Source organism: Streptomyces griseicoloratus (assembly GCF_014534645.1).
Classification (GTDB): Bacteria; Actinomycetota; Actinomycetes; order Streptomycetales; family Streptomycetaceae; genus Streptomyces; species Streptomyces griseicoloratus.
In genome coordinates, this window is the sequence record NZ_JACVQF010000187.1 from 280283 (window position 1) to 337953 (window position 57671).

General features: G+C 73.9%; 32 protein-coding genes and 2 pseudogenes (2 of these 34 running past the window's edge). 3 read left to right on the forward strand and 31 right to left on the reverse strand.

Translation table 11 applies throughout. From position 1 onward, the window contains the following. The 4 genes from H0H10_RS15035 to H0H10_RS15050 all read right to left on the reverse strand — a co-directional run. A protein-coding gene (locus H0H10_RS15035) for a contact-dependent growth inhibition system immunity protein (RefSeq protein WP_188181426.1) crosses the window boundary here: on the reverse strand, positions 1-181 show its 5' end (the start). 254 nt of this gene lie to the left of the window's left edge; the window shows 181 of its 435 coding nt (coding positions 1-181); it begins with the start codon at positions 179-181; its stop codon lies beyond the left edge, outside the window. A gap of 154 nt (positions 182-335) precedes the next feature. Continuing rightward, on the reverse strand, positions 336-1070 hold the full coding sequence (locus tag H0H10_RS15040) for a DJ-1/PfpI family protein (protein WP_188181427.1): 735 nt from the start codon (positions 1068-1070) through the stop codon (positions 336-338). A gap of 108 nt (positions 1071-1178) precedes the next feature. After that, positions 1179-1829 (reverse strand): DJ-1/PfpI family protein, encoded by a 651-nt coding sequence (locus H0H10_RS15045; RefSeq protein WP_188181428.1) that lies wholly within the window; start codon positions 1827-1829, stop codon positions 1179-1181. Positions 1830-2047: 218 nt separating this feature from the next. Further along, entirely contained in the window at positions 2048-2659 is a 612-nt protein-coding gene (locus tag H0H10_RS15050) for a TetR/AcrR family transcriptional regulator (protein ID WP_188181429.1), read from the reverse strand. Positions 2660-2806: 147 nt separating this feature from the next. Between H0H10_RS15050 and H0H10_RS15055 the strand changes: the two genes are divergently transcribed. Then, on the forward strand, positions 2807-3787 hold the full coding sequence (locus tag H0H10_RS15055) for an alpha/beta fold hydrolase (RefSeq protein ID WP_188181430.1): 981 nt from the start codon (positions 2807-2809) through the stop codon (positions 3785-3787). On the opposite strand, the gene H0H10_RS15060 is transcribed toward H0H10_RS15055, so the two are convergent. After that, positions 3784-4761 (reverse strand): GlxA family transcriptional regulator, encoded by a 978-nt coding sequence (locus tag H0H10_RS15060; RefSeq protein ID WP_188181431.1) that lies wholly within the window; start codon positions 4759-4761, stop codon positions 3784-3786. The two genes, H0H10_RS15055 and H0H10_RS15060, sit on opposite strands and share 4 nt — an antisense overlap. A 171-nt stretch (positions 4762-4932) precedes the next feature. Between H0H10_RS15060 and H0H10_RS15065 the strand changes: the two genes are divergently transcribed. Next, entirely contained in the window at positions 4933-5577 is a 645-nt protein-coding gene (locus H0H10_RS15065; RefSeq protein WP_188181432.1) for a dihydrofolate reductase family protein, read from the forward strand. A gap of 61 nt (positions 5578-5638) precedes the next feature. On the opposite strand, the gene H0H10_RS15070 is transcribed toward H0H10_RS15065, so the two are convergent. The 21 genes and pseudogenes from H0H10_RS15070 to H0H10_RS15160 all read right to left on the reverse strand — a co-directional run bounded on the left by H0H10_RS15070 (position 5639) and on the right by H0H10_RS15160 (position 40841). Further along, positions 5639-7495 carry a pentapeptide repeat-containing protein gene (locus H0H10_RS15070; protein WP_223179877.1) on the reverse strand — a complete coding sequence of 619 codons (1857 nt, stop codon included), beginning with the start codon at positions 7493-7495 and terminating at the stop codon, positions 5639-5641. A 98-nt stretch (positions 7496-7593) separates the two neighbouring features. Beyond that, the gene (locus tag H0H10_RS15075) at positions 7594-9993 is read right to left on the reverse strand and encodes an Orn/Lys/Arg family decarboxylase (RefSeq protein ID WP_188181433.1); all 2400 of its coding nucleotides are present in this window, start codon (positions 9991-9993) and stop codon (positions 7594-7596) included. 296 nt (positions 9994-10289) lie between these two features. Further along, on the reverse strand, positions 10290-11051 hold the full coding sequence (locus H0H10_RS15080; RefSeq protein WP_188181434.1) for a dienelactone hydrolase family protein: 762 nt from the start codon (positions 11049-11051) through the stop codon (positions 10290-10292). A 214-nt stretch (positions 11052-11265) separates the two neighbouring features. Beyond that, the gene (gene fxsT, locus H0H10_RS15085) at positions 11266-15573 is read right to left on the reverse strand and encodes an FxSxx-COOH system tetratricopeptide repeat protein (protein WP_188181435.1); all 4308 of its coding nucleotides are present in this window, start codon (positions 15571-15573) and stop codon (positions 11266-11268) included. Continuing rightward, on the reverse strand, positions 15573-16634 hold the full coding sequence (locus H0H10_RS15090; RefSeq protein ID WP_188181436.1) for an AAA family ATPase: 1062 nt from the start codon (positions 16632-16634) through the stop codon (positions 15573-15575). The genes fxsT and H0H10_RS15090 overlap by 1 nt, the downstream gene beginning before the upstream one ends. Then, positions 16631-18163 (reverse strand): VMAP-C domain-containing protein, encoded by a 1533-nt coding sequence (locus H0H10_RS15095; protein ID WP_188181437.1) that lies wholly within the window; start codon positions 18161-18163, stop codon positions 16631-16633. Before H0H10_RS15095 ends, H0H10_RS15090 begins: the two co-directional genes overlap by 4 nt. A gap of 134 nt (positions 18164-18297) precedes the next feature. Continuing rightward, the gene (locus tag H0H10_RS39940; RefSeq protein ID WP_309141811.1) at positions 18298-19299 is read right to left on the reverse strand and encodes an effector-associated domain 2-containing protein; all 1002 of its coding nucleotides are present in this window, start codon (positions 19297-19299) and stop codon (positions 18298-18300) included. Next, positions 19285-19791, reverse strand: a pseudogene (locus H0H10_RS39945) (GGDEF domain-containing protein); the annotation flags it as partial. The gene H0H10_RS39940 and the pseudogene H0H10_RS39945, both read right to left, overlap by 15 nt. Positions 19792-20427: 636 nt before the next feature. Next, positions 20428-21810 (reverse strand): annotated as a pseudogene (locus tag H0H10_RS40535) (SAV_2336 N-terminal domain-related protein); the annotation flags it as partial. After that, positions 21782-22747, reverse strand: coding sequence for an AAA family ATPase (locus H0H10_RS15105; RefSeq protein ID WP_188181438.1), 966 nt, complete (start codon positions 22745-22747; stop codon positions 21782-21784). The pseudogene H0H10_RS40535 and the gene H0H10_RS15105, both read right to left, overlap by 29 nt. Further along, a complete protein-coding gene (locus H0H10_RS15110; protein ID WP_188181439.1) occupies positions 22744-24765 on the reverse strand; it encodes a VMAP-C domain-containing protein in 2022 nt (673 codons plus the stop codon). The genes H0H10_RS15105 and H0H10_RS15110 overlap by 4 nt, the downstream gene beginning before the upstream one ends. A gap of 2 nt (positions 24766-24767) precedes the next feature. Further along, entirely contained in the window at positions 24768-25151 is a 384-nt protein-coding gene (locus tag H0H10_RS15115) for a CU044_2847 family protein (protein ID WP_188181440.1), read from the reverse strand. Positions 25152-25266: 115 nt separating this feature from the next. Next, complete coding sequence (locus tag H0H10_RS15120; protein WP_188181441.1) at positions 25267-29604, reverse strand: non-ribosomal peptide synthetase; 4338 nt, start codon at positions 29602-29604, stop codon at positions 25267-25269. Positions 29605-29620: 16 nt separating this feature from the next. After that, entirely contained in the window at positions 29621-31450 is a 1830-nt protein-coding gene (locus H0H10_RS15125; protein ID WP_188181442.1) for an amino acid adenylation domain-containing protein, read from the reverse strand. Positions 31451-31637: 187 nt separating this feature from the next. Next, positions 31638-32252 carry a TOPRIM nucleotidyl transferase/hydrolase domain-containing protein gene (locus H0H10_RS15130; RefSeq protein ID WP_188181443.1) on the reverse strand — a complete coding sequence of 205 codons (615 nt, stop codon included), beginning with the start codon at positions 32250-32252 and terminating at the stop codon, positions 31638-31640. Next, on the reverse strand, positions 32245-34104 hold the full coding sequence (locus H0H10_RS15135; protein WP_188181444.1) for a non-ribosomal peptide synthetase: 1860 nt from the start codon (positions 34102-34104) through the stop codon (positions 32245-32247). The genes H0H10_RS15130 and H0H10_RS15135 overlap by 8 nt, the downstream gene beginning before the upstream one ends. Positions 34105-34257: 153 nt before the next feature. Further along, the gene (locus H0H10_RS15140) at positions 34258-35568 is read right to left on the reverse strand and encodes a lysine N(6)-hydroxylase/L-ornithine N(5)-oxygenase family protein (protein ID WP_188181445.1); all 1311 of its coding nucleotides are present in this window, start codon (positions 35566-35568) and stop codon (positions 34258-34260) included. 18 nt (positions 35569-35586) lie between these two features. Further along, positions 35587-36453: a hypothetical protein gene (locus tag H0H10_RS15145; RefSeq protein WP_188181446.1), complete on the reverse strand. Its 867-nt coding sequence runs from the start codon at positions 36451-36453 to the stop codon at positions 35587-35589. A gap of 70 nt (positions 36454-36523) precedes the next feature. Beyond that, positions 36524-37822 (reverse strand): trans-sulfuration enzyme family protein, encoded by a 1299-nt coding sequence (locus tag H0H10_RS15150; protein ID WP_188181447.1) that lies wholly within the window; start codon positions 37820-37822, stop codon positions 36524-36526. Further along, positions 37819-39567, reverse strand: a complete 1749-nt coding sequence (locus tag H0H10_RS15155; RefSeq protein WP_309141806.1) for a DUF885 domain-containing protein — start codon at positions 39565-39567, stop codon at positions 37819-37821. Before H0H10_RS15155 ends, H0H10_RS15150 begins: the two co-directional genes overlap by 4 nt. A 251-nt stretch (positions 39568-39818) precedes the next feature. Continuing rightward, positions 39819-40841, reverse strand: coding sequence for an ornithine cyclodeaminase (locus H0H10_RS15160; protein WP_188181448.1), 1023 nt, complete (start codon positions 40839-40841; stop codon positions 39819-39821). 82 nt (positions 40842-40923) lie between these two features. Here H0H10_RS15160 and H0H10_RS15165 point away from each other — a divergent pair, with 82 nt between their 5' ends. Then, positions 40924-41709, forward strand: coding sequence for a thioesterase II family protein (locus H0H10_RS15165; RefSeq protein ID WP_188181449.1), 786 nt, complete (start codon positions 40924-40926; stop codon positions 41707-41709). A gap of 43 nt (positions 41710-41752) precedes the next feature. On the opposite strand, the gene H0H10_RS15170 is transcribed toward H0H10_RS15165, so the two are convergent. The 5 genes in view from H0H10_RS15170 to H0H10_RS15190 are tightly spaced (at most 5 nt apart) and all read right to left on the reverse strand, a layout consistent with a single transcriptional unit that may run on beyond the window. Next, a complete protein-coding gene (locus H0H10_RS15170) occupies positions 41753-44062 on the reverse strand; it encodes a penicillin acylase family protein (RefSeq protein WP_188181450.1) in 2310 nt (769 codons plus the stop codon). Further along, the gene (locus H0H10_RS15175; RefSeq protein ID WP_188181451.1) at positions 44059-50448 is read right to left on the reverse strand and encodes a non-ribosomal peptide synthetase; all 6390 of its coding nucleotides are present in this window, start codon (positions 50446-50448) and stop codon (positions 44059-44061) included. The genes H0H10_RS15170 and H0H10_RS15175 overlap by 4 nt, the downstream gene beginning before the upstream one ends. Further along, a complete protein-coding gene (locus tag H0H10_RS15180) occupies positions 50445-50705 on the reverse strand; it encodes a phosphopantetheine-binding protein (protein WP_188181452.1) in 261 nt (86 codons plus the stop codon). The genes H0H10_RS15175 and H0H10_RS15180 overlap by 4 nt, the downstream gene beginning before the upstream one ends. A gap of 5 nt (positions 50706-50710) precedes the next feature. Next, positions 50711-53794, reverse strand: coding sequence for a non-ribosomal peptide synthetase (locus tag H0H10_RS15185; protein ID WP_188181453.1), 3084 nt, complete (start codon positions 53792-53794; stop codon positions 50711-50713). A 2-nt stretch (positions 53795-53796) separates the two neighbouring features. Next, a protein-coding gene (locus H0H10_RS15190; protein ID WP_188181454.1) for a non-ribosomal peptide synthetase crosses the window boundary here: on the reverse strand, positions 53797-57671 show its 3' portion. The gene runs 2500 nt beyond the window's last position; 3875 of the gene's 6375 nt are visible here — the last part of the coding sequence; the start codon falls outside the window, past its right edge; the stop codon is at positions 53797-53799.

The following is a 57671-nucleotide window of genomic DNA, read 5'->3' on the forward strand; positions in this document are numbered from 1 at the left end:
AGGGCAGTGCCACCTGCTGGGAGATGAGGATGCGCAGATCCGCCGGGCGGAGTTCGCCCAGGGGCACGCGCCGCAGCTCATGCACCTTGCGCACCAAGCGGGTCGCGTCACCGGCAGGGGGCGTCCAGCGGGGCGGGTCCAGCTCGTCGAGCGTGCGGTCGAGGTGCAGCAGATGGTCCATGGGGTTCATTCTCGGCGGGGCAGGCAGGGGATCTCAGAGTCATCCGGGTCCGTCAGGTGCCGTACCGGCTCGTCGCCGAGGCCGGCGCTCTCCGCCGGGCGCGTGCGGGCCGCTTCGGGAGCGGCCCGGGATCCGTGACCGGCGGGGAGTGTGGTCAGGCCGGTCCCGGGGGTGGTGTCCAGACCGTGCCGCGGGTCTCGTACTCCAGCATGCTCTCCAGGCCGAGGGCGGCGTCGGTGCCGAGTTCGCGGCGGGTCAGCCACAGGGCGAGGTCCAGGCCGGAGGTGACGCCTCCGGCGGTGACCAGGTCGCCGTCGTCGACGACGCGGGCGTTCTTCACACGACCGCCCTGCTGTTCGAGGTCCTGCCGCGCCCGGTGGTGGGTGGTGCAGGGCCGGCCGTCGGTCAGGCCGGCGGCGGACAGGAGCATCACTCCCGTGCACAGGGCGCTGATGGTGAGCCCCGGGCGGGGGGCCTTGGCCAGTGCCTTCGGCAGCGCACCCCGTCGGATTTCGGCCCAGACGCCGGGGTCCTCGCGGCGGGCGTATCCGCCGCCGGGGACGACGAGGAGGTCGGCCTCTTCAGGCGCCCAGGCGTGCTCGGCGCGGAGGGCGGTGCCGAAGGCGGCGGTGACGGTGCGGGGGCCGTCCAGGGCGACGTAGCGCACGTCGACGGTGCGGTCGGTGAAGTGGCCGGAGGCGGCGAACACCTCGTAGGGGGCGGCCAGGTCGAGTTCCTCCACGCCGTCGAAGAGGACGACCTGGACGCGGAACGGAGGGTCGTCGCCTCGTCGGGAGGGGGCCGCGGTGGCGCTGTGCGGGGAGGCACCGGCCGCGAGGCCGGCGGCGCCGAGCGCGGTCGCGCTGCGCAGAAGGGTGCGTCGTTTCACAGGGTCCTCTCTTCTCTTTCCTGGCCCTTCCTGGCCCTTCCTGGGCGGTCGGCAGGTGCAGGAGGGCGGCTGGGGTCCGCGAAGGTGGTGGTGGCTGGGCGGTGTCCGTCAGAGGGTGTTGACGATGCCCCGGCGTTCGTACTCCAGGACCTCCTCGGCGAGGAGGGCCATGTCCGGGCCGCAGAAGCGCTCGAGAAGCCAGATGCCGAGGTCGATGCCGGACGTGACGCCGCCGCAGGTGACGAGGTCGCCGTCGTCGACGACCCGGCCGCCGACCACGCGCCCGCCCTCCCGGCGCAGATCGTCCTGGGCGATGTGGTGGGTGGTGCACCGGCGCCCGGCCGTGAGACCGGCGGCGGACAGCAGCATGGTGCCCGTGCACACCGCGCCGAGGACGAGGCCCTTGCGGGGCGTCGCCTTCAGGGCGCGGGGCAGAACGCCCCGTTGGATCTCCCGTTGCAGCGCGGACCCCTCGCCGTACCCCGCGCCGGGCACGATGATCACGTCGGCCGACCGGGGCGACCAGGTGTCCCGGCACAGGATCTCCAGGCCGGCGGACGTCTTCACCCGCCGGGCCGCCTCGACGTGGACGAAGGACTGCACGACCAGCTCTTCGCCGGCGATACCGAACACCTCCACGTGACCGGCGAAGTCCTGCTCCTCGATGCCGTCGTAGAGCACGGTGTGGACGCGCAGCGGGCGCTGGGTCCGGGTACCGGGGTGCGTGAGCGGGGCGGCGCCCGCGGGTCGGCTGGACATGAGGGTCTCCGTGTGGACATGGCAGCGCCGTGGCCGGCGGCCTGGGGAAGCGGGAACGCCCTCAGTCTTGCGGCGGCCGGTGACCTGCGACACCGGCGCGAGCGCCCATGATGCGCAAGATGCGGCCAGCCCCCCGCGGCACGAGGGCACGGCTCACCCGGCGGATCCTCCGGGGCAGGAGATGTGCGCAGTCCGGGTCTTCCGGCCCAGCCGGCGCGTCAGCCCTGGGCGACGGGCCCGGATGCTGCCCGGGTGAGCGTGTCCGCCACCGTCGTACAGGCGAGCCGGGCCACGGACCGCAACTCGGCGTCCGAAGCGCCGGCCCGGCTGAGCACGGCCAGCGACTGGTTGACCGCGACGACGTACGTGGCGAGTGCGTCGAGCGTTGGGGCGTCGGCCGAGGAGTCCTCCAGCGCCGCGCGTACCCGTTGGCGCTGCATGTCGAGAAGCCCACGCACCCGAGTGCTGTTCTCCTCGTTCAGTGCCGGTGACTGCGCGGCGGACTGGGCGATGAGGCACCCCGCGGGGACCGACGGGTCGGCGATACGGCCCAGGATGACGTCGAAGAATGCCTCGACCGCGCGCACCGGGTCACCGGGGTGCGCCGCGAGCGCCTGCTCGTACCGCGCGCCGTAGACCGACGTGTAGCGGTCGAGGCACCGGCGGAACAGGGCGTCCTTGTTGCCGAAGGCACCGTAGAGGGAGCCTCGGCCGAGACCGGTGGCGGAACCGAGGGCATCGAGCGAGGCGTCCGCGTACCCGCGCTGCCAGAACACCCGCATGGCCTGGTCCAGGGCCGCATCGACGTCGAACTGCTTCCGGCCGGACACAAGCATGCACCTCCCGTTTCCAGCGCTTGCCCCGTGAGCCTACCCGCATCTTGGATCGATCGGTCACATTATCTTTGACCGATCGATCCAAGATGCTTAACGTGATGACCAGTGGTTCCGCGTCAGCCCTGCACCGAAGGAATGATCATGAATCTGTCATCGGCCGGCCTCCCCGCGCCCGAAGGCCCCGGTTCCGTCTCCCGGGCGCCGAACCTCCCGGCCCGCTTCACCGACACCTTCACCAGCCGGTACGTCGACACCGGCGACCTGCGCCTGCACGCCGTCACCGGCGGCGAAGGGCCCGCGCTGCTGCTGCTGGCCGGCTGGCCCCAGACGTGGTACGCCTGGCGCCTCCTGATGCCCGCGCTGGCCCGGGACTTCGCGGTCGTCGCGGTCGATCCGCGCGGTGTCGGGCTCTCCGACAAACCCCTGGACGGGTACGACACCGGCACTCTCGCACGCGACATGGTGGCGCTGATGGACTCGCTCGGGCATCACAGATTCGCCATGGTCGGTCACGACGTCGGGATGTGGACCGGCTATGCCCTGGCCGCGGACCACCCTGACCGACTCGACCGCCTGGCCGTCGCCGAGGCCGCGATCCCGGGGCTTTCCCCCGCACCACCTCTTTTCGGCAGCCGGGAGGCCAACGACCGCCTCTGGCACTTCGCCTTCAACCGCCTCGCCGACGTCAACGAGCAACTGGTCAGCGGACGAGAACATCTCTACTTCGGCCACCAGTTCGCCACGAAATCCGCCAAGGCACTGCCCGACTACGCCGTCCGGCACTACGTCGACACCCTCGCCGCCGACCCGGACGCCCTGCGGTGCAGCTTCGAGTTCTACCGCGCACTCGATACGACCATCGCGCAGAACCAGAAGCGCAAGAGCCGACGGCTGTCCCTCCCCGTCCTGGCGATCGGGGGAGCGGAGAACCTGGGCGCATCGGTCGGCGCGACGATGAAGCTCGCCGCCGACGACGTGGAGAGCCTTGTCCTTGCCGAGTGCGGCCACTACCCCGCCGAGGAAGCCCCGGAGGCGATGCTGTCGGCGCTGACCGCGTTCCTGGCCCCGTACAAGAACGGGCACGCATCACACGTCCCCACGGCACGGGGTGGCGAGGGCTAGGCGGTCACGGAGTGTGACCCGTCCCCGGAGAAGCGGAAGGTGTCCCGGTAGGCGGACGGGGTGGTGCCGACCTGTCGTGTGAAGTGGTGGCGCAGCGCCTCGACGGAGCCGAACCCGGTCTCGTCGGCCACCTTCGTCAGCGGCAGCGCCGTCGTCTCCAGAAGCTCCCTGGCGCGCTGGACGCGCTGGGCGAGCAGCCAGCGCAGCGGTGTCGTGCCCGTCTGGGCCCGGAAGTGCCGGGACAGGCTGCGGCGGCTCATCATCGCGTGTGCGGCGATGTCGGCGAGGCTGAGCGGCTCGTTCAGCTTGCCGCGCATCCATTGCAGGGTGTCACCGAGGTCGGCGGAGTCGCCTTCGGGCGCCCGGTATTCGATGAACTGGGCCTGGCCGCCCGTCCTCTGGGGCGGCATCACCAGCAGGCGTGCGACGTCCGCGGCGACCGCCGCGCCGTGGTCGCGGCGGACCATGTGCAGGCACAGGTCGAGGCCGGCGGCGATCCCGGCGGAGGTGAGCACCTGGCCCTCGTCCACGTAGAGCACGGACGGGTCGACGCGCGTACCGGGAAAGAGTTCGGCGAGCAGGCCGGCGAACTGCCAGTGAGTGGTCGCGCGGCGCCCTTCCAGGAGCCCGGCGTGGCCGAGGGCGAAGGCGCCGGTGCAGATCGAGGCGATGCGGGCCCCGCCGGCCGCCGCCTGCCGCAACAGCCGGACGGCACGCGGGTCGGGGACGCGGTCATGGGGGATGCCGGGCACGATGACGGTTGCCGCGTCCAGGACGTCCTCCCAGCGGTACGAGGAGGAGATCCGGAACGGTTGCGCCGGGCCGGCCGTCGTCGGCAGTGCCTGGTCGGCGCAGACACGTACCTCGTAGGCCGGCGCCCCGCCGTCTTGGACGGCGAGCGCGAACACCTGGCAAGGGATGGTCAGGTCGAAGGCCGACACCCCGTCGAGCGCAAGAACCCCTACCACCTGCATACGGCCCGAGCCTACGCCATGGCCCACTGCCCCGGCGGGCCCTCGCAGTGGGCGGACAGCGCGGGCCTGAAAATACTGACGAGCCGCTGTCGATCCGGCCGCGTCCCGTTCGACGTCCTGGTGCGGGCGCATCGCGATACGAGAATGCGCCAGGACCTGACGAGGAGAGATGTGGATCAGCTGCTGAGAGTCATGAACTTCAACGTCTCGAGCGACGGAATCGGTGCCGGTGAGCATCAGAGCCTCGAGAACCCGTTCGGCCACGCCCGACCCGAGAGGCTGTTCGCCTGGGCCGGCGCCACCGCGAGCTGGCCCATGCGCACCGGCCCCGGAGGCAGCCGCGGCCTCGACGACTACTTCACGCGGGACTTCGCACGCAACATCGGCGCCGAGATCATGGGCCGCAACAAGTTCGGCCCGCAGCGCGGGCCCTGGCAGGACCACGACTGGCGCGGCTGGTGGGGGCAGGAGCCCCCGTTCCGCACCCCGGTGTTCGTCATGACCCACCACAAGCGTCCTTCGTTCACCCTGGCCGACACCACGTTCCACTTCGTCGACGACGACCCGGCGACGGTCCTCGAACGGGCGCGGGAGGCGGCACAGGGCAAGGACGTCCGGCTCGGCGGCGGGGTCACCACCATCCGCCAGTTCCTCGACGCCGGCCTCGTCGACACCATGCACGTGGCGGTCTCGCCGGTGAAGCTCGGGTCCGGTCTACGGCTGTGGGAGTCACCCGACGAGCTGCTCGACCGGTTCCATCTCGAGGTCGTGCCCAGCCCGAGCGGGGTGACGCACCACCTGTTCTGGCGAAAGTGACCGGACCTCGGGGCGGCCCGGGGAAGGCTGCGTTGCCTCCCCCGGGCCGCCCCGGGGCAAGTCAGCGTTTGACGCGACCGCGGACGGCCAGGACGGCGAGGCCGAGGAGAACGGGTTCGGCGATGCGGGAGGTCATCTCCGTGTAGGTGCCGGCGGTGGTGAGGTTCTGGCCGGAGGAGCGGAAGACCACCGAGTTGATCGCCACACGCAGCGCCTTCTCGAACCGCTCGGTGGTGACGCGCTCGGACCACGGCCCCGTGGGATTGACCGGGTCGGGGGTGCCGGTGGTCAACGTGAGTTCCTGCCCGGCGGTGACCTGGCGTCCGGTGGTGGCCGGCTTCGGATCGACTGCCGGCACACCCCACAACAGCAGCGCCAGCACGGTGGCGGCCATGGCACCCAGCAGCCAGGCCAGGGCTCGGGAGGCGCGCAGGCCGTAGCCGGAGACGGCCCAGTAGGCGGTCAGCAGCGCCCGCTCGGCCGGCGGCCGGGTGGTGTCGTGGCGACGCATCTCCATCTCGCCGTAGTAGAAGTCGGCCGCATCCGGCTCGTTCTTCCCGTCCTCCAGCGACTTGCGCACTTGCCGGTACAGCGCTGCGAGGGCCGCCGGCCGCAGCACGGGGGTGTCCGCGGGTGGCGGCGTCCAGCCGTGGGCCAGGGCAGGGCGAGCGCTTTGCGCACGCCAGTGGTGTTCCTCGGCCAGCGTGCTGCGCCGGCCCCACCACCAGGGAAGCAGCTGGTGGCGGCGGATACCGCCGGGGGTGCCGGCGAAGGTGCACCAACCGTCCACCCTCAGCTGGTCGAGATGGACGGCGCCGGCGAACCGGCAGTCCGTGAGATCGATGTCGTACAGCGCCACATGCGCTGCGTCCACCCCGCCGATGGATGTCAGACGCACGCCGGGGTCGTGACCGGACAGCAGTGTTTCCGGCAGCGGATCGCCCGGGCCGGACGAGAACGGTGTGGAACGGGCGGATACCGTCAGCGGGCACTCCAGCACCGCGTCTGTCAGATCCAGCTCGGCATGGCGCAGATTCAGCGTGGCCGCCGATGCCCACCGGGTGCGGACACAGGTCACCGCACGTGCGGCTGCCTCCACCGTCACCGGCACGGTGAACACCGCACCGTCCAACTGCACCCTGCTCCCGCACGCCAACGGCCCCAACTGCGACTCGGCCTCGAAACGCGCCCCCTTGAACGAGACGTTCCGAAAGAGCGCCCTTTGGAAAGAGGTCTCGCCGGCAAAGGCCGCCCAGGCGAAGTCGGCCCCGCCGTGGAAGTCCGAGTCGTCGAACGAGGTGTCTCCGGTGAAGGCCGCCTCTTGGAAGAAGGCGCCTGCGGTGAAGGTCACGCCGTGGAACGAGACGTCCGCGCCGAAGGCCGCGCGTTCGAAGAAGACATCGCTGGTGAAGGTCACGCCGGCGAACGAGGTCTCGCCGGTGAAGACCGCGCCTTCGAACGAGGCGTCGCTGGGGAAGGTCATGTCGTCGAACCAGACGTCGCCGGTGAAGGTCGCGTGGTCGAACCGGACGGTGCTCAGGAACGGGAACCGGTCGTCCGAGGTGCGCAAGGCGCGCAGTAACCGGCGAAGCAGACCCGGGGTGAACGGCGTACCGGTGTAGTCGGCGCCGGAACGGGATGCCGGACCGGCCAGGTAGGCATCGCGGTCGGCGTCGGCCAGGTGGGCGAGGCATGAGGTGTGGCCGGGGATGTGGATTCCGCGGCAGCCGACCGGATCCTCGGGTGTGGCGCCGTGGCCGCAGTGCGGCCAGTCAGGCGGGGTCGGCGACGGATCGGGGCTCGGATGGGTCATGCCTGAAGGACGATCGAGCCCGGCCGGACAGTTGCCCGCTCCGCCTCCCCCGCCCCGGCCCCCGGCGCCGAAATCTTCGCCGCAGCACTGAAGTTGCACGGCCATCAGGCCCGAGTCGAGGGACCGCGCGCTGGAACGCCCGGGTGCGGATCCTGGCGCTCCAGCCCGTCGGCGGCGTCCGCCTGCTGGCCGGCCCCGTGGGCTCAGCCCGCCGGCCTGGCGCCTTCCGGGTCGCGTCGCTGGGCCGGTGCCGTGGTGCGGTCGGCCTGTGATCCGGCTGTGGGCTCGTGCGTGTCCGGGCGCAGACACTCGATCAGGTAGTCGCCGGTGTCGGGGTCGCGGACCACTCCGTGGGTCTCGCTGTGGAACCCGGGGAAGCGGCGGTCGAAGGATTCGAGCGCGCCGAGGTACCGCAGCAGCGGGCCGTCCTGGCCGCCGGTGCTCTCGCCCGGCATGAGCACGGGGATCCCGGGCGGGGTGACGGTGACCATGGCGGCCGCGACGCGTCCGGACGCGTCGGTCAGCCGGACCCGTTCCGTGCCGCCGCGGATCAGGCGCTGGTAGCACAGCTGGGGTGGGGCGACGGGCTCCGGGAGTTGCCGGAAGGCGGTGTCCAGCAGGTCGACCAGGCGGACTTCGCGCAGGTGGTCGTGCATCTCCTGGCACAGCTCGCGCAGACTCCGCCCGGAGTAGCGCCGCGGGTGCTCGGCGACCAGCGCGGGCAGCACACGGTCGAGCGGGGCGTCACCGTCGTAGAGGTCCTTGAAGTCCATCAGGGCGTCCAGCAGCGTGCCCCACTTGCCCTTGGTGATGCCCATGGAGAACAGCACCAGCGTGGTGTAGCTGTCGGTCTTCTCCACGACGATGCCGCGCGTGCCCAGGTACGCGGTGAGCACCCGGGCCGGGATGCCCCAGTCGGACATGTCGCCGGTGGCGCCGATCCCCGGGCAGGTCAGGGTGACCTTGATCGGGTCGAGCATGCAGTAGCCGTCGGTCAGCCCGGGGAAGCCGTGCCAGTCCGCGTCGGGCTCCAGGTGCCAGCAGGACGGCTCGGTCCGCAGCAGGTCGGCCGGAGCCTCGTCGAAGGCGAGTCGTACGCCGCTCGCGGGGTCGGTCACCTCTCCCGGCTGCCACACCCCGAAGAACCAGGCCGGCCGGTCCCCGGCGGCCTCGATCCGGCGCCGGATGCGCACCATCTCCTGGCGGAACCGGATCGCCTCGGTCACCGCCTCGTCGACCAGCCAGTGCCCCTGCGGACCGTCCATCATCGCCGTGGCCACGTCCAGCGAGGCGATCATCGGGTACAGCGGGGACGTGGTGCCGTGCATCATCAGCGTCTCGTTGAACCGATCGTGCTCCACCGGCGCCCGGGGCGCGGGCCTGACGTGCACCATGGCGCTCTGCGACAGCGCCGCCAGCAGCTTGTGGGTGGACTGGGTGGCGAAGACCGTCGGCCGGTCGGGGCCGGGGAAGGCCTCCTCGTCCACCGACATGCCGTACCGGCCCGCGTAGAGCGGGTGGAAGCGGGCGTACGCGAACCACGCCTCGTCGAAGTGCAGCCGGGGCGTGCCGGCGGCGAAGGCCCGGGCCGCCGCCACCGCGTCGTAACACAGGCCGTCGTACGTGGAGTTGGTGAACACCGCGTACTGGGCGCGCGACGACACGGCGTCCGGCGTCAGCGGGCTGGCGGCGATGCGCGCCGCCACGGACTCCGCCGCGATCTCGGCCGGCGGCAGTGGTCCGGCGAGGCCGTAGCCGTTGCGGGTGGGGACGAGGTACACCGGCCGGGCGCCGGAGACGACCAGGCCGTGCAGGACCGACTTGTGGCAGTTGCGGTCCACCAGGGCGATCTCGTCGCGGGTCACGCTGAAGTGGCCGACCAGGCGGTTGCAGGTGGAGTCGCCGTGCAGGACGAAGTAGGTGAGCTCGGAGCCGAAGACCCGTGCGGCGTTGCGCTCCGCCTCACCGATCGGCCCGGTGTGCTCGAACAGTGAGCCGAGCTCCTCGACCGAGATGGACAGGTCGCTGCGCAGCAGCCGCTCCCCGAAGTAGTCGTGGAACGCCCGGCCCACGGGCGACTTCAGGAAGGCGACGCCGCCGGAGTGCGCGGGGGTGTGCCACGAGTACTCGTGCGCGTCGTCGAAGCGGCGCAGCGCCTTGAAGAACGGAGGCAGCAGGGCGTCCTGGTAGGCGCGCGCGGCGGTGGTGATCCGGCCCGCGATGAACGTCGGTGTGTCCTCCAGCGGCCACACGTAGCCGACGACCGACTGCGACACCCACAGCGGCAGGTCGCGCAGCCCCTCGTCCGCCATCACCAGGAACACCGGCAGGTCCTGGAAGCGGCGCCCGATCCGGCGCAGCACGGCCGCACCGCCCGGTTCACCGTCGGTTTTCCGTCCGGGCGGAAGGTCCCAGGCGACCACTGCGGCCGCGAGGCCGGCCTCGGTCCGCAGCACCGCTTCGGCGTCCGTGACGCTCACGACCCACCGGACCTGCAAGCCGCGTGCCCGGATCGCCTCGGCGATCCTCACCAGCTGCCCGGCCGCGGCGTCCCCGTCCTGCGGACGCTCCGTCACCGCCACCAGAACCGTGCTGTCGGTCATGCCGCTCCCCTCCCCCGGTGGCCCGCGCCACCCCGTCCAGTGTTCGCGGGCCCGCCCGCACGATCGGGTGGGCACAGGGCCAAACCACTCCATCGGTCCAAAACGCCGGCGCGGCGCTGACCGCGCACTGCCGCGCGGGGTGCGGCGGCCGCAGGCGAGGCGTGGAGACGTCGCCCGGATCCGGCGTCTGCGTCGTGACCGAACCGCCCAGGGTCAACGCGCGGCGGTGAGAGCGACCGTGCGGCCACCTGAGCCGGCGAGGACGTGCTGCGCACCGGGGCTCCGGGCCGTGTGCGTCAGGTTCGGTTGTCCGAGACGGAGCCTTGGCTGCCGGTCAGGGCGCGGTGCAGGAGGGGGAGCAGGCGGTCCCAGTGGCGCTTCAGTCCGAAGGGGCTGAAGGCGTCGGTGTCGGACATGGTGAAGCCGTGGACGGTGCCGGGGTAGATCTCGGAGGTGTAGCAGACGCCTGCGGCATCCAGGGCCCGGTTGAGTTCGCCGAGGGCCTCGGGTGTCATGTCGCCTTCCGCGTGGCCGAGGTGGACCTGGGCGGTGAGCCCGGACAGGAGGCCGGGTCCGTCGGCGCCCACGGGGCCGTGGAATCCGGCGACGGCGGCCACCTGGCCGGGGTGAGCAGCAGCGGTGCGCACCGCCAGGAGGCCGCCTATGCAGTAGCCGGTCACCGCGACCGGGCCGGCGCCGGCCTCGGGTTGGGTGGTGAGGAACCGGAGGTAGGCGTCGGCGTCGCGAAGGACGCGTTCGTTGGTGTGCGCCTCGAGCAGGGGCATCAGCTCGGCCATGACCTGCTGCCGGGCCTCTTCCCCGATGTGCTCGGGAAGTTCTGCCACCGGTGCCGGGCCGTGCCGGTAGAAGAGGTTGGGGACGAGCACGTAGTACCCGTGCCCGGCCAGTTCCCGGGCCATCTCCCGCAGCACGGGCCGGATGCCGAAGCCGTCCGGGTACATGAGCACCCCCGGGTGCCGCTCGCCTCGGTCGGGGTAGGCGGCGAACGCGTCGGCCAGGCCGTCCGCGGTGGGAATCTGCAGCGTCTTGATGGGCATGGACTCTCCTGTCGTGGTTGATGTGTCGAGCCTGTGATCAACACGACGGAGGCGGAGCCCGCGCAGCAGCGCAGGATTCTCGACCGGGCAGCGGGCCCGCACCGGCCCGTACGGCGCTCAGAGGAGCACCGGGTCGCCGATCCGTGTGTGGCGCAGTGCCGTCCCGGTATTCATGCCCACAACATAGACCACGGTCCTGATCAGGGAGGGGTGATTACAGCGGCACGTAGGCCAGGTCGCAGTCGACGCGTCGCCGCCGGCGGGCCGCGGTGAGCCAGGGGTGGTCGGCTCGGACGACGGCGCCGAGCCCCTGCACGGCCGTGCGCTGCAGTGCGTCGGCCTCGGCGCTCCGGCCGAGTCCCCGCAGGTCGAGGGCCAGGTGAGCGGTGCAGGACAGGGTCAGCGGGTGTCGCTCGCCCGCGACTTCGGCCAGCAGCGACAGGTTGGCCTGGTCGATCTCGCGTGCCCGCTCGAACTCCAGGCTTGCGTAGGCGGTGCTGGCCCTGCCGATCGCGAGGGTCAGCGTCGCCGGGTGGCGGGGTCCCACCGTTGCCTCCAGCCGGTGCGAGACGTCGTCCTCCATGTCCTGGGCCTGGTCGAGGCGGCCGAACGCACGCAGGGTGGCCGCCAGGTGGGCCCTGACGACCAGGGTGCACAGGTGGTCCTCGCCCAGGCGTGCGGCGAGGCGCTGTGCGGTCGTCTCGTCCAGCCGGCGGGACCGGTCGAGGTCTCCGGCGAGGCGCCTGTCGACGGCCGCGCCGACCGCGGCAGACAGTGATGCGGGGTGATCGGGTCCGTAGCGGGCCGTGCAGCGCCTCAGTGTCTCCTCGGAGAGCAGGGCGGCCTCGGCGAGTGCGCCGTCCCGGCGTCGGCAGACCGCGAGGTGGCCGGCGGTGCGCAGGGTGAGTGGGTGTTCCTCGCCGAGTTCGGACCGCGCCCAGCGGTAGAGGTCCTCCTGGAAGTCGCGGGCGCCGGGGTAGTCGCCGCTCTCCCGCATGTCGACGGCGACCGCGTTGAGGCTTTCGAGGGTGAGGGGGTCGCTGGGCCGCAGGAGCAGTTCGCACCGTCGGGCGTTCTCTTCGTCCAGCGGCAGGGCCTGGGCGAACTGTCCGCACAGCCGCAGGTCGGCACCCCAGCCGTGGGTGGCCCGCAGCGCGAGGGGGTCCTCGTCGCCGAAGAGGGACCGGGCCAGCTCGGTGGCCTCCTCGTCGAGGTCCCGTGCCTCCTGGAACCGGCCCTGGTGGCGCCGGGCATCGGCCAGCTCGCACAGGGAGTCGACCAGGTCCCGGGAGTCCGGCGCGGTCCGGCGCGACACCTCCAGCGCTTTCTCGGTGAGCGGCGCGGACTCGGCGATCCGGCCGGCCCGGCGCAGCAGCATCGCGTAGGTCTTGGTGATGCGCAGGACCGCGCCGTTCTCCTCGCCGGAGGCCGTCAGCCAGGCGGCCCGGGCCTGCTCGCCGAGGGCGGTTGCGCCTTCGTGGTCACCGCGGTGGTGCAGGAACAGCACGGTGTCGTGGACGAGGGCGCGCAGCTGCGGGTCGGTGCTGGTCACCGCCTGCGAGGCGAGTACGTGCGGCAGCAGTGACCAGTAGGCGGACCATTCCTGCGGCACGGTGTGGGGGCCGGGCCTGGCCGCCGCCAGCAGCCAGTGAACGCTCTCGCGTGTCCGCTCGCGCTGCTCGGTGGTCATCCGGGCCGGCAGCAGCGTGTGCAGGAGCCGGTGCAGTCGCAGGGTGCGGGTCCGGTGGTCGGCCTTGGCCAGGGCGAGCCTGCCCAGGGCCCGGACGGAACGGGCCTGCTCCACGGGGTCGTCCAGCCGGTCGCCGTCCGGCGTGTCACCGGCGGACCGGCCCGCGTGCAACAGGTCCAGCGGGATCGGTTCGGCGGCCATGGCCGCGCAGCGGTCGAGCAGCCGGCGCGCGTCGGGGTGTGTCTGCCCGAGCCGCTCCAGTGACACCTCCCAGGCCGCGGCCAGGGCGGCCGGCAGTCCGGGATCCGCCCCGAGCGCGCCGGCGGCCGCGAGCTGCCCTTCGAGCAGCCCGAGATAGACGTCGGCCCCCAGCCCGGTGTCCTCCAGCCAGGCGCCCGCCTGTTCCAGGGCGAGGGGCTGGTCGCCCAGGGCCTCGGCGAGGCGGTCGGCGTCCTCGGCGGGAAGAGCGGACGCGTGCTTGTGGAGCAGGAGGACCGACTCCTCGCGCTCGAGGACGCCCACCGTCACCGGGGTGGCCGCCCGCTCCCAGGAGCGGTTGCGGGAGGTGACGAGTATTTTTCCGGGTCCGCCGGCAGGCAGGTGGCGGCGGACCGTCTCGACGTCCTCGGCGTTGTCGAAGACCAGCAGCCAGCGGCGGTACGGCGTGCCGGTGCGCAGTGCCTGGAGCACGGCGGGTACGGCCGCGTCGACGGGGAGAGGTCCGCGGTCCGTGTCGTCGGCGCCCAGCCTGACCGCCAGGTCGGCGAGGCCGGCGAGGACGAGTCCGTTCCGCTCGGCGGGGATCCAGCAGACCAGGTCGTAGTCGCGCACGTGCCGGTAGACGTATTCGAGGGCCAGCTCCGAGGTGCCCACGGCGCCGGAGCCGTGGCGGGCGTCCGGGAGCAGGCACACGATGTCCTGGGTCGCGAGGCGGTCCGCCAGCGTCTGGAGCTGTGCCTGTCGGCCCACGAACCGCGCGTTCCGTGGAGGAATGTTCACCGTGACGGCGGGCGCGGGCGGCTGCTCGGTGCCCGACGCCGTCACCGGGGCCTCGGCGGCCGGCCCGCCGGACGCGTCCGTGCGGGGCTGCTCCGTGGGCGGCGGTGGACTCGCGACCGTCACCGCGGGCATGTCTGCGGGGGCACCGGCGGCCTGGATCCGGCGGGCCCGCTGCGCGTGCACGCCTCCCAGCGCCCGCATCACCGCGAGTTCGGGCCGGCGCCATCCCCGGGCGGTCGCCGGGTCGGGCAGCGCGGTTCCCAGCGGGTCGTACAGGGCCGCGCGCAAGGCGGCGCCCTGTTCTCCCGCCGCGGGAAGTTCCGCGAGGGTGCTGACGACTCTGACCAGTTGCGTCCGCGTCGTGGTGGCGAGCAGCGCCTGGCGCACGCCGTCGGCGAACTCGGGCCGGCCCGTATCGGCGTCGTCCCAGTCGATCAGCCCGCCCATGAAGATCTCCGCGAGGTGCTCGGCCGTGGTGTCCGGCATCATCCGGCCGCGCAGCTGCTGGATCAGTTCGAACTCGAAGGGGGCCGCCGCCAGGTGGGCGGCGAGCCGGCGGGCGGACGGCGTGGCCAGCCTGAGGAAGCTGCGTACGGCGTCGTGTGCGGCGCGGGGGAACCGCGGGGGCCGCAGTCCGGGCGCGGGTTTCCCCTGGTGCAGCGATCCGGCCACCACAGCCGGAAGGGCGCGGCGTACGCCTCGTTCCCCGACGACCAGATCGGCCCATGCGGCGAGGGATCCGGGTTTGATGGACAGTACGGGCACGACCAGGGCCTCGTGGCCGACCGGCGGCAGGGGGCGCAGCGGATCCGGTCCGCTGGGCGGCGGCCTGAGGAGGAGGCCCGGGTTCGCGGCGCCGAATCCTCCTGACTCCAGTACCGCGTCGTGGGGATGGAGGGAGGAGCGGCGCCGCAGGTGCGGGGGCAGCAGGTGGAGCAGGGCGGTGGGGCCCGCCCGGCCCAGGAGCCGGAGCAGGTGGTCGGCGGCCGGGGCGGCCCAGCCGGGTCCGAGGCCGTCGGTGACGACCAGGAACATCCGGTCCTGCCTGCCGTCGACGATCTCCCCCAGGTCCGCGGTCCTGCCTGCCGCGCTCCAGCGCAGCGTCGGTGCGCCGGCTCCGGCACCGGGCATGTCCAGCCGGACGGTGCGCAGGGACCGGAAGGCACCGCTGTGCTCGGCGGCGGTTGCCAGGGCGGCCGTCTCCTGCTGCCAGACGGTCATCGTGGGGCCGTCGTCGACGAGGACGACCAGGTTGAAGGCCCTGTCCCGTCCGGGCCTGAACGACGGTACCCACAGTTCGTCGGCGACCATCCGCTCGGCGGTGAGTTCCTCGTCCAGCAGCAGCTCGTGGGAGGACTCCACCCGCCGCCCGAGGCGGTGCAGGGAGCGGGAGAGCAGTGCGGAGCGTTGGGCCGGCCGGCCGGGCCCCGGGACTCGCGTTGCGGGCAGGAGGGGTGACTCGACGAGGACTTGGACCGGGCCTTCCGGTTCGAGGGCCGGTCCGGTGGGCGCGGCACTGGAACCGGCGGCGTCGCCTGCCGGCTGCCGGCGGGCATCGGGCGGCGGGGCGGCGGCCGGCGGCGGGCCGGCGGCCGCCCGGTCGTCGTCCACCGGGGCGGACGGCTCCGGGGCGATGCGCCCGGCACGGCTCCAGTGGGCGGCCAGCCACAAGGCGTCGGCCAGCTCGTGCCAGTGCGGAGCGTTTCCCGCCCGGTCCCCCTCGGCCGGTGCCGGCTGCAGCGCCGCCGGCTCGGCGGCTGCCGCCCCGGGCAGGTCCTCCGGTCCTGGCGGGTCCTCCGGTCCTGGCGGGCGCTCGCGGGGAAGGCCGTTCATCAGCGGCCTTTCGTCAGGTCCCGCAGCAGCATCTCCATGAGATGGCGTCGCGCGCCGTCGGCCTGGAGGGCGCCCTCCGTGGTCAGCTGCACCGCGTTGAGCAACTGGTCCAGCGAGTGTGTCCCGCCCGACCGGACCCGTTCGACGAAGATGTCGATCAGGTTCTCGGCGTCCGACGGCAGCGCCTTGAAGTGGCTCTCCACCATGGCGAGCAGCTGCGCCCGGGTGGGAGTCCTCATCTCCAGGGGCAGACAGCGCCGGCGGAAGGCCGCCGGGAACTCGCGTTCACCGTTGCTGGTGATCACCACGACGGGGAACTCCCGGCACTCCACCCGCCCGTGACGCACCACGGCGTGCAGCCCCGGGTCGCTGGTGTGCACTCTGGCCGTGTCGTCCGGATGGCGCACCAGTTCCGGAATCTCGTAGCTGCCGTTCTCCAGCACGTGCAGCAGGTCGTTGGGCAGGTCGATGTCGCTCTTGTCGAGTTCGTCGACGAGAAGGACACGCGGGCGTGCGTAGGGCAGCAGGGCGGTTCCCAGGGGTCCCAGGGTGATGAAGTCGCCCAGCGCGGGCAGTGGCTGGCCGTCGTCGCCCGGACCGGACACCGCGTATCCCGGGGGCGGCTGGTGGCCGGCCCGCCAGGCGGCGATGGCCTGTGCGCGGCCGAGGGCGTCGTGCGCGTACAGGCCGTCGCGCAAAGTGGTGCGGCTGACGATGTTCCACTCCAGTACCCGTCCGAGGCCCAGTTCCCGGGCGATCAGGTAGCCGAGCGTGGACTTGCCGACCCCTGGCGGGCCGCTGACGAGCAGGGGCCGGCGCAGCACGAGGGCGGCGTTGACGACGTCGATGGTCTCCTCGTCGAGCTGTGGCACGGGGTCCGCGTGCCCGAGACGGCGGCGTGCGGTCTCTTCGTCGTCGGGAGGCGGGGGAAGAGGCGGCCCGCCGAGGAACCTGCGCCAGGGCGGCGCTTGCGGCAGGGGGCGGGGTTCCCCGTCAGGAAGAGAGCCGGTGGCGTGGAACACCCGCCAGGTCCGCCCGTCCGTCGGTGTCGTCCCGCTCATGTCCCGCTCTCCTCGCTGTCGATCGTGAACATGTCGACGTCCGCGTCGGTCTCCTGGACGTCGACGAGCCGGGTGGGGTCGTCCCAGAAGAAGGCGATGCTCCTGCCCAGCAGGAGCGGGCCCTCACCGCGGAGTTCGGCCTGCCGTCTGAGCCGGTGAATGGCCACGGGGATCTGCTCGGGCGTCGGGACGGCGGCGAAGACGGCCCCGACCACCTCCCGGCGCTCGGGCGGGAAATGGCCTCGGCGGTCCCAGACCGCGAGTCCGATGCCCTCCGCGATGGCCGTCTTGAGAGCGTCCATCGCCGCGCCCCCGTCCGGCGCGTCGAGCACGGCCGCGGTGCGTCGGGGATCGCCTGCCAGACCGGCCTGCCACCCGGCCTGCCGCTGGGCGTCGGTCTGCTGCCATTCGTACACGCTGACTCCGTGCGTCTGCAGAGTGCGCCACCGTTCGCGCCACTGGTGCCGGACCAGGGCGTCGTCGCTGCGCATGCGCTCCAGGCTGCGCAGGTGCACGCCGTACTTCAGCCCGAGGGGCAGCGGCCTGCCGTCTCCGGTGCGGAACGCCAGCCCGGCCACATCGTGGTTGAGCAGGTCGTAGGGGAGGACGAACTCGACGTACGGCGGTGGTGACGCGAAGCCGGTGGACGGCTCCTGCGGCAGGGATGCCAGACGTGCCATCTGGCGCAGTGTCTGTTCGACCGCCGCGCCGAGGCCGTCGAGGGTGGTCGTCGCCGGCTCGGCGGGCAGGGGGTTCCAGTGACCGGGGACCGTGTTGATCCAGGGCCGGACGGTGATGTCTCCGGTGCCGTCGCGGGCGGGCTCGACCACCACCAGGAGGCACCGCGGGATGGAGGGATCGCCTCGGGTACCGGCACGAGCGGTCCGCCGGTGTTCGAGTTCGCCGAGCAGGCCGGATCTGCTCGCCCAGTCCTCCGCCCAGGCGGACAGGGCCCCGCGGCGGCCCGGGGACCGCACCGTCGCGGCCGCGTGCTCCATGAGCAGGACGGCCGGCGGCAGCCCGTCCGGCTGCACGTTCCACTCCAGTACGTGTGACAGAAGTTGTGCCGGGGACAGACCGATGGGGAGGTCGAGGCCGGTCTCGTCCGCGAGCCCGTCGCGCAGGCCGGTCCACGACAGTTCGTCCTCCGCCTTGTCCAGGAGGGCACGGGCGGTGGCCACATCCCGCTGGGACAGGGGGCCGTACCGGTGCGGGGCCGGGTCGGCCGGGCCGGCCGCGGGCGCGATCAGCCGCTCGAGTTCGTCCGAAGCCGCTGCTCCCTCGAAGACCTCCACGACCGACACGAGCACCCGTTCGCCGCCGGGCACGCTCAACGCGGTCCGGACCAGCGAGACGACGTCCTCACGCAGCCGTACGCCGCGGAGGTCGATCGGGACGCCCAGCTGCTGCGCGAGCACCTCGGCGAACATCAGCCGCCCCTGCGCGTCGTCCATACAGGAAAGACCGCCCAGTGCCTCGACCAGACCGGACAGCAGGGCGAGACCCGACGTGCTCTCGAACTGCTCCATGCCGCTGACGACTTCACCGACCTTCCCCGCGGAGCCGGTACACCTGCCCGGCGTGTGAAGCTAGCACGCCGGCCGCAGGTGGACGGGTGACTTGCCGACATCCGACGCGCGGCAGCACCGGCCGGCGCGGGCGGTCAGGCACGGTTCGCCGCCGCCCGGCGGCGCCGCAGAGCCTCCGACAGTCCCGCGTTCGCGGCCCAGGTCCCGGACCAGGCGGCCAGGGCGGAGCGGTGCTCCGGCGATCGCACGAGGCGGGCCGCGCACTCGACGAGCAGCACGGCGGGGGGCAGACCGTCCGGCTGCGCGGTCAGCTCCAGCGTGTACGCGAAGAGCTGCTCGGGTGACAGGCCGGCGGGCAGGCGCAGACCGCTCAGCTCGTGGACGAGGACGTCCCGCAGACGGGCGGCGGGCAGTTCGGCGGCGGCGTCTCGCAGGCGGGTCCGGGCCTCGTCCTCCTCCTGGGCCGAGAGCACCCGGGGCACCGGGGGGCCGGGCGCGGCGATGATCCTGCCGACCACCTCGTCGGCCGCCGGGGACCCTTCGAGGATCCGCACCACGTCGGCCAGGACCTGCTCCCCGCCCGCCGTGCTCAGCGCGGCACGCACCAGGGTGACGGCGTCCTCGCGCTGTCTGACCCCGCGTAGCTCCACCGGACGGCCCAGCAGGTCCCCCAGCAGAGCGGCGAACTGCGCACGCCCCTCGCGTTCCTGGAAGACCGTCAGTCGGCACAGGGCGTCGACCAGGTCCGCCATCAGTGCGAGGGAGCCCTGTGCGCGTCCCGGTCCGTCGGCCTGTGCCCCGGACGCGTCGGCAGGGGGGCTGCCGGCCTCGTCGAGGAGCCGCCGCAGCTCGCGGCTCGGCACGTCCCCTTCGAAGAGCCGTACGACGCGGACGAGTGCGTCCGCCCCGTCCGCCACCGCCAGCGCGGCACGCACCAGGGTCACGACGTCCTCGCGCTGTCTGACGCCCCGCAGGTCGACCGGGCGGCCCAGCTGCCCCGCGAGGACGGAAGCGAACGACGCCCGGTCCCGGGCCTCCTCCATGCACGTCAGTGTGCACAGGACGTCGGTCAGGCGCAGCAGCAGGTTCAGGCTCCGCGCACGCCTCAGGTCTCCCCCGCGGGCGGAGCCGATGATCTGCTCCGGGGACGTGCCGCACTGCGCCCATGCGATGCCGGTGGAGGCACCGACCCTGACGGCCCGTCCCTCCGCCGGGATCGGCGCGATGATCTCGTTGCGCAGGCGTACGGCGAGGTTGGCGGCCTCGGCCCGGTCCAGCCCGCCCGCGAGGACCGCGAACTCGTCGCCGCCGACCCGGGCGACGGTGTCGTCGTCCCGTACGGCCTCGCGCAGCCGGCGGGCGACCTCGACGAGAACGGCGTCGCCGGCGGCGCGTCCGAACCGGTCGTTGACGGTCTCCCATCCATCGAGGGAGCACAGGACCATGGCCAGGCCCCGCTGTCCGGTGTCCGGATCCTCCGAGGGGGCACCCAGGTGCGTGTGGTGGGGTTCGTCGTCCGTGCGCGGGTCGGCGCACAGCAGGCCGGACAGCTGTGCGCGGAGCGTGGGCCCGTCCCTCAGGCCGGTGAGGGGGTCGTGCCGGGCGCGGTGGGCGGACGTCAGGTCGCGTACCGGAAGCGCGGTCCATTGCCGGGGGTGGCTGCGTGCGGTCACCAGGAGGTGCCCGTACGCCCCGATGCGGTCCCGGAGACCGGTCGCCTCCGCGGCGTCCGTGACGTGGTCGAGGACGAGCAGCCAGCCGGGGTGGGACTCGAGCCACCGCAGGGCGCGTTCGGTGGCGTCGGTGCCCGCCCGGCCGGAGGCGGGCACCGGGAACAGGGCGTGCGCGATGCTCGCGATGCCGTTGTCCACACCGTCCGGCTCGCGCGCGTCGATCCACCACACCAAGGTGTGGTCCCGCAGGTGACGGTAGGCGTACTCCAGCACGACGGTGGTCTTGTCCGACCCGGCGGGCCCGCAGAGCACCACCGCACCGAAGGCGCTGCGGCCGGCCAGTGTCTCTTCCACCCAGTCCACATCGCGCTGGAGTGCGGGCAGCCACCGCACGGCGCGGCGCTCGGGCAGGTTGTGCGTGCCCGGCGGCAACGGCTGCGCACCCCGGCCCGCGCCCCCGGGACCGTCCTGGCCGTACGGCCGGCCGGCGGGCACCAGCTCGGCGAGCGGCTCCCCTCCCCTGGGCAGACTGAGCGTTCCCGTCCGGTCTGCGATGACCGCGGGGAAGTCCGGGGTACGGCCGAGCCGCGGGATGATGAAGTCGCTCACGGCGTCGACCGTGCGCTGCGCCGAACCGGCTCTGACCACCGTGCGGAGCACGGCGCGCACGTCCGGCGAGAAGGCGAAGACGTCGTGGCCGTCGAGCGGGGCGTCCACGTGCATGAGGCCGCTCAGCATGACCTCCGTCAGGCAGACGGGGGTGCTGTCGGGCAGGGCGGCGGCCTGGACCAGCCGCATGACGGGCAGTGTCAGCGGGTCGACGGCCGCCAGGTGGCCGGCCAGTTCGTAGGCGGGCGGGGAGGCCGTCGCCCGGAACGTGCGTACGCGGTCGGTGGCGGTGCCGGTGTCACCGGTGGTGTCGCCGCCGGAGCGTCCGTCGCTGTCGGATCCCGGGGCGGGAGGGCTGTGCGCGTCGATGACGCGCAGCGCGGTCGTCCCGCCGTGCGAGGCGATCAGGGCGGCCCAGGGCCGCAGGCTCAGCTCCTCCAGTTCGAGCACGGGCACGGGCAGTGCGGGCCGGGGGGCCGGCTCGGCCGGGGGCGGGGGCTCGTCGACGGCGAGCAGAGTGTTGGGCGGTGCGGGGCCGGTCGTCCGGACGACCGCGGGTTCGGCTGCCAGCCCGGTCCCGCTCCACAGCCGGGTCGGGAGCAGGTGGAGTACGGCGGTGGGTGCTCTGCGGGCCAGGGCGGCCAGCCGCCGGTGGGCGGATCCGTCGTACCAGTGGTCGGCGACCCCGTCGGTCACGGCGAGCACGACGGTCGGGTCGCCGGTGAGGAGGGCGGAGGCGTCGAGCGGGCTCACGCGGACGGACCGGAAGATTCCCGAGCCGGTGAGTGCGTCGGCCAGTTCGCCGAGCGTGTCGCGCCACACCCGCATGGACGGGCCGTCGTCCACGGCCAGCAGGAGGCGGAGCCAGCGGTCCCGGGCGGGGCGGAGCACGGCGTCGAGGACGCCGCTGTCGGCGATGGCCTCGGCGGTGGCGGTCTCGTCCAGTTCCTGCCGGTGCGGGGACGGCACTGTGCGCTTGAGCGCGCGCAGACCGCGGACGATGCCCAGCGGATGGCGCAGGCCCCGGACTCCGGGGATGCGCAGCGGCGCGCCGGGGGCGCCGCCGTCGCGGGTGCGGGTGAACGCGTAGACCGGTCGCCGTACGTCGCCCGGGGCGCTCTGCCCGGTGTTCCGTTCCCCGGGCCGCGGCTGCGGGACGGAGGCGGGTACGGGCCGGGAGCGGGGCGCCGCGGCGGGTTCCGTCACGGCGGCGTCGGCCGGGCTCGGTGGGGCGTGCAGGGCGAGCCAGAGGGCGTCGCTCAGCTCCCTCGGCGAGAGTTCCGCTCCGGCGCTGCGCAGCGCGGCGTGCAGGCGTGCGGCCCAGAGTTCGTCCGGCTCACCGGGATCCGCCGCTTCTGAGCTCACGCAGCACCGCCTCCCTGAGGTGCCCGGCCTCGGGGTGGACGCCCTGCTGGAGCAGGTGGACGGCGTGCAGCAGTTGGTCGGTGGCGAGGCCGCCGAGGTTGCGCCGGTCGGTGAAGGTGCGGATGAGTTCCCGGACCCGGGGCCATTGCGCCTGGAGCTGCGGCAGGTCCTGGGCGAAGTGCGCCCGCACGATGCCTTCGAGCTGTTCGGGGCCGGGCTCCGGCAGTTCCAGCCGGACGCAGCGGCGCAGGAAGGCCGCGGGGAACTCCCGTTCGCCGTTGCTGGTGATGACGACGAAGGGGAAGTCCCGGCAGCGGACGGTGCCCTGCCGCACCCGCACCTTCTCCTGCGAGCCCTGTACGTGGACGGCGACCTCGGCCTGTTCCTCGGGCAGGCGGGCCAGTTCGGGGATGGTGAACTCGCCTTCCTCCAGCACGAAGAGCAGGTCGTTGGGCAGGTCCAGGTCGCTCTTGTCCAGCTCGTCGATCAGCAGCAGCCGCGGTCGTCCCTCGTGCCGGGTGGCCAGCGCGGTCCCCAGGGGGCCCAGGCGTACAAAACTGCCGATGTCGTCCGTGCCGTCGCGCTGCTCACGGAGCCGTCCGATCGCGTCGTAGCGGTAGAGGGCGTCGGTGAGGGTGGCGCGGGTGTTCACCGGCCAGACCAGGACCGGCCCGAGTCCGAGTTCCGCCGCCACGGCGTGCGCGAGCGACGACTTGCCGGTGCCGGGAGAGCCGGTGACCAGCAGGGGGCGGCGCAGGCGCAGGGCGGCGTTGACCACCTCCACCTCCTGGTCGCCGATCAGGTACGGCCGCGGCCGCTCGGGCTCGTCGTCCTGCCGCGGCCGTCGCCACGGCGGGGGTTCGGGCAGCGGTACCGAGTCGTCGTAGGTGCCGCCGCCACCGCGGAAGAGCCGTTCCTGCGGGCGTCCGCTGTTCACGCGGCGCCTCCTTCCCGCCTGGTCGGGTTGGCCAGCCGTCGCCGGGGCGGTGACCAGCCCGGGTCCTCCCACAGCAGGGCCAGATGAGCGCCCATGTGCAGGCTGTCGTGGAGTGCTTCGGCGCGCCGCTGTCTGACCTGTTCGCGCAGGCTGTGCGGCCAGTCGTCGTGGACGACGGCCCGCAGCTGCTCGGCCGCGTCGGGGCCGTGGGCGGCCCGGTGCCACAGGACCACGGGTACGCCCAGGTGGCGGCACAGGGCCAGGGTGCCGTCGCGCTGGTCGGGCGGACAGCAGGCGATGACGCAGGCGATCTCGCTCCGCTTCGACAGGGTGCCGTCCGCCGCCCGCAGCTCGTGCACGACGTAGGGTTCGGCCACGGTGCTGCGGCCGCGTTCCCAGCGGGCTTTGCGGGCGCCGCTGCGCGGTACGTTCTGCCCGCGCAGGACCACCGCCCTGTCCAGCCCGATGGGCCGCGTTCCCAGGGAGCCGGCGCGGGTGGGCAGGCGGTCCACCGGCAGGTGGAAGAAGCCCTCCTCCAGCAGGAACTCCACGCCTGTGGACTCCTCGTACTGGTCGAGGTCGTCGACGGCGTCGGAGAGCGCGGCACACAGTTCGTCGCGGTCGCGCAGGGCGTCTCCGTCCGTCCAGGTCCTCGCCGGCTCCTCGTGTGCGTCGTGGTCGTAGAGGCGGATGTCGTAGTGGAAGGCGTCGGCGTCGGGCTGCGGCCAGAGCCACACGCGCAGCACCGGCTGCGCGGTCAGGGCGGCTGCGCGGGACTTGGCGGACCAGCGGCACTGCGCCATGGCGTCCGGGCTGACGCCCAGCCGGGTGGCGACGCCCTGCGACCATTCCCGCAGGAGGTCCCCGCCGTCCCGCCGGGACGCGGCCACCTCCTCGACCACCTGGATCAGGGGCGGCACGACGCCGGGTTCGCTCGCGCGGTCCTCCAGGTCCTCCACCAGCGCCCCGATGCCGGCCTGCCCGGCGTGGGCGAAGGACAGGTGCGGCACGGCACGGCGGGCCGCCGCGCGCACTTCCTGGTACGGGTCCGGGCCGAGCAGGTCCTCGAGGTCGTCGTACTCGTCCTGGGTGAGCAGGCGCACCGGGCCGAGCTTCGCGGCGGCCTCCCGGACCCGCAGGGCCACTGCCTCGAACGCGGTGAGCGCGCTGAGGAGGGCCGGTACGCCCCGGGGGTGGCTCAGGGCCGCGTCGACGAGTTCCGCACCGGTGTCCGGGGTCCAGGAGAGGCCGAGGGCGCTGCCGACCCGGCCCGCGCAACGCTCCAGTTTGCCGTCGGGGAGTGCGTCGAGGGCGTCGGCCATCTCACGGCGCCGGGCTCGTGTCCTGGCGTCGGCAGGCGCCGCGGCCGCGGCGGGGAGCACACCCGCGTCGTGGAGCAGCTTCACCATCCGGGAGGCCCTGATGGCGTACGAGCGGGGCCGGTCGGGTTCGGTGGACACCACCAGGCCCGTCACGCAGCCGCGTTCCCGGTCCCACAGGGGTGCTCCGCTGTGGCCGGGCTCGATCTCCAGCGGGGCGTACCCCGGGTCCAGGATGTACCAGGGGCCCATGGTGGCCTGTACGTAGACGTCCACGAGCGAGCGCGGGGCTCCGTGGGCGTACCAGGTCGACAGTCTGCGGCCGGGTGTCTCGCGCACGGGCACCGGGCTGAGAGCGGGGTCCCGGAGGTCGGCCCTCAGCAGGGCGAGGTCGCCGTCCCACCACTGCCCGTTGCAGGGCTTGGGGGCCAGCCAGCCGGCCAGTTCCACCGGGTGCTGCTCGCTGCCGAGGCACGGGAAGGACGCCGCGATGCGGAGCATCTCCGCCGCGGTCGGCGCGGTGGGCGCCATCTTGTCCCGGCCGAGAGCCGCGTTGATCACATGGGCGCAGGTCAGCAGGAATCCGTCCGCGACGATCACGCCCGCCCCCAGGCCCGTCCCGGTGACGCCACGGGTGTGGATGGTGGCCCAGGCCTGGCGGACACGCCCGTCCGGGTCGTCGCGGTGCTGCCGGTGCACGGTTACTCCGTCGGCGCGGGAGCTTCTTCGAGGTTCCAGGTCGCGGACACGGTGAGGCTGGCCTCGCCCTTGTTGGCGACGATGCCGAGCGTCAGGTCGTTGCCCACCTTGACGCCCAGGTCCACGGTGAGCTGGTGGGGCCGTCGCTCCATGGCGGACACCGTTTCGTGGACCGACTGCAGCACGGGGACCAGCGGCTGCAGTACCTGCCGCAGCGCACCGCGGGCCGCACGCGCCACCCGTCCGCCGCCCTCGCCCGCAACGGGCACGAGCGGCGCGGACCCGGGCGCCGCGCCGGCTGCGGCGGAGTCGGCCAGCGGACTGGGAAAGACCTCCAGCAGCACCCTCTGGCCGTCGTCGAAGGTGAACTCCACAAATTCCCCCATGGCCTCAACTATGCCAGTGCTCGGGGCGCCTGGCCCTGTGATCGATCGATTCCGGCGGCCGGAGACCGCGGAGTGACGGGCTCTCGCCGCTCGTCCGGCTGGTGTTGACCCTCCGTCAGTCATGTTCCTGTCCCCCGCCGCTGTCACGGACTCGCGCCTCGCCGGGTTCCGGGAGCCAGCCCGTTGCGGTGAAGTGGGCGACATTGAGGGCGAACCGTTTCCGGTCGGTCCCGGGCGCGGGGCGCCGTACGTCCGTCGCGGCCAGTGCGGCGTCGGTGGCCGTGGGGTCGAAGGCGAGACCGCCTTCCGATCCGGCGCCGGTCAGTTCGGCGGCCAGTGTGCCGAGGAGCGGGTACGCCGCGTTGCCGGGGTCCGTGCCGATCCGGTCCAGCCATGCCTGCGGGGAGACTTCCGGCAGGCGGTGGCCCATGGTGCGCAGCCAGTCCAGTGCCGTCTCCAGGCGCAGGCGCCGGCCTGCGGCGAGGTGGAAGGTCCGGCCGGCGGTGCCCGGGAGCAGGGACAGCGCCACCAGGGCGTCGGCGACGTAGTCCACCGGTGCCAGGTCGAAGGCGGTGTCCACCCGGGCGGGTGCGGCCTGGGCCTGGACGCAGCCCTTGAGCATCAGCCACAGGTAGTCGCCCGTCTGGCAGGCGCCGGTGCGGCTGTGGCCGGTGATGCGGGTCGGCCGGTACATGGTGACGGGCAGTCCGCGCCGTCGGGCTTGTTCGACGAGGCCTTCGGCCACCCATTTGCTCTGGGTGTATCCGTGTTCCAGCGCCTCGGGCGGTCCCGTCGGGTGCTCCGGGCCGATCGGGTGCGGGGCGGTGCCCGCGTACACGCCCACGGTGGAGACGTGGTGGACGGGGACGGTGCGGTGGCGCGCGGCCAGCCGGAGGATCTCGGTGGTGCCGTCGACGGTCGCCGCCTTGAGCTGTCGGTAGGAGGAGACGAGGTTGACCGCCGCGCCCACGTGGTGCACCGCGTCCACGGTGCGGGCGAGGCGGTCGAAGGCGTCCTCGGACAGGCCCAGCGACGGCCGGGCCAGATCGCCGTGGACGACGGTGACGCGGCGGGTGCAGCGTTCGTCCCACAGCCCGTGGTTCTCCAGGGCGCCGCGCAGCCGTTTGCCGGCGTGCTCGGGGTCGGTGCCGCGGACCAGGCAGTGCACGGTGGCGTCGGTGCGGTCCAGCAGGGCGCGCAGGGTGAAGGCGCCCAGGAAGCCGGTGGCTCCGGTGAGCAGGACGTGTGCCGGGGTGGGGGCGGCGGGGGCCGGGTCCGGTGCCGGGACGATGTCGGCGGGCAGGTCGGTCTCGGCGGGCAGGTCGAGGGCCGGGGCGGTGGTGTTGCCGTCGACCAGGGCGGCCAGCCGGGCGACCGTCGCGGAGGCGGAGACCGCGCCGGGCGGGATCCGCGTGCCCAGTTCCTCCTGGATCCTGAGTACGAGTCGGGTGGCCAGCAGGGAGTGGCCGCCCAGGGCGAAGAAGTCGTCCCGGACGCCGATGCGGGGGATGTCCAGCAGGTCGCTCCAGATCCGGGCGATCCGGCGCTCGGTGGCGGTGGTGGGCGGATCGCAGGGGGTGGGCGGCCGGGTGTCCGGGTGCTCGGGGCGGGGCAGGGCGGCGCGGTCCAGTTTTCCGCTGGGGGTGAGGGGGAAGCGCTCCAGTTGCAGCACGGCGGCCGGGACCATGTGGTCGGGGAGGCGTTCGGCCAGCGCCTGCCGGACCGCGGCGGGCCGGGGCGGGTTCGCCGCGTCGTCGGTGGCCGTGAGGTAGTGGGCGACCAGGCGGCGCCCGGCGGGGGTCTCCTGCGCCACCACGGCGGCGTCGGCCACCGCGGGCAACGCCCGCAGGACGGCCTCGATCTCGCCGGTCTCCACCCGGTGGCCGCGGATCTTGACCTGGTCGTCCCGGCGGCCCAGGTACTGCAGGCGGCCGTCGGGAAGGTGCCGGACGAGGTCGCCGGTGCGGTAGAGCCGCACACCGTCGCGCAGGACGAACTTCTCGGCGGTCAGGCCGGGGTGGCCCAGGTAGCCGTCGGCCAGTGCGGGGCCGGCGACGCACAGTTCGCCCGGGGTGCCGGGCGGCACCGGGCGCAGCGCCTCGTCGAGGACGGATATCCGCGTGCCCGCGACGGGGCGGCCGATGGGCGGCAGGTCCGGCCAGGAGGCCGGGTCCTCGGCGAGGCGCTCGGCGGTGACGACGTGGGTCTCGGAGGGGCCGTACTGGTTGTCCAGCACCGCGTCGGGCGCGTGTGAGCGGAAGAACTCGCGCAGGGCGGGGGTGGCGAAGAGCTGCTCGCCCGCGGTGGCCACCTCGCGCAGCCGCGGCAGTGTCCGGCCGGTGGCGCAGGCGTACTCGGCGAGTTGCTGCAGGGCGACGAACGGCAGGAAGAGCCGCTCCACCCGTTCGGCGGCCAGGAGGCCGAGGAGGCGGGCCGGGTCGCGGCGGGTCCCGTCGTCGGTCATGACCAGGGTGCCGCCGGTCGCCCAGGTGCTGAACAGTTCCTGGAAGGCCACGTCGAAGCCGAGCGGGGCGAACTGCAGGGTGCGGGTGCCGGTGGCCGCGGCGGACCGGGTGCGCTGCCAGGCCAGCAGGTTGGCCAGGGAGCGGTGCGGCATGGCCACGCCCTTGGGCCGGCCGGTCGATCCGGAGGTGTAGATCAGGTAGCCGAGGTCGTCCGGGTCCGCCGCGGGCAGCGCCACGGCGGGGGCGGGCGGCAGGTCGTCCACGACGACCGGCTCGGCGTCGACGAGGTGCGCCAGGTCGCGCTGGGTGAGCACGGTGGTGATCCGGCTGTCGGCGGCCATGAAGGCGAGGCGGTCGGCGGGGTAGTCGGGGTCGAGCGGCAGGCAGCAGCCGCCCGCCTTGAGCACGCCGAGGACGGCGACGGCCAGGTGCGGTGAGCGGCGCAGGCAGATCCCGACGGGCTGCCGCGCCGCGCCCCGGGCCACGAGGTGGGCGGCGACGTTCGTGGCGGCCGCGTCCAGCTGGGCGTAGGTGAGCGTCCGGTCCCGGTGGACGAGGGCGGGGGCGTGGGGGGTGCGGCGTGCCTGGGCGGCGACGGCCTCGTGGGCGAGCGGGCGGTCGGCGGCGGGCGGCGGGCCGTGCGTCCACTGCCGGAGGAGGGCGTGTTCCTCGGGGGGAAGGACGTCCAGCTCGGCCAGTGGCCGGTCGGGGTGGGCGACGGCGGAGGCCAGCAGCGTGGTGAGACGGGCGGTCAGCCGCTGGGCGGTGGCGCGGTCGAAGAGGTCGGTGGAGAACTCCCAGTAGCCGTGGAGGCCGTCCGCCTCGGGGACCATGTGGAGGAAGACGTCGTACTTGGCCGTGCCCCCGTGCACGTACAGCCGCTCGGCGGTGATGCCGGGCAGGTCCAGGGCCGGGGCGGGGGCGTCGTCGAGGCCGAACACCACCTGGAAGAGCGGGAAGCGGCCGGTGGAGCGCGCCGTCTTCAGGTCGCGGACCAGGTGGGAGTGGGGAACGTCGCGGTGGCGGACGGCGGCCCACACCGCGGCCTTGGTCCGGGCCGTGAGCTCGGCGAAGGAGGCGGTGGGGTCCAGGTGCTGGCGCAGCGGCATGACGTCGGTGAGGCAGGCCAGCATCGGTTCGAGGCGTTCGTCGTCCCGCCGGGAGACGGGAGTGCCGATGACCACGTCCTGCCGGCCCGAGGTCCGGGCCAGCAGCGCGCCCAGGGCGGTGGCCAGCACGGTGAAGGGGGTGGTGCGGGCCCGGCGGGCCAGTGCGCGCACCCCGGTGACCAGGCCGGGCTCCAGGGTGAACTCCACCCGGTCGCCGCCGGTGCCGAGCACGGCGGGCCGGGGCCGGTCGGTGGGGAACGTCGACTGCTCCGGTGCTCCGGCCAGCGTGCGCCGCCAGTACTCCAGGGAGGCGCGGCTGGGGGCGGGGCGTGTTTGGGCGTACGGGCCGAACTGCACGGGCAGCTCGGGCAGTTGGGGGTCGGAGCCGTCCAGGGCGGCCCGGTAGAGGGCGCTGAACTCGGTGTCCAGCACGCTCCAGCACCAGCCGTCGACGACCGCGTGGTGGACGGCCACGACGAGGACGGCGTCGCTGCCGCCGGTGCGGGTGTCCAGTTGGAGCAGGGTCGCCCGCAGCAGCGGCGGCCGGTGCAGGGCCACCGGCCGGGTGGCTGCTTCGGTCAGGGCGGCGGGCAGCTGTGCGGGGGTGACGCGGCGGATCTCCAGCTCGACCGGGGCCGGCGGGAGGACCGTCTGGCGCGGCTGTGCACCGTCGAGATGCAGGCGGCTGCGCAGGGCTTCGTGCCGGGCGACGATGCCGTCCAGCGCGGCCTGTACGGCGGCCGGTTCGACGGGGGCGCCGCGCAGCCGGTACGTCCAGGACTCCAGGTAGCGGGAAGTGCCGTCCTGGAACTGGTCGTTGAGCCAGATCGACTCCTGTTCGCCGGTCATCGGGTAGCTGGGGTGGCTGGTGTGCGGCATGGCGGGCGGTCCTCGGTCAGAGCCAGGCGGGCAGGGCGCGGCGGTCGAGTTTTCCGTTGGCCGTGGTGGGCAGGGACGCGCAGCGCCGGACGGTGCGGGGCACCAGGGGGCCGGGGAGCCTGGCGGCCAGGGCACGGCGCACCACGGCCGGGTGGGACGGGTCGTCCCGGTCGTTCGAGGTGTAGAACAGCGCGAGGCGTTCGTAGCCGCCCGCCGGCGCCGGGACCGGGACGACGGCCGCGTCGCGGACGCCGGGGACGCGGCGGGCGACGGTCTCGATCTCGTCCGGCTCGACGCGGTGGCCGGCGATCTTCACCTGCCGGTCGGTCCGGCCGCGGAAGTGCAGTGTCCCGTCGGTGTCCATGACGCCCAGGTCGCCGGTCCGGTACAGGCGCAGGGGGGTGCCGTCGAGGAGGTGGGTGGTGAAGGACGCGGCGGTGGCCTCGGCGTCGTCCAGGTAGCCGAGGGCCAGGCCGTCGCCGGCCAGGCAGATCTCGCCCGGCTCGCCGGGTGCGGCCGGGCGGTCGCCGTCGAGGATGTGCACGGTCGTGCCCGGTACCGGCACGCCGACGGGGACGCCGTCGGGGCGGGCGCAGTCGGCGGCGGTGACCCGGTGGGTGGTGGCGAACACGCAGCTCTCCACCGGTCCGTAGCCGTTGATCAGTACGGTGCCGGGGTGGCGGGCCAGGAAGCGGCCGGCGTGTGCGGGCGACATCCGTTCGCCGCCGGTGAGGACCTGCCGGATCCCGGCGAAGCAGGGGCGGTCGGGGGTGTCCTCGTCCACGAAGAGGTTGAACAGGGCCGAGGTCAGCCACACGGTGTCCACGCCGGCCCTGGCGACGAGGTCGGTGAGGGTGTCCGGGAGGAGGTGGTCGCCGGGGGCGATGGCGCAGGTGCCGCCGCTGGTCAGCGGGCCCCACAGCTCCAGGCTGAAGGCGTCCCAGGGGGCCGGGGCCGCCTGCAGGACCACCCGTCCGGGGCCGAAGTCGGCGAACGTGGCGCCGTCGGGGGGAAAGAGGCGGGTGGTCGCACGGTGGGGTGACAGGACGCCCTTGGGGACGCCGGTGGTGCCGGAGGTGAAGAAGACGGTGGCGGCATCGTCCGGGGCGGCGGTCACGCCGGGCGGGGCGATGCGCCGGGCCGCTGCCTGCCGCAGGGTCTCGGCGGGTGGGGCCCAGGCGTGCGGTATGTCTTGCTCGGCCACCGTCAGGGGGGCGTGCAGGCGGGAGACGACGTCGTGGATCCGCGGGGCGGGCCAGCGCGGGTCCAGGGCGGCGTAGGAGGCGCCGCACTTGAGGACGGCCAGCAGTACGGCGACGAGCCGGGGTGAGCGGGGCAGCAGGACCGGTACGACGGCGCCGGGGTGCACTCCGGCCCCGGCCAGCTCCCCGGCGTAGGTGTCCGATGCGGCGTCGAGGGTGGCGTAGTCGACGCGTTCGTCGCCGTGGATCAGTGCGAGGGCGGTGGGGCGCAGGCGTGCCTGGTGGGTGACGGCGGCGTGCAGGGAGCGCCGGGCGGCGGGGTGAGGTGCGGTGGGTGTGTGCCGGGCGGCGGGTGCGGGGGTGCTGTCCGGGCCGCGAGGGGGTCCGGCGGTGGACGTGGGCCCGGCGGTGGGGGTGAGCCCGGCGGTGAAGGCGGTGAGGGTGTCAGCCTCGAACAGGTCCTCGGGCGAGGCGTGCAGGTGCAGGTCCTTGGCGAGCCGGGCGCAGATCCGCATGGCCTGCAGGGAGGTTCCGCCGAGGTCGTAGAAGCTTTCGGTGCCGTCGGCCCCGGGCACGCGGAGCACCTCGGCGACGATCTCCAGCGCGGCCTGTGCGGTCCTGCGGGCCGAGGGGGGCGGCGGCACGGGCGCGGGGTGCTGTGGGGGCGGGCCGCTGCTGGGCGGAGGGGCCGGGTGCGGTGAGGGCATGGCGGGGCTCGGTTCCTCGGGTGGACGGGCCGGTCGGCCGTGGGGACGGGTCGGTGGTGCGCATGGGCGGTCCGGCGGGCGGCCGCCGGCCTGCGAGCCGGCCGCCCGCCGTCGGGCAGCGGGGTCAGACGAAGTCGAGCAGGTCCGCCAGGGGCGCGGGGACGCGTTCGTGCGGGAGCGCGTCGACCAGCACCCGGCCGTAGTGGATCTTGCGTCCTTTCTTGGTGCCGAGGAAGCGCCGCAGCTGCTGCTGCGGGCTGCGGCCGCGCTGCGCGGGCTGGGACAGGAAGATCTGCAGGGGGCGCAGGTCGCCCTGCTGCCGGATGAGTTCGGTCACCCGTTCCACGCCCAGGGCGCGGATGAGTTCATCCTCCAGGTCCGCGTCGCACACGAAGAAGTGCGGCGGCAGCCCGGCCCGCGCCCAGGCGCGGGCGTAGTAGCCGCGTTCCCGTTCGTCGCACAGGCCCGTCAGCTGCAGGTCCAGGCCGTCCGGCCCGAGGCGGTCGACGAAGCGGGTCACGTTCATCGCGCCGCCCATCGGCAGGACGCAGACCGCCTCCGCCGCCAGGTCGCGGCCGTAGCCCTCCGCCAGTGCCTCGACGGCGGCGACGTCGCTCGGGCCTTCGAGCAGGACGGCTCCCTGGACGGGCAGCAGCGTGGCCAGTTCGTGCGCCAGGTCGCCGGAGCCGCCCGCCGCCCAGTCCATGACCGCGTCCCGGAAGGACCTCATGTCAGCCAAGAGGCCCGCCCGCCTGCGCGGGCACCGGCCGCCGGGCCGCTGCCGGGGACGGCTGGGTGTCCGCTTCGCCGAAGGAGGGCAGGCCGGGGGCGTGACGCTCGACCAGTTCGGCCAGTCCGGCGACGGTGGCGGCCTCGAAGAACTCGGCCGCCGGCAGGTCCACGTGGAGCACGGTCCGGATGCGGGCGAGGAGGTCCATGGCCATCAGCGAGTTGCCGCCGATCTCGAAGAACTCGTCGTCGATGCCGATCTCCTGGAGGGCGAGCGCGTCGGCCAGCAGGTCCGCCAGCAGTTCCTCGAGGGGGGTGCGCGGGGCGGCGTAGGGCGTGTCCGCGGTCCGCGGCAGGTGCGTGGGGGCCGGCAGGGCCCGCCGGTCCGTCTTGGAGCCCAGCGTCAGCGGGAAGGCGTCCATGACGATGATGACGGACGGGTGCATGTACCGGGGCAGCCGGTGGTGCAGGGCCAGGCGCAGCCTCGGTACGAGGCCTTCAGCGGGGCCGTTGGGGACGACGTACGCCACCAGGACCTTGCGTCCGGGCATGACGTCGTCGCGGGCCAGTACGACGGCCTCCTTCAGGTCCGGCAGGCCGGACAGGGCGGCCGCGATCTCGCCGGGCTCGATCCGGTAGCCGTCGACCTTGACCTGGTCGTCGATGCGGCCGCGGAACTCCAGGGCGCCGTCGGCGCCGAGCCGGACCACGTCGCCGATGCTGTACATCCGCTCGCCGGGGACGAACGGGTCGGGCACGAACCGCTCGGCGGTGAGCGCCGGGCGTCCCACGTAGCCGCGGGCCACACCGCTGCCGCTGGTGTACAGCAGGCCCCACTCGCCGTCGGGGACGGGCTGCAGGTTCTCGTCCAGGACGTACAGGCGGGTGTCGGTGACCGCGCGGCCGATCGGGACGCTGTCGCCGATCTCGTCGGTGATGACGTGGCAGGAGGTGAAGCAGGTGTCCTCGGTGGGGCCGTAGCCGTTGACGATCAGCAGGTCCGGGTAGGCCCGGCGCAGGGTGTTCATGTGCAGCGGGGACAGCGGTTCGCCGCCGCCGAGCATCTGGCGCAGGCCGGCCATGCTGTCGAGGTGGTCGTCGACCAGGCGGTGGAACAGGCCGGTGGTCAGCCACAGCGTGGTGATGCGTTCCTTCTCCAGGAACGCGGCCAGTTCGTGCATCGCCACCGTGCCCGGCGGATAGACGACCAGCTTGGCTCCGTTGAGCAGCGATCCCCAGATCTCGAAGGCGGAAGGGTCGAAGCGCAGCGAGCAGAACTGCAGGAAGGTCTCGTCCGCGGTCAGTGAGGCGTAGTCGCCGTCCTGGACCAGGCGGACCACGCCGCGGTGGCGGACGGCGACGCCCTTGGGCATGCCGGTGGAGCCGGAGGTGTAGCAGATGTAGGCCAGATTGTCGGGGCCGGTGCCGGGCTCGACGGGCCCCTGGGCGGGGGCCGTCTGCCACGGGTGGTCGAGGTTGACCACGGTGCCGTCGATCTCGGGCACCCGGTCGGCCAGCCGGTCGTGGGTCAGCAGGACGCGGGCCTGGGCCTGCTCCAGCATGTACCGGAACCGGTCGGGGGGTTCGTTCTGGTGCACGGGCAGGTACGCGCCGCCCGCCTTCAGGATGCCGACGAGCGCGATGATCATCTCGAAGGAGCGCTCGACGAACAGGCCGACCACGCTCTCGGTTCCGACGCCGAGCGCGCGCAGGTGCCGGGCGAGTTCATCGGCCCGCCGGTCGAGTTCCGCATAGCTCATGTCGACGCCGTCGAAGCGCAGCGCGGTCGCCTCGGGGCGGCGACGCACCTGCTCGTCGAACAGGTCGGTGATGGTCGCGTTCCGCCAGTCGTCAGTCGTCATCAGATGCCTGCCTTGTCAAACGCCGCTTCGGACTCCCGCTCGGGAAAGCCGGCGGGATCGGGGAGCCCGGTTACCGTGCCGTGCGCGTCGCCGCGCCGTGCCGGGGTCATCGGGCTCGCTCCTTGCGTGCCGGGACCGGCCGGCCCGCGGTGGTCACACGACCCCCTGCTTGCGCAGGCCGTCCAGGATCGTCGCGGCACGCAGCGACAGCAGGCTGAACGATCCCGCGTCGCCGATGCCGTGGCTGGACTCGCACAGCCCGTTGAGGAACAGCGGGGGTGTGCCGTCGGTGCGGGGCCGCAGCCGGTAGTCGGGTTCGACGACCAGGTAGCCGTCGTCGTCGAACTGGAACCGGTCGATCACTTGGGACAGCAGCGCCGGGTACGCCTCCTGGCCCTGGTGCGGCCCGAGGTCGCGGAACCCGGTCGCGAGGATCACCAGGTCCGCGTGGTCCGTGGAGACGTCCTTGGTGTGGACCTCCTCCACCTTGAGGCGTACGCCCGTGCCGTCCGCGTCCGCGGTCCGCACCTCGCTGTTGCCGCGGACGAATACCCGCTGGTCGCCGTCCAGGCGCTGTTCGTATATCAGCGCGTACAGGTGGTGCAGGACGTCGGCGTCGGTCGACGAGTAGTTGGTGGGGCGCATGTACGCGTCGAGTTCGTTCTTGCTCGCCCGGCTCGCCCGGTAGTAGTAGTCCGTGAACGCGGGGAAGAAGCCCTCTTCGCTGAACGGGCTGGTGTCCTTGAGCCGCAGCCCGAACTTCCGGACGTAGTTGACGATGCGTGCCTGCGGGAAGCGGTGCGCGAGGTCGAGGACGATCTCGACGGCGCTCTGGCTGCCGCCGATGACGGCGATCGACCGCGGGGGCTCGTCCAGGTCCCGCACGGTGTGCAGGTACCGGGTCAGGTGGCACACCCGGGGGGAGTCGAGGCCGGCGAACGGCTGGGGCACGAACGGGGTGCGCCCGGTGCCCACCACCAGGGAGCGGGCCCGCCGCCGTGAGCCGTCGGCGCAGGTCACCACGTACTCGGGAGTGCCGTCGGTCTCGGCCACGGCGATCTCCGTCGCCCGGGCGCCGAAGGCGACCTGCGGGTGGAACTGGCGGGTGGCCCAGTGGATGTACTGCGCGTACTCCTTGCGCAGCGGGAACTCCAGGGGCAGGTTCAGGTGCTCGATGAGCCTGCCTTCTTCGAAGAGGTAGTTGAGGAAGCTGTAGCGGCTGCGCGGATTGCGCAGGGTGACGAGGTCACGGTTGGGGTGGTTCTGCATGTTGGAGCCGTCCAGCAGCAGTCCGCCCTGCCACACCGGGTCGGGTGCGGCCTCCAGGAAGAAGGCGTCCGCCTCCGGCAGGTCCTCCTGCAGCGCGATGGCGAGCGACAGGTTCGCGGGTCCGAACCCGACGCCGAGCACATCGACGGGTTCGCCGGCCGGCGCGGTCGCCCGGACGTCGGGTCGGTCGGTCATGCGGCACCTCGGCGTACGTCATCCCGTGTGAGCATTGTTCTCCCGTTCCGTGTGTCGGCCGGCGATCAGTGCCGGGTCCGCCCGCATCTCCTCGTACCAGTGCCGCCACTTCGCCACGTCGTCTTCGAGGCCGGCGGCGGCGATCGCCGCTTCCTCCCGTTCCCAGTCGACCGCGCCCCTCGGCTGGATGCCGCTGCTGCCCAGGACCTTGCGGTAGAAGGGGTCGTCCGCCTTGCGGACGTCGCTCATCAGCGCGCCCACCTCGGGCGAGACCAGTTTCAGGCCCGGACGCGGGGTCCAGTTCTCCAGCCCGCCGGCCTGCGGCAGCCCGACCGCCGTGATCAGGGCGGCCGTGACACCGGCCGGATCGGCCCGCATGTCGTCGGAGTCGACCAGCACGTACGGGATGTCCCGCGCCCGGCACAGCTCCACCTGCTCGCGCAGCGACTGCCAGCCGCTCTCGAACGGCGGGAAGGTGTGCGCCCCGTTGAGCTCGCGCACGATGCGCAGCCGGGAGGTGGTCGACAGCCTCGGGTCGCAGATCACGAAGACCGGCGGGGCCGTGGCGAGCCCGACGAGCTGGGTGAACTGGGCCTCGCTGAGCTGGAAGCTCATCTCCTTCATCAGCAGGCCGCTGCCCCGCTCCACGTCGGCCAGCGCGATCCGCTCGCCCGACGCGACCACCATGGGGTTGCGCAGGACGCCGGCGACCGACTCCGGTCCCTGGTCACCCCAGTAGCAGGCCTCGAACGGCTCGTGGCAGTGGTGCGTGACGCGAGGGTGCTGCCACAGCAGCCGGGCCACGGCGGTCGACCCGGTGCGCGGGGGCGATATCAGCGCCAGCCGCGTGTCGTAGGCGCGGGTCACCGCGTTTTCCCATTCCACTGTCTCCTCCTGCTGACTCGGCTTGGCCACGGCCGGGGCCGTGGGTTTCGTCGGAGGTGTCACGGGGCTCTCACCGGGTCCGCAGCGCCTGGTCGAGATCGGCGATGATGTCGTCCACGTGCTCGATCCCGACGCTCAGCCTGATCATGTCCGGCGGTACCGGGGCCCGGCCGGGATCGGCGTCCGCGGCCTGCTTGTGCGTGGTGGCGCCGGGGATCGTCGCCGTGCTCCTGACCTGGCCGAGGTTGTTCGCCCGCCAGATGAGCCCGAGGCGGTCCATGGCCTCGTGCGCGGCGCGGACACCGCCGGCCGGGCGGAAGCAGAGGAGGAAACCGAACCGGTTCTCCGCCTGGCCCCCGTCCAGTTCGCTGTCGACCAGCCACATGTCCCGCCGGGCGATGTGGTGGGAGCGGTGGCTCTCCAGTCCCGGGTAGAAGACCTCGGTGACACCGGCGTGCTCATCGAGGTACCGGGCCACCTGGTGCGCGCTGCGGGACATGGCGTCCACCCGGCCGCGCACCTCCCGGACGTCCGCGAGGATCGTCCAGGCGTTGAACGGGCTGATGACCGCGCCCATGTCCCGCAGGGGGCCGCGGCGCAGATAGCCGGCGTAGTCGGCCGACAGTTCCGCGGGCCGGCCGCGCAGCCCCAGGTCGTGCCGGGCGATCACCGCCCCGCCCATGCTCCGGCCGCTGGCGCCGGCCGTCTTGGTGAGCGAGTGCACGACCACGTCCGCGCCGAGGGCCAGCGGGCGCAGCAGTGCGGGCGTGGCGAGCGTCGCGTCGACGATGAGCGGGATGCGTGCCTGGCGGGCCAGCGCCGACAGCGCCGGGATGTCCACGAGCTGCACCGTCGGGTTCGAGGGGGTCTCCGCGTACAGGAACCGGGTCTCGTCGTCGATGCGGCGGGCCCAGTCGTCCACCGACAGCGGGTCGGCGACCCAGCGTACGTCGACGCCGCGTTCCTGCCCGTAGCGCTTGTCGAAGACCATGGTGGTGGAGCCGTAACACTGCGGTGAGGCCACGATGTTGGGCCTGGGTCCGGCGTCCGTGGACAGCAGCGGCATCGTGGCCAGGGTGATCGCGCCCATGCCGGTGGCGGTGAGGGCGGCGCTCACCTCGGCGTCCGTCCCGTAGCCCTCCAGTGCGGCGACGGTCTGTTCCAGGAGGCGGACGGTCGGGTTGCCCCGCCGGGCGTACACCCAGCCGTCGCCGTCCTCGGCGGTGGCCGCGAGCATGGCGTCCATCGACGGGAAGCTCTGCGCGGTCGTCAGGTGGGCGGGCTCGCTCAGCGCACCGAGGTGCCCGGCGGCCTCCGCGTGGTCGTAGGCCCCGCTGATGGCGAGGGTGGTGAACCGGGCGCCCTTCATCGCGGTGACCCGCCTTCCGTCGTCGCGGGCGGCAGCTGGGCGAGTTCGTCGTGGAGGTCGTCGAGGCCGAGCGGGCCGAGGGACAGTGCGGCCGTGTGCCAGGACTTCAGGTCCAGCCGTTCGCCGCGGCCGGCGTGGGCGGCCTCGGCCGCGGCCCGTCCGTCCAGCCAGGCCCGCTCCCCCAGCTTGTAGGAGATCGCCTGGCCGGGCAGGCCGAGGTAGCGGCCCACCTCGCTGTCGACGAACTCGGCCGGCTGGCCGCTGTGGGCGGTCAGGAACTGCTTGGCGAGCCCGGGGGTCCAGGCCCGGCCGGCGCCGGCCGGGGCGTCGTCGGGGAGGTCGAGGCCGAGGTGTACGCCGATGTCGACGAGGACCCGCACGGCGCGCAGCATCTGCCAGTCGAGGAAGCCGAGGCGCTCGCCGGGGGTGCGCAGGTGGCCGAGCTCGTCCATCAGCCGTTCCGCGTACATGGCCCAGCCCTCGGTGCAGGCGTCGATGGCGGCGAGGGCGGCCTGGTACGTGGACAGCTGGTCGCTGAGGTACCTCCACTGGGCGAGTTGGAGGTGGTGGCCGGGTACGCCCTCGTGGTACCAGACGCTGCGCAGGCTCCACAGGGGGAACCGGGTGCGTCCCTGGGTGGGCAGCCATGTCCGGCCGGGGCGGGAGAAGTCCACGCTCGGCGGGGTGTAGTAGGCCGCCGAACCGCTGCCCGCCGGTGCGATCGCGGATTCCACCACCCGTACCGGCGGGGCCAGTTCGAAGTACGTGCCGTCGAGCGCGTCGAGTGCCTCGTCCATCCAGCCCTGCAGTCGCTGCCGGACGGCCTCCGTGCCGTCGGCCGCCTCGCCGTGCCGGTCGAGGTGGCGCATGGCCTCGCGCGGGGTGGCGCCGGGCAGCACGGACTGTGCCTCGGCGTGCATCTCGTCCCGGATCCTGCGGTACTCCCCCCAGGCCCAGGCGTAGGTCTCGTGCAGGTCGAGGTCGGCGCCGGTCCAGAACCGGGCCCAGGTGCGGTAGCGGTCGGCGCCCACGCCGTCGGGCTGGGCCTCGGCCCTGGGGAGGTATGCGGTGCGCAGCCAGTCCCGCATCCCGGCCGCCGCCGCGGTGGCGAGGGCCGCCGACCTGTCCAGTTCGGAGCGCAGCGGCGCCGGTACGTCGGCGTCGGCGCAGAAGCCGGCGTACCAGCCGCGGCCGTCGGCGTCGCGGATCCACGCGTCGAGCTGGTCGGCGATGATGCGGACCTGCCGTGGTGCGGCGGTGAAGTGCTGCTTGTCGAGTCCCCGGGTGAGGGATTCCCGCAAGCCGTCCAGCGTCCGGGAGACGCGGCTCATCCGCCGTGCGGCCGCTGCCCAGTCGTCCGGGGTTTTGGTGGGCATCAGCTGGAAGATGTCCTGGACGCGTTGTTGCAGGCCGTAGACGTTGACGATCTCCCGCAGGTACTCGTCGTCGGTGCTGACGGCCAGGTCGGCCCGCAGGCGCTCGCGCAGCAGCCGTCCGCACCTGCGCTCGGCGGGGGCGAGGGGGCCCGCGGCGGCCTGTTCGGCGCGGTCCAGGTCGGCGAGGGTGGCGCGGGACAGGTCGTCCATCCGGTCGCGGCCTTCCGGCGACAGGTCGGGCATCTCGTCCTGCCCCACCGGCAGACCCAGGTAGGTGGCGATGCCCGGGTCCACTCGGGCGAGCCCCGTGACGTAGGCGTCGGCTACGTCACGCACGGCGCGGGAGTCGGCAGACAGGTCGTCGCCCACGTGTCTCCACCTCACTGTGTGTCGGTCGGTCACTGGCTGTCGTCCGGGGGCACGGCGACACGCCGTGGGCCACGCAGCGGACCGGGGGACGCGGTGCACGGCACCGCCGGGGAACAGATCATGGCCCGACCGGATGGGCCGGTCAATCGGCGTCGATTGAACGCCGACCGGCCGGGATCGGGGGCGAGTCGGCCGTGCCGGCTCGCCGTGCGGCACGCGGCGGCGACGGCCGGTTCGGGGCTGCGGCCCGGTCAGCGGGGCAGGAAGACGCCGGTGTCCTCGGCGCAGGCGAGGGCGTGGACGCGGGTGGCGAGGGCGACGTCGTGGACGCCCATGCCGAACGGGTTGATCACCGTCCGGTCGGTGGGGGTGACGGGGCGCGGGTAGGCGCCGGACAGGAGCGTGGCGAGGTCCGCGTCCACCTGGCGGGCGCCGGGGACGTGGGTGCCCGGCGCGGTGGCGCGGCCGGCGCGGGCCAGGCGGCCCAGGAGCCGGGTTTCGTCCTCGCTGACCAGGTGCCAGTCGTCGACGAACAGGTGCTCGACGCCCAGGAGGACGTCCTCGGCGGCGTCGTCCAGGGACACGTTGAGGAAGACGGAGCCCTCCGGCAGCCAGTCCAGCGGCACGTACGCGGTCGTGGTCGTGGTGGCGGCCACCGTGACCGGGGCCGAGCGGACCGCCGGCTCGGGGTCGGCGGCGGTCTCGACGTCGATGTGGGGCAGTGCGGTGCGCAGTTCGTCGGCGAAGGCCTCGCGCCGGGACGGCGACAGGTCGTAGGCGATCACCGACTTCACCGCGCCGTGGGCGGCCAGCAGTTCCAGGTGCGTGCGTGCCTGGCGTCCGCAGCCCAGCAGGGCCACCCGGTCCACCGTGGGCAGCGGGCGGACCGCGCGCAGCGCCGCCACGGAGACCGCCGCCGTGCGCAGGGCGCTGATCTGCGCGCCTTCCATGACGCAGACCGGTTCGGCGGTCTGGCTGTCGTACAGCAGGATCAGGCCGGCGGCCCGGGGCAGGCCGCGGTCGGTGTTCCCCAGGCTGGCGTTGATGATCTTGCAGCCGTAGGTGCCGTCGTGCCATGCGGGCAGGACGAGGCTGCGGGCGGCTGCTCCGTCCGGTGCGGTCCAGCGCAGGGCGGCCTCGGTCGCCACTCCGGAGCGGTTGGCGCGCACGGCGAGGAACGCCTCGGTGACGGTCTCGAGCGGGTCGATCCGCGCGCACAGCGACGCGACGGTGGCACCGTCGAGGTAGCGCATCGGCCGGGGCTGGGTGTGCATGGGTCAGGTCCTCATCTCGTGGTGGAACAAGGGCGATTGCGTGTCCTTGAAGCGCTCGGACGGCCTCCTCTACGGTCCCCGCATGACTTCACCGCAGCCCCGTCCCAAGAAGCCGCCGCGCTGGCTGTTGCGCCGCCCGGACCCGGACGCGCCGGCCCGTCTCTTCCTGTTCCCGTACTCGGGATGCGGCGCCTCGATGTTCCAGGGGTGGCCGCGCCGTATCGGTGCGATCGACGTCTGCCTGGTCCAGCCGCCCGCCCGGCAGAACCGGATCGGCGAACCGCACTACGGGACGTACGAGAACATGGCGCGGGAGCTCGTGGCGTACCTGCGGCCGCATCTGGACAGGCCGTTCGCGTTCTTCGGGCACTGCGGTGGCGCGCTTCCCGGGATCGAGGTGACCCGGCAGCTCGCGGCGGCCGGGCTGCCGTTGCCGCAGCGGGTGTTCGTCTCGGGGCAGGTGGCCCCGCACGACGGGCCCTACAGCCGGCTGTTCGAGCTGGACCGGGACGGGCTGCGCGCCGAGCTGGGGCACATCATCACCAGGCTCGGCGGCGAGCCGACCGGGCCGCTGGTCGAGATGGGCCTGGAGGTTCTCGCCAACGACCTGGAGGCGAACCGGCGGTACGCCCCCGGCCGTGTCACCGTCGGCTGCGGCATCACGGCGATCGGCTGGTCCGAGGACACCGAGATCCCGGCGACGCTCATGGGCGGCTGGCAGGACGTGTCGGCCGACTGCCGGACCGTCGAGCTGCGGGGCGGCCATTTCGATTTCCTCTCCGCGCCGCAGGCGCTGCTCGCCGAGATCCGCCGGGACTTCGGCGGCGTGGCCGACGCCCCGGCGAAGCAGGAACAGACGGTCGGATGAGCCGGGCGGCCCGCTCGTCGCGAGCCGTTCGCCGTCCGGCACGTCAGCGGCCCGCCGGCGGGCGCAGCACGTGGCCGCAGCCGGTCCGGCGCGGCCGCGTCCGCGGCGGGGCCAGGCTCGCCCAGCGGGCGTGCCGGTCCGCGTAGTGCGGGCTGAGCGGGTGCCCGGACTGGCCCGCGGGCAGCTCGGCGGTGACGAGGTCGTCCACCGTGGCCACGATCCGGCCGGCCGCGCCGAACCCGGGGACGGCGGTGCGGACGCTGTGCAGCATCCCGGCCTGCGAGCGCGGGCGGATGCCGAGCACGGGGTCCGCCCACGGCACGAGGGCGGCGAGCGGATGACTGAGCCCGACCCGGTTCAAGCGGCCCCATCGGCGCGGACGTTCGCGCACCGCCGCCGCCACGCACTCGGCGATGAAGCCGTCGACGTCGGTGGTCCCGGCGGGCAGCAGCGCGCAGTCCCGGGCGTCGAGGATGGCGCGCAGGGGCCGGTCGAGATCGCGGAACGGGAAGCGGAAGGCGGGTTCGTACTCGCGGCAGACGGCGACGTACGGGGCGAGGACGCGCCGGGCGAGGACGTTGCGCAGCCGCACGAGGACGCCGAAGGCGCGGGAGCCGGTCGAGGCGGTGCCGTCCCACTCCTGAAGGAGGGTCCGGACGGGGTCGCCCGGCCGGAGCGCGGCGACCGCGAGGTCACGGTAGTGCAGGTACAGGTCGGCGGCGATGTCGTGCTGCAGCGCGTGCATGCCGGCCGCATCGTGCCGCTCGGCCGCGCCGAGGACGTCGCGGATGCGGCGGGCCCGGTGGCCGGGGTCGAGGTCGAGGCCGATGCGGAACTCGTCCTCGGGCAGGGCGGCGTCGTTGGCGGAGACGAGGATGCCGTCGGCGGGGTCGACGGCCCGGGGGCGTTCCGGTCCGGTGAGGTGGCCGTCGGCGGGTTCGGTGCGCGGGGTGCCGGCCGGGCGGCGGGGCAGCAGGCCCGTCGCCAGGTGTGCCATCCGCTTGCGGTCGGCGACGAGGACGTTGAGGGCGACGCCGTGGGCGTCGTCGAGGACCCGGACGGCCTCGTCGACGTCGTGGGCGTGGGCGAGGCGGTGGAAGCGCAGGTCGGCGGCGCGGGGGTCGTGGCCCGTCCAGCGGACGGCGATCTTCTCGCCGCACAGCGGGGTCTGCGAGACCGGCATGGTGCCGTCGGTGGTGATCTCCACGGTGACCGGCCGGCGGCCGCGGACGCGGATCTGTTCGGTCCTGGTGTGCAGGGTGTCCCGGCCGGCGGGGACGAGGTCGAGCACGTCCGCGGTGAGGTTGGTGACGCCCCACACGATCCGCCCGTTGGTGCCGGTGAGGGCGACCGGGAGGCCGGGGCTGGCGAGGCCGCGCAGCCGGGTGCCGGGCCAGGCGAGGTCGATCTCGTAGAGGACGTTGGGCACGCCGAACGCCAGGTGCAGGTCGCAGGCGAGCAGCGGCTCGTCCCCCGTGGCGATCCAGCAGTTGGAGCCGGGCACGGCGCCGTCGAGGGCGACGAGGTCGGGGGACTGCTCCTGGCCGCGGTGGTGTGCCAGCCCGGTGGGCAGGGAGGTGGTTCCGCCGGGCAGGAAGAAGTCGGCGACGGGTCCGGGCAGCGCGCGGCGCATGACCGACTCCGCTCGCTTGGCCTCCTCGTTCCACGACAGGGAGTGGGACAGCACGAGCGCGGTGAGCACGCTGTCCTCCACCTGCCACGGCTGGGGCCGGTAGGACAGGAACCGGCACTCGAACGGGGTCTGCTGGGCGAAGGCGGCGTTGACGCCGTCGGCGAACGCGGTCAGCAGGTCCCGTTCGGGCCCGGCGAGCCGCTCGGTCGCGGCGCGGGCGGCGGCGGCCAGCCCGAGGCGGCGGTAGGCGGTGTCCAGCGGCACGGCGGTGCGTCCCCACACCTCCGCGACCCGGCCGCTTCCGGTGCGGCGCACGAGGTCGAGCTGGAAGCCGCGGTCCCGTGCCATCGTGTAGCCGAGCGCGCGGACCGCGTCGTGGTAGGTCTGCGCGGTGATCCGGGTGACGCCGTCGTCGCCGCACTCGGCCCGCACCGGTGCGGTCAGTGTGGGCACCTCGATGTCCTCGGGGCAGCGGGGCGCCGAGTCCTTGAGGGCGCGCAGCATCCGTCGCTCAACTGCGACCCGGCCGCAGTTGCGGTGCACATGGCCGGCGATGCCGGCCGCGCCCGCGGCGAGCACGGCCGCGGACACCCACGGCCAGGCGAGCGCGGCGGCCGCCGCGAGCACCACGGTGGCCGCGCCCGCGGCGCCGACCGTGCGGACCGTGGGCAGCTGCCACAGGCGGCGCAGGCGCGGGCGGTGCGCCGGGCAGGTCGTCACGAGGTCTCCAGGAGGGCTTCGGCGGTGGTCCGTACGGCGGTCGTGATCGCGCCGAGCAGCTCGGCGGCCAGCTCCTTCGACGTGGTCGCGGGCCGGTAGCGCAGCTCGAACAGCAGCTCGCCGCCGGCCGGTGCGACACCGAGGACGAAGTCGGTTGCGGTGGCGACGACCTGGGCGCCGAGCACGTCGTGTCCGGACCGGTACGGCGCGAACACCAGGCCGTCGGCGGCGGTCACGGTGGCGGTCTCCTCCTGCGCGACGAGCATCGCCTCGAACACGGGGCCCGTGTGCGGGTGCCGGTCGCCGATCTCGGCGAGCACGTCCTCGAAGGGCAGTTCCTGGTGCTCGAAGGCGGCGACGCAGACCTCGCGGGCCTGCCTGCTGACGGCGACCGGGTCGGTGTCGCCCAGGCGCATGCGCAGCACGACCGTGTTGGCGACGAGGCCCACCACTTCGTCCAGGCCCGGCTCGACGCGGTTGGCGAGCATGGTGGCGATGCGGATGTCGTCCTGGCCGCTCCAGGCCCGCAGGGCCGCCGCGTAGGCGGCGAGCACGAGCATGAAGTCGGTCAGGCCGTGCTTGCGTGCCGCGGCGCGGACCGTGCGCATCGCGTCGGCCGGGAGCGTCGTCCTGGTCGTCGACGACCGCAGACGCTGTGCGAAGGAGGCCGTGCCCAGTTCGGCGAAGCGGCTGCCGGGGGTGTCGGCGAGCGCGGGCCACGGCGGGGTGAGCTGCCGCAGCCAGTACGCGCGCTGCCGTGCCGCCTCGCCGGTGGTGAGCCAGGCGGCCCGGTCCTCGGCGAGCCGGCCGCTGCCGCGCGGGAGGGGCCGGGGCGCGGGGGTGCCGTCGGCGGCGATCTCGCGGTAGATCCGGGCGGCGTCCGACAGCAGCAGTTTCAGCGACCAGCCGTCGCACACGATGTGGTGGATGTTGAGGAAGATCACGTGCCGGTCGGCGGCGAGCCGGTACACGACGACGCGCATGAGCGGCGCCCGGTCGAGGGGCAGCGCCTCCCGCGCGGCGGCGGCCATGAGCTTCTCGCAACGGCGGGCGGGGTGTTCGTGGGCGGTGAGGTCCTCGACGTCGACGCGGACCGTGACGTGCGGTTCGACCACCTGGACGGGTTCGTCGCCGGTGGCCTCGAACCGGGTGCGCAGCGCCTCGTGCCGGGCCGTCAGCTCGGTGAAGGTGCGTTCCAGGAGGGTGATGTCGAGGGGGCCGTCGGCGCGCAGGGCGCCCGCCATGCCGAACAGGCCGATGCCGGGCAGCCGGCCGGCGATCTCCCACATCTGGCGTTGTGCGCGGGAGAGCGGGTGGCGGGCCGCCGCCGGGGCGACGGTCGGCGCCGGGGCCACGGTCGGGGCCGGGGCCACGGTCGGGGCCGGTGCGGCGGCCGGGGCCGGTGCGGCGCCGGTCAGCGCGTTCGCCAGGCCCTCGATCGTGGGCTGTGTCATGAAGGTGCGCATCGACAGGGTGCCGTGGCGGGCCCGGAGCCGGCTGACCACCTGCATGGCGGTGAGCGAGTCGCCGCCCGCGTCGAAGAACGGTGTCGCCGTGTCGAAGTCCGTGGTGCCCAGGACCTCGGCCCAGACCTCGCGGATGCTCTCCTCCAGCGGCACGCGGGCCGGTCCCACGCCGGGCGCCGGGACTTCGGCGGGCGCCGGGACGGCCGGCCGTACGGGGGCCGCGGCGGCCGGGGCCGCTGCCGGGGCCGGGAGGGGGGTGGTACCGGCGGGCGCGTCGGACGCCAGCAGCCGGGCCAGGTCGGCCATGCCGGGCAGCGGGGTGTCCCGGAGGGACCGGCCGGCGTCCTCGACGATCGCGTCGAGCGCCCTGCGGTGCACCTCGGCCGCGAGGGCCATCGTGCCGTGCGGCAGTGCCGCGGCGTCGTACTCCATCAGCAGCCGCAGCTCGTGGGTGCGGACGTCGACGGTGTAGGCGGAGCTGTAGGCGTAGTGGGTGGACTCCAGCTCCTGCGCGTCCAGCAGTTCCAGGCCGCCGGCGCCGACCATCCGGCGGGTGTTGTGGTAGTCGGTGAAGTTGAAGCCGGAGTCGAACAGCGGCGTCGTACCGTGCCCGGCCTGGATGGCCGCGTTCGGGTACCAGCGGTGCCGCATCATCTCCTGTTCCTCCTGGTGGACGCGCACCGCCAGGTCCGCCCAAGACCGTTCGCCCAGCGCCATGCGCAGGGGCAGCTGGTTGAGGAAGAGCCCGAGGACGCGGTCGGCGTCACGGTCCTCGGGGCGGCAGGCGAAGACCATGCTGGTGGCCACGTCGTCGGAGCCGGTCAGCCAGGACACCACCCGCAGGTGCGCGGCGCACAGCAGCGCCTTGACCGGTACGCCCAGCCGGGCGGCGGCGGCCCGCAGGCCGTCCAGGCGTCCGGTGAGGTCCAGGTGGAACTGCCGCATCACGGGCGCGCCCGACCGCTCGGGTGCGATCAGACGGGCCGGGCCCGCGGTGCGCCCGGTCCAGAACGTGCGCTGCTCCTCGTCGGCGAGCGCCGCCTGCTCCAGTGCCACGTAGTCGCCGAAGGTGGTGCGCGGGACCGGCTGCGGCGCCGCCGTGCCCGCGTCGAGCAGTTCGCGGTAGCGGGCGTGCAGGTCCTCGAAGAAAAGGTTCACCGACCAGCCGTCGAGGATGGCGTGGTGGTGGGTGAAGATCAGCTGGTAGTCGGTCGCGGACGTGGTGAGCGCCACGAGCCGGAACGGGCCCGGCCGGGACAGGTCGAAGTCCTCGGCGATCTCGTCCGCCACGACCTGCCGGATGCGTTCCTGCTGGGCCTCGGTGTCCAGGCCGGTCAGGTCCTCGAACGTGACCGGCACGGTGACGCCGGTGTGCACCCGCTGCAGCGGGCCGAGTTCGCTGGCGAGGTCGAAGCTGGTGCGCAGCACGGGGTGGGCGTCGGTGACGGCCTGGGCGGCCGCGCGGAACGCGTCCGGGTCGAGCACGCCGCGCACCCGGTAGCTGAGCATGATGTGGTAGACGCGGGCGTCGGGCGCCATCTCCTGGTGGTACATCATCCCGGACTGCAGGGCGGTCATCGGGTAGGCGTCGACGACGTCCGGCGGGAAGACGGTGCCGGCCGGCAGCCCGGCGAACGGTTCGCGGACGGCCTGGTCGGTACGGGTCTCGGCCGCCCGCGGTGCGAGGGCGGCGACCGTCGGCGCGGCGTACACGTCCCGCACGGTCAGGTCCAGGCCCCGGTCCTTGGCGAGGCTCACCAGGCGGATGGCGCGCATGGAGTCCCCGCCGGCGTCGAAGAAGTCGGTGCCGGTGTCCGCGGTGGGGTCCGCGAGCACTTCGCGGAAGACCTCCAGGAGCAGGGCGTCGCGTGTGCCGGACGGCGCGGCGTCCCGCCCGGCCGGTGCCGTTGCGGCCGCCGTGTCCCGGGCCGCGGCGGCGACGACGGCCGCGCGGTCGAGTTTTCCGTTGTTGGTCAGCGGCAGGTCGTCGACGACCACGACGGTGCGCGGCACCATGTAGCGGGGCAGCGTCGTGCGTACGGCCGCCAGCAGCTGTGCGGGTTCGGGTGTGGCACCGGCCTCGGGGACGACGACGGCCACGAGGTGCGCGCCGCTGTCGTCCGTGGTGACCGCCGCGCCGGCCGCGGCGACGCCCGGACGTGCGCAGAACGCGCCCTCGATCTCGGCGAGTTCCACCCGGAAGCCGTTGACCTGCACCTGCTGGTCGCGGCGGCCGAGGTAGGCCAGGGTGGTGCCGTTGCGCCGGGCGAGGTCGCCGGAGCGGTACATGCGGGCGCCGGGCACCTGGGTGAAGGGGTCCGGCAGGAAGCGCAGCGCGGTCTCCCGGGGCCGGCCGAGGTAGCCGTCGCTGACCTGGGGGCCGCCGACGTAGATCTCGCCGACGCAGCGGTCGGCGACCGGGGTGCCGTCGTCGTGCAGGACGTGCAGCGCGGTGCCGGGCAGCGGTGTGCCGATGTCGGACTCGGCGGTGCGGGTGTCCTCGGGCCGCAGCCGTCGCCAGGAGGCGTGCACGGTCGTCTCGGTGATGCCGTACATGTTGACGAGCTGGGTGCGGTGGCCGATCTCCTCGTACCAGCGCTCGACGAGCCGCCGGTCCAGGGCCTCGCCCGCGAACAGCACGTAGCGGATGTGTTCGGTGGCGTCGGGCCGGGCGGCGAGAGCGGGCAGCATCACGGTCAGCGCGGACGGGGTCTGGCTGAGGACGGTGACCTGTTCGCGGGCGCAGAGTTCGGCGAACTCCTCCGGCTCCCACGTGGTCAGCCGCGGCACCACGACCAGCCGGCCGCCGTGCACCAGGCAGCCGAACATCTCGTACATCGACACGTCGAACGAGCAGGCGTGGAAGAGGGTCCACACGTCGTCGGGGCCGAGGCCGTAGCCGTCGGCGGTCGCGTCGAGCAGGCTCAGCACGTTGTGGTGGGTGACGCGTACGCCCTTGGGCCGGCCGGTGGAGCCGGACGTGTAGATCACGTAGGCGGCGGCGTGCGCGGGCACGTGGGCGAGCGGCGCCTTGCCGGGGGCGTGCACGAGGTCGGCGAGGGCGGCCCGCTCCCCCGGCACCGTGTCGTCGTCGGTGATGGTGAGCCGGGCGCCCGAGTCGGTGAGGATGCCGCTGACGCGTGCGGTCGGCCAGGACTCGTGCAGGACCAGGCAGGCCCCGCCGGAGGCCATCACGCCGATGATGGCGACGACGAGGTCGAGGCCGCGGGGCAGGGAGATGGCCACGACGTCCCCGGCTCCGATGCCGCGGGCGCGCAGGGCCCCGGCGGTCGCCTCGATCCGTGCCCACAGGTCCGTGTAGGACAGGGCGCCTTCGGGCGCGGTGACGGCGACCGCGTCCGCGCGGGTGCGGGCCATGGCGGCCAGGCGGCCGGTCAGCGACTCGCCGGCGTGCGGCACCCGGTCGGGCGGGGCGAGCGCGCCGGGTGCGGCCTCGGCGAACGGTCCGGTGGCGAGCGCGGTGACCGGGGCGGCCGGGTCGGCGCCGGCCGCCGTCAGCACGGCCAGGACGGTGCCGGCGATGGCCTCGGCGTCCGTGCCGGCCACCGCCCGGTGGTCCGCCTCGACGTACAGGGCGAGTGTGTCGCCCTCGTCGCGGACCAGGAAGTTCAGGTCGTACTTGGCGCCGGTCTGCGTCACTTCGAGGTGTTCGATCGCCAGTCCCGGGAAGTCGGGCGCGGGCAGGGTGGTCCCGAGGTCGGTGACGATGACGTTGAACGCCGCGCGGGCGGCGGCGACGTCCTCGGGCACGGGTGCGTGGCGGACGGCGCCGAGGACGGCCGAGCGGGTGCGGCGCACCAGTTCGGTGAAGGGGGCGGGGCCGGCGTCGAGCCGGACCGGCACCATGTCGAGGAGCAGGCCGACGACCCGTTCCAGGCCGGTGCGGTCGCGGCGGGAGACCGGCATGCCGACGACCGGGTCCTGGCGTCCGGTGTAGCGGGACAGTGCGACGGCGACGGCGGTGGAGACGACGGTGAAGACGCTGGCGCGGGTCTGCTCGGCGATGCGCCGCACGGCGGCGGTGGTGGCGGCGGGCACGACCGTGCGGTGGGCGTGGCCGCGCTCGCCGTCGGTGCCGTCGAGGGGCGGGGGCAGCGGGAGCGCGCCCAGCGACGCGTCGTCGAACCGTTCCCGCCAGTACCGGCGGGCGGCGGCGTGGTCGGCGTGGGCGACCCGGTCGGCCTCCCAGCGGGCGTAGTCGACGACGGGCACGGCCTCGCCGAGGGGTGGCGGCTGCTGCCCTGCGGCGCGGCTGCCGTAGCAGCGTGCCAGGTCCTCCAGGAGCGGGCCGAACGACGAGCCGTCGGCGATGACGTGGTGCAGGACGAAGAAGAAGACGTGGTCCTGCGGCGCGAGCCGGAACAGGCGCATCAGCACCGGTGGGGCGGTGTCCAGGGCCAGCGGCAGGTCGGTCAGGCGTGCGCACTCGGCCAGGCACGCCTCCAGGCCGTCCGCGTCGCACTCCGTCAGCGGGGGCTGCACCGACGGCAGGATCCGCTGCTGCGGCTCGCCGTCGGTGACCGGGAAGACGGTGCGCAGCGACGGGTGCCGCTCGTGCAGGTCGTGGAGAGCCGTGACGAACGCGTCCCGGTCGAGGGGGCCGCGCAGGCGCAGTGCCCCGCACAGGTTGTAGGTGCCGTCCTCGGCGAAGTAGGAGGTGGCCCACAGGGAGCGCTGTGCGGCGGTCAGCGGTCCGGTGTCGTCGCCGGGCGGCGGCGGCCAGGTCAGGCCGTCGCGGCGGCCGACCAGGCCGACGAGGTCGGCGCGGTGCCGCTTCATCTGGGCCAGCAGTTCGGGCGGCAGTTCCTCGCCCCGGCCGCGGTAGCGGAGCCGTCCGTCGGTGAGGGTCAGGGCCACGCCGAGGTCGTCCAGGCGGCGCAGCACCTCCTGCGCGCTCACAGCTCTCCCTCGAACACCGGCTCGGCGGGACGGGCGGCCCGCAGGCGGTCCAGCTCTTCGGCGACCTCCTCGACCGTGCCCAGCTCGAAGAAGTCCTCCAGCGCCAGTTCGACGCCGGTCACCTCGGTGAGCCGGTAGAGCACCTGCACGGCCAGCATGGAGTGGCCGCCCAGTTCGAAGAAGTCCCGGTCGACGGCCACCGTGTCCAGCTCCAGCAGTTCGCGCCAGACCTCGGCGACCTGATCCTGTGTCGACACCTTCATCACCTTTCGCCGAAAGTCAGTACCGTGTCGGAGTCGGCCGCGCCGGCGCGCAGCACGTCGGCCAGCGCCTGCGTCCAGGCCGCGACGGTCGCGTGGTCGAGGGTCTCCGGCCAGAACAGGACCTCCAGCCGCAGCCGGTCGTTCTCGCCGGAGACGTCGATCATCAGGTCCAGGTCCATCACGGGGTCCGCCAGTTCGCGCGGCTCGACGCGGAGGTTCCCGAGCCGCATCGCGGTCCGCCACGCGCCCTGGTGGGTGACCTTGACCTGGAACAGCGGGAACCGGCCCGCCCGGCGCGGCGGGTTCACCGCCGCGACCAGCTTGTGGAACGGGAGCCGGTCGTGTTCCTGCGCGCCGAGCACCTGCCGGCGGGCCAGGTCGAGCAGGTCGCCGAAGGACGGTGCGGCGCCGGGCGCGAGCCGGACGGGCAGCTGGTTGACGAACGTGCCGATCAGTTCCTCGCTGCCGGGCCACGAGCGGTTGACCGAGTCGATGCCGAGCACCAGGTCGGTGGTGGCGGTCGCGTCCCGCAGGACGACGTAGGAGGCGGCGAGCACCGCCATGAAGGGGGTCGCGCCGCGGGCGCGGGCGGTCTCGGCGAGGGTCTTGGTCTCCTCCGCCGTGAGGAGGGTGACCACGTGGTCGGTCACGAAGGCCGGCCTCGCCGGGCGGGGCCGGTCGAGCGGCAGGTCGATCGCCCCCGGGGTGCCGGCCAGTTGGTCCTTCCAGTACCGCGTGCACTCCTCGGCGTCCGGGCTCTCCAGCCACGCGTGTTCGGCGGCCACGTAGTGGGAGTACGAGGCGGGCGGCAGCGTCACCGCGGTGTCGCCGGCCAGGGCCCGCTCGTAGTGCTCGGCGATGTCGCGTTTGAGCACCTGCAGGGACCAGCCGTCGGCGACCAGGTGGTGCAGGGCGAGGGTGAGCACGTGGTGGTCGTCGCCGATCCGCTCCAGCCGGGCCCTGGCGAGCGGCGGTTCGGGGGTGCGGGCGGAGATCCCGGGCTCGCCTGCGGGGCCCGTCTCCAGGGTGATCTCGGCGGTGGGCCGTACGACGGCCTTGGGGACGCCGCGGTCCTGGGTGAAGACGGTGCGCAGCGGCTCGTGCCGGGCGACGACCGCCGCCAGCGCGTGCCGCAGTGCTTCCTCGTCGAGGGGGCCGTGCAGGTCGAGCGAGAGGATCAGCAGGTTGGGCGCCTTGCGGCGGTGCAGTTGCTCGAAGAACCACAGCCGTTCCTGCCCGGACGACAAGGCGCCCAGCGTGTCCGGGCGCCCCGGGGCGGCCACGGGTTCGGCGGCCTCGATCGCGGCGAGGAGACCGCGCGGGGTCGGGCGGGACAGGAACGCCCGCAGGGACGTGCCCTCGGCGCCGAACCGGGCGCGGGCGGCGGCGACCAGGGTCATCGCCAGCAGCGAGTCACCGCCCGCGGTGAAGAAGTCGTCGTCCGCTCCCGTCACGGCCACGCCGAGGGTCTCGGCGACCAGGCCGCGCACCGCGTCGAGGCCGGCGGCCCGGGCGGCGGTGTCCGCGGCGGCCTCGGGGGTGTCCTCGGGGGTGTCCTCGGCGCACAGGGCCTCCAGGGCCCGGTGGTCGGTCTTTCCGGAGGTGTTGACCGGCAGCCGGTCGAGGACGGTCACCTCGTGCGGGACGAGGTAGTGCGGGGCGCCGGCGCGTACGGCGGCGGCCACGTCGGCCGGCGCGTCGAGGGTCACGAACGCCCGCAGCCGGCCGCCGGTGAACACGCAGGCGGCCGAGCGGACCTGGGGCACCCTCAGCAGCTCGGCCTCCACGTCGCCCAGCTCGACCCGGTGGCCGCGGATCTTGACCTGGCGGTCGCGGCGGCCGTGGAAGTCGAGGGTGCCGTCCGCGGCGCGGCTCACCCGGTCGGCCGTGCGGTAGAGCCGGGCGCCGGGCGTGCCGGACAGGGCGTCGGGGACGAAGGCGAGCGCGGTGCGCACCGGGTCGCCGATGTAGCCGCGGCCGACGCCGGCGCCGCCGACCAGCAGTTCGCCCTCGGTGCCGGCCGGTACCTCGCGGCCTCGTGCGTCGACCACGTACAGGCGGGTGCGCAGGATCTCCCGGCCGATGGAGGGCCAGGGCCGGGTGGCGCTCTCGGCCGCGGTCACCACGTGGTGGGTGACGTCGTCGGAGCACTCGGTCGGGCCGTAGGCGTTGACGATCGGGATGTCCGGGCAGTGCTCGTACCAGCGCCGGGCGACCGCGGCGGGCAGTGCCTCGCCGGTGGCGACGAGGTACCGCAGCGAGGACAGGCCGGCCCGCAGGTCGTCGTCGAGCTGTGCGGTGAGCACACTGAGGAAGGACGGGACGATCTCCAGGACGGTCACCTGGTGCCGGCGGACCCAGGCCACCAGTTCGGCGGGCTCGGAGATGTTGCGGGGCGAGGCCACCGCGGTCCGGGCGCCGACGGTGAGCGCGGTGAGGGTCTGCCACACCGAGATGTCGAAGGACAGCGGCGCGGTGAGGCCGATGACGTCGGCGGGGGTGAGGCCCAGGTCGGTGGTCTTGGCCGCCATGTGGTTGTCCATGCCGCCGTCGGCGACCATCGCGCCCTTGGGCGTGCCGGTGGACCCGGAGGTGAAGATGACGTAGGCGAGGCCGTCGCGCGGCCGGTCGGGGACCGTGTCCGGGGCCGGCCCCGGCGTCCCGGGCTCCTGCTCCTGGGTGGTGACGAGTACGCCGGGCGCGGGGTCGAGACCGGCCACGACCTGTGCGGCGAACTCCTGGTGTGCCGGCTCGACGAGCAGGGCCCGCACCTCGGCGTCGGTGCACATCCGGCGGGCGCGCGGCACCGGCACGCCCGGCTCCACCGGGACGAAGGCGGCGCCGGCGAGGAGGACGCCGAGCACCATGGCGACGTACCCGGGGCCGCGGTCGGCGACCAGGGCCACCACGGTCTCCCGGCCGGCGCCGGCCGCCCGCAGCCGGGCGGCGTGCCGGCGGGCCAGCGCGTCCAGTTCCGCGTACGTGTGGGTGATGCCGTCGGCGACGACGGCGGGCGTGCCGGGGTGCTCGTGCCGGTGGGCGGCAAACCGTGCCAGCACGGGGCTCACGGTCGGTTCGGGCATGGTCAGGTCCTCTCCACCATGTCGCTCGCGGGCAGCAGCTCGGCCAGACAGGCGGCGCCGGCGCCGGTCAGGGCGTGCACCGTGGCACGCATCCGGCGGGCCAGCTTTGCGACGCCCGCCGCGTCGAAGCGGCCGGTGCGGTAGCGGTAGGTCACCTGGTAGCCGCCGTCGCGTTCCTCGATGTCGACGAGGAGCGGGTAGGGGGCGGCTGCGGTGTCCAGGTCGGTCGTCTGCACGTCGAGGCCGGTCAGTTCGAGGGGCCGGGAGGGCGGCTGCATCACGAGCATCACGTCGAACGGTGATCCGTCGCCGCCGGCGGCCGGGGTGAGCAGCGGTGCCAGCTCCTGGAAGGGCACGTTCGCGGAGCGGTAGGCGCGCAGCGCGCCCGCGCGGACGGCGGCCAGCGCGTCGGCCGGGGAGTCGGCCGGGGACAGGTCCACGGCCAGCACCGAGACGTTCAGCAGCGGGCCGACGACCCGCCGCCACTCGGGCCGGTCGCGCTGGGCGATCAGCGTGCCGAGCATGATCTGCTCGCGTTGGTCCGCCCCGCTGTGGACGAGCGCGGCCAGCGCGGTGGCGAACACCATGTAGGGGGTGGTGCCGGTGCGGACGGCGAGGTCGCGCACCGCCGCGGCGAGGCCGGCGTCGTAGGTGTCGGTGTGCTTGGCGGCGGCCGTCTCCTCGCCCGGCGCGGGCGGCACGGCCCGGTCCGGCAGCGGGGAGCGCTGTGCCGGGCGGCCCGTCACGTCCCGCCACAGGGCGGCGGTCTCGCTTCGGTCGCGGTCCTCGCGCCAGGCCCGTTCGTCGTGGCAGTAGTCCGCGAAGCCGTAGTCGGCCGGCGGGGGTGTGCGCCGGTTGTAGCGGTCGGCCAGTTCGTGCAGGAACACCGAGACGGACCAGCCGTCGCACACGATGTGGTCGATGGTGATGAACAGGCCCCAGTCCCGTTCCCCGAGCCGGGCGAGCAGGGCGCGCAGCGGCAGGTCCCGGCGCAGGTCGGTGACGACCAGGGCCTCGTCCTCGGCCAGCCGGTCGAAGACGGCGTCGCCCAGTTCGGCGACCGGGCCGCGCAGGTCCAGGCGGGCGAGGTCGAACTCCTCCACCGGGCGGGCCGTCCAGGTCAGTTCGCCGCCGTCGGTGGCGAACCGGGCCAGCAGCACGGGGTGTGCGGCCAGGGTCTCGCGCAGCGCCGCCTCCAGTGCCTCCTCGTCGAGGTCGCCGCGCAGGCGCAGCACTCCGGGCATGTTGTAGGTGGGGGAATCCGGGTCGATCTCGCGCAGGAACCAGAAGCGCTGCTGTGCGGCGCTGGCGGGGACCGGCCGGGCGGGGTCCGCGGGGGTCCGGTCCGGTGCCCGGCCGGCGGTCGCCGGGTCGGCGGCGCGGACGGCGGCGACGAAGTCGCGCAGCCGCGGGTGGGCGAAGACGACGTCGACCACCAGGTGCACGTCGAGCAGCGCGTTGACCCGGTCGGTCATGGCGAGGGCGAGCAGGGAGTGCCCGCCGAGCTGGAAGAAGCTGTCGTCCCAGCCGATCGTGTCCCGCTCCAGCAGGTCCGCCCACAGGGTGCGGACGGTCGCGGCGAGCGGGTCGTCCAGCTCGGCCGTCGTCCGGGTGGTTTCCGGTGTGGTGAAGGACAGCGACCGGTAGTCCACCTTGCCGTTCTTGGAGCGGGGCAGCCGGCCGAGTTCGGCGATGATCGTCGGGATCATGTGGCGGGGCAGCAGGTCGGCGAGGACGGCGCGGAACCGTTCGTCCTCGTCGAGGCCGAGGACCGCCGCGGGGCCCTGGGGCCCGCCGGGGCGGGTCACGTATCCGACGAGCGAGGCGCCGGCCGGCCCGTGGTGGACCTTGACGGCGGCCTCGACGACGCCGGGGCAGCGGCGCAGCGCGGCCTCGACCTCGCCGACCTCGATCCGCTGGCCGCGGATCTTGATCTGGGTGTCGGCGCGTCCCAGGAACTCCAGGTCGCCGTCGGCGTTGACGCGGCCGAGGTCGCCGGTGCGGTAGAGCCGTCCGCCGGGGGTGGCCGCGTAGGGGTCCGGCACGAACATCTCGGCGGTGCGCCTGGGGTTGCCCCGGTAGCCGCGGCCGACCGCGCCGCCGCCGACGTGCAGCAGGCCGACCACGCCGGGCGGCACCGGCCGCAGGTGCTCGTCGAGGACGTGCACGGTGGTGTTGGCGAGCGGCCGGCCGACCGCGGTGGTCATCGGTGCGTCGGGGCCGGTCGCGCACAGCCCCGCGGTGACGTCGTCGGTGCACTCCGCCGGGCCGTAGGCGTTGTGCACGGGGATGCCGGGCAGTTCCCGGACCCAGCGCCGCAGCACGTCGTGGGTGAGGGTCTCGCCCGTGGACAGCATCACCCGCAGGGCGCCCGGGGTCGCGGCGAGGCCGGCGTCGAGCAGCGCCATGATGTTGGACGGCACCAGCTCCAGCATGGTCACGCCGCCGTCGACGACGGCCTTCAGCAGGTTCGCGGGCGACTGGGAGTCCGGTTCGGGCACGATCCGCACCCGGCCGCCGGTCATGAGCGGGGTGAGCAGCTGCCACACGGAGATGTCGAAGGAGACCGGGGCGGTCTGGGCGACGCAGTCGTGCTCGGTGAGCCCGAAGTGCTCGACGAGCTGCCACATGTGGTTGGTGACGCCGTAGTTGGTGGAGACGGCGGCCTTGGGCACGCCGGTGGAGCCGGAGGTGTGGATGATCGTCGAGGTGGCGTGGTCGTGGCCGAGCCGCGGGGGCCGGGTGCCGGTGGCGCCGGAGACCAGCTCGGTGAGGTCGAAGACCTCGCGGTCGCCGAACAGGTGACGGCCCGAGGGGCCGGCGATGATCGCGGCCGGTTCGACCGCGTCGACCATCGCCTCGGCGCGGCGGGGCGCCTCGCGGGGGCTGACGGGCACGTAGGCGCCGTCGGCCTTGTGCAGGCCCACCAGCGCCACGAGGTAGTCGGCGGACCGGTCCGCGCTCATCACGACGGTGCGGTCGGTGGCGACGCCGGCCGCCCGCAGCCGCTCGGCCACGTGGTTGGCGCGGGCGTCCAGTTCGGCGTAGGTCAGCCGGACGCGGCCGTCGTCGACGGCGATGCGGTCGGGGGTGCGGTCGACCCAGTGTTCGAAGGAGTCGAGGTAGTTCCCGGGGCGTGGCACGTCGGGGCCGATGCCCCGGGCGACCAGTGCGGCGGCCTCGTCGTCGGTCAGCAGCGGCAGCGGGTCCCCCGCCCCGGTGCCGATCCCGGCGAGCAGCACGGGCAGGGTCCGGGCCACCAGTTCGGCCTGGTCGCGGGAGACGGTGGCGGTGTCGTACTGGAGCTGGAAGTCCAGCACGTCGTCGCGGACCGCCACGTTCAGGCCGAGGTCGGACTGCGTGGTGTGGTCGGGGACCGCGTGACCGTGCAGGGTGACGGCGCCCGCGGGCAGCTCGGCGTGTTCGTCCCCGGTCACGATGCCGGCCGCGCCGGGCAGGGAGGCCGTGTAGCAGGTGAACATGGCCTGGAAGATCGTGGCCGTCGCGGTGTCGCGGTCGGGGTTGACCAGCCGCACGATGTCGGACAGCGGCATGTCCGCGTGGTCCAGCACGTCGAGGACGTGGCGGTGGGTGGCGGCGGCGAAGTCGGCGAACGGCGTCTCGGGGCGGTGGGCGGAGCGCACCGGCACCACGTTGACGAGGTAGCCGACCCAGTCGGCCAGGGATCGTTCGGTGCGGCCCGCGGTGGGTACGCCGACGATCAGGTCGGACTGGCCCGACAGGCGGTGCAGCAGCGTCTGGTAGGCGGCGAGGAGCAGGTTGTGCAGGGTCAGCCCGTGCTCGCGGGCGTATGCGGCCAGCGGGGCGGCGGGCACCTGGAAGGTGAGGGAGGTGCGGGGGGCGGTGGCGTCGGGCC

Coding starts and splice junctions, on each gene's coding strand:
- H0H10_RS15045 (WP_188181428.1), bottom strand. CDS start 1,829: ATGTCCAGCCGACCCGCGGGCGCCGCCCCGCTCACGCACCCCGGTACC.
- H0H10_RS15055 (WP_188181430.1), top strand. CDS start 2,807: ATGAATCTGTCATCGGCCGGCCTCCCCGCGCCCGAAGGCCCCGGTTCC.
- H0H10_RS15060 (WP_188181431.1), bottom strand. CDS start 4,761: ATGCAGGTGGTAGGGGTTCTTGCGCTCGACGGGGTGTCGGCCTTCGAC.
- H0H10_RS15070 (WP_223179877.1), bottom strand. CDS start 7,495: ATGGCCGTGCAACTTCAGTGCTGCGGCGAAGATTTCGGCGCCGGGGGC.
- H0H10_RS15075 (WP_188181433.1), bottom strand. CDS start 9,993: ATGACCGACAGCACGGTTCTGGTGGCGGTGACGGAGCGTCCGCAGGAC.
- H0H10_RS15080 (WP_188181434.1), bottom strand. CDS start 11,051: ATGCCCATCAAGACGCTGCAGATTCCCACCGCGGACGGCCTGGCCGAC.
- fxsT (WP_188181435.1), bottom strand. CDS start 15,573: ATGAACGGCCTTCCCCGCGAGCGCCCGCCAGGACCGGAGGACCCGCCA.
- H0H10_RS15090 (WP_188181436.1), bottom strand. CDS start 16,634: ATGAGCGGGACGACACCGACGGACGGGCGGACCTGGCGGGTGTTCCAC.
- H0H10_RS15095 (WP_188181437.1), bottom strand. CDS start 18,163: ATGGAGCAGTTCGAGAGCACGTCGGGTCTCGCCCTGCTGTCCGGTCTG.
- H0H10_RS15115 (WP_188181440.1), bottom strand. CDS start 25,151: ATGGGGGAATTTGTGGAGTTCACCTTCGACGACGGCCAGAGGGTGCTG.
- H0H10_RS15120 (WP_188181441.1), bottom strand. CDS start 29,604: ATGCCGCACACCAGCCACCCCAGCTACCCGATGACCGGCGAACAGGAG.
- H0H10_RS15135 (WP_188181444.1), bottom strand. CDS start 34,104: ATGACGACTGACGACTGGCGGAACGCGACCATCACCGACCTGTTCGAC.
- H0H10_RS15140 (WP_188181445.1), bottom strand. CDS start 35,568: ATGACCGACCGACCCGACGTCCGGGCGACCGCGCCGGCCGGCGAACCC.
- H0H10_RS15150 (WP_188181447.1), bottom strand. CDS start 37,822: ATGAAGGGCGCCCGGTTCACCACCCTCGCCATCAGCGGGGCCTACGAC.
- H0H10_RS15160 (WP_188181448.1), bottom strand. CDS start 40,841: ATGCACACCCAGCCCCGGCCGATGCGCTACCTCGACGGTGCCACCGTC.
- H0H10_RS15165 (WP_188181449.1), top strand. CDS start 40,924: ATGACTTCACCGCAGCCCCGTCCCAAGAAGCCGCCGCGCTGGCTGTTG.
- H0H10_RS15185 (WP_188181453.1), bottom strand. CDS start 53,794: ATGCCCGAACCGACCGTGAGCCCCGTGCTGGCACGGTTTGCCGCCCAC.